The sequence below is a fragment of the uncultured Endozoicomonas sp. genome (assembly GCF_947495845.1).
GTDB lineage: Bacteria > Pseudomonadota > Gammaproteobacteria > Pseudomonadales > Endozoicomonadaceae > Endozoicomonas.
Window position 1 is genome coordinate 1 of the sequence record NZ_CANMAO010000032.1, and the last position, 44,812, is coordinate 44,812.

Sequence of the window (44,812 nt, forward strand, 5' to 3'; positions counted from 1 at the left end):
AACCGGCGACTTTCCCCTTACAAGAGGGCCGATCAGCGAGGCCGCTATCATACCGAAGCGGCTTTCGTTGTCAAGCGGTCGTTTTCAGATGCTTTTCAACTCGCTGACGTTGTCGTTCAGACCGTGTCAGCGGAGGCGCATATTACCGCGCCGAGTGATTTTGTCAACCGGTCATTCAACCTTGTTTTTCAAAATCCTCTTCTCGTTCAGCAGTGCTGTCCGGAAGAGCTGCGTATACTATATATCCATATCGCTATTAGCCAGATGGATTAATACCTATTTTTAGCTTATCCCGCTTAATACGATTCATAGACGATCGCCGTCTATTTAACTGCTTTATAGATACAACACCGTCAACCAACAGCGGTACCTTTCCTGTTCGTACAGCCGGTTTCTCCATTATGCTTCGTTGCCTTTAAAGAGCCGCTTATTTAAAATGCACGCGCAGCAAAGGCTCTATTTTCAGCCGAGCACTTAAAAACCCAACCATGACCCGTGTTCAAAGAAAATCTCATCATTTTCTCCGAGCAGTTTCATTAAGCCCTTTGGGCATTAACAATTACAAAAATTCAACGATACCCAATAAGTCATTCATCGTGTTGCACCCGCCGAGTCGGCGATATCAACCCAAGTTTTCTGGAGAATTCACTTGTTTGAACCCAACGTCAGAAACGTTGCCACTATTAAGAACGACCTGCTTTCGGGTTTGACCGTGGCATTGGCCCTGGTTCCAGAGGCCGTCGCATTTGCATTTGTCGCCGGCGTCGAACCACTGGTTGGCCTTTACGCCGCCTTTCTTGTCGGTCTGATTACTGCCGCCATTGGCGGACGTCCGGGAATGATTTCCGGCGCTACCGGTGCACTTGCCGTCGTGATGGTCAGCCTGGTCGCTATCCACGGCGTTCAGTATCTTTTTGCCACCGTAGTATTGATGGGTATTCTTCAAATGCTTGCCGGTGCCTTCAAGCTGGGCAAATTTATTCGAATGGTGCCGCACCCGGTCATGCTGGGCTTTGTTAATGGTTTGGCTATCGTGATCTTCCTGGCGCAACTCAGTCAGTTTGGTGTTCAGGGCGAAGCGGGCTGGCTGACGGGCACCTTCCTTGAAAACAGTGTGGTGGATGTGGCCTGGATGGGCGGTACTGAGTTGTACCTGATGCTGGGTCTGGTTGCGTTGACTATGGCGATTATTCACTTCCTGCCAAAACTGACTACCGCTATTCCTTCTTCACTGGCAGCGATCCTCGTTGTTACCGGTGTCGCACTGACGTTAAACCTTGATACAAAGAGTGTTGGTGATGTTGCAGGAATTGCCGGTGGCTTGCCTTCTTTCAGCATTCCTTCAGTGCCTTTTACCTTTGAGACACTGGCAATTATCTTCCCTTATTCTCTGATTCTTGCCGCCATTGGTATCATCGAATCGCTGCTGACATTGCGAATGGTGGATGAAATCACCGAGACTCACGGCAGCAGTAACCGCGAATGTGTTGGTCAGGGTGTTGCCAATGTTGTGACGGGTTTCTTCGGTGGCATGGGTGGCTGTGCCATGATTGGTCAGAGCATGATCAACGTAAACTCAGGCGGCCGTGGTCGTTTATCCGGTATTTCCGCTGCGTTGTTCCTGCTGTCCTTTATTCTGTTTGCCTCTTCATTAATAGAGATGATTCCGGTTGCGGCTCTGGTGGGCGTTATGTTCATCGTTGTCATCGGAACCTTTGAGTGGAGTAGCTTCCGAATCATGAACAAAGTTCCAAAGGGTGATGCCTTTGTTCTGGTTCTTGTTTCTGTGGTGACTGTGCTGACCGATCTGGCGGTTGCCGTTATCGTGGGTGTCATTGTTTCTGCCCTGATTTTTGCCTGGAAACACGCCAAGCACATCCGGGTGGAGAAGCAGGATGACCAAGATGGTTCAACCATTTACAACATCCACGGCCCATTGTTCTTTGGCTCGACCACCCACTTTCTGGAACAGTTCACGCCAAGAGACGACAATGAGAATGTCATTATCGATTTTCAGGATTCCAAAGTAAGCGATCATTCCGGTCTTGAAGCTATTGATACGCTGGCAGAACGTTACCTGAACAGCGGCAGGAAATTACACATCCGACATCTGAGTCCAGACTGCAGAAAGCTTCTCAGCAAGGCGGGCAATATGGTTGAAGTGAATGTGATTGAAGATCCGAAATATTTTGTGGCGACTAACGCCTGATCATCTACATAGCCCGGCGATACAGTCGGGCTTTTTTTATCCGCAACTATCTATTCACAACTATCTAAAAAAGACTCGCTCAGACTTACTCCCCATAATTGCGCACCATAGTTCTGATTTGATAAAGTGATCCTGTCTGTCCATAACAAGAAAACCAAAGAGGCAACTGCATCATGAAAACCATCGAACAATGGTTCAGTGAGTACGGCGAAAGTCACCAGAACAAAACCAATAAGCTCATCCACTGGATTTGTGTTCCAGCCATTCTTTTCAGCATTGTTGGCATTATCTGGGCATTCAGCCCGATTGCCGCCTGGGTGCTGATGGCGGTGACCATGCTGTTTTATTTCAAACTCTCGTTTAAATTGTCACTGGCGATGATTCTGATTTTTGCCGCATCCGCTGCACTGTCTCAAGCTTTAGGTGCTTATGTGCTGGAAGCCAGTATTGGAATCTTTGTAGTCGCGTGGATCTTTCAGTTTGTTGGTCATAAAGTTGAAGGGAAAAAGCCATCGTTCTTTGATGACTTGAAGTTTCTACTCATCGGCCCGCTGTGGTGCCTTGGCTTTTTGTTCCGAAAACTGAATATCAGTTATTAACTTTATTTGCTCTTGCAACTGCATCCTCAGTATCCTTCCAGCCTCCTCTTGGCTGGATGAGATCTGAACGAAAATAAACCATCCCGTCTTTATCCGTCACTTTCAGCGGCGTATACAAACCATCATTAAAGAAGCCGGGCATTTGAGCCTTTATAATTGCATGACATAAACCACGCGTTAATTGTTGTACTTTTTCTAACTGACTCTTTGCTTCTTGCAACGCACCTAAGCGACTATCCATATCACAACCACCCGGTTCACCTTTCAGTTTCTCCCGAAGAAGATCCAGCGTACCATACAGTCCACCAAGTAATAAGTGAGTTTGATAACACCTAGCCAGAGCGGTTAATTTAAAAGCTTCCAAGTGTTCATCAGATAATCGCCCCTCCAACTCACAGCCATTGGTTTCCGCTAACTCTATATCCTTTTTCAAAAGGATATTACGAAGGGTTTCCAAAGCAGTGATAGCACCTCCTGTTTTGCTTTTATCTGGCTGAATAGATAGAAATATTAGTGTAAAGGCATTTTCATCATAGAGTGCTTCTTTCTGACCCAAACGCCTGATTGATTGGGATAACGTCTCGATCTCATTCAAATAATCAGAGCTCGCTAAAAACAACTTAACTCTACCATTACCGTTCAACTTTTTGTCTAGAGAGCCTCCACGTACAAAATATTGGAATTCTCTGTCTACCACGCTGGCAGTATATTGTGCTTTGCTTAATACCTTACTTTTTACCCACCAGTAGCATTCGGAGAGCTTATTCTTTATTCGAGTGACTAAGGAGACTTTGCGATCAAAAATGCTTTTATCAATGCCAATGGAAGGATCTGATGACTTCTTTGCACAGAAAAAAGGTGAAACGGTTCGGCCATTTGCCAAACCTGAAACAGTATTTTCGTTCAAAATATTATAGACAGGAACGATTACATTACTCTTAGCATGCTCTTGTCTGAACCCTGATGTCGTAGGCATAGCCAATACTTCCCTGTGAGCCAACAAATAGAATATGATCACCTGATTTATCTGTGCAATTCGGTTGTGAAAACCACGAATCACCAGTACATTCTGTTTGATATCCGACCAGCCAGCAATTAGACATTAGCATAATCTTCACCTCGACCCAGCCAGCGGTTAATCAATGGCTCTGCGTATTCTGGCGACCGTTCAATGAGTTCTCGAGCTGCATTGCGTACAGACTCCATCAAATCACCATCACGTTCAAGATCAGCCACTCGAAACTGGGCTAGGCCGGTTTGCCTTGTACCCAGCACTTCTCCCGGGCCTCTTAATTCCAGGTCTTTTTCAGCGATCACAAAACCATCGCTGGAATCCCTCATTACCTGCAAACGCTCTTTACTCTGTCGGGATAACGGGGCGTGATACATCAACAAACAGTGACTGGCCACACTACCACGGCCAACCCGACCACGAAGCTGGTGTAGCTGAGCAAGGCCCAGACGTTCGGGGTTTTCAATAATCATCAAACTGGAGTTGGGAACATCAACGCCCACTTCAATCACGGTGGTAGCCACCAGCAAATGGAGATGACCTTCTTTAAACGCTTTCATCACCTCGACTTTTTCCGCCGATTTCATTCGCCCATGAACAAGCCCTATGGATAATTCTGGCAGGCTTTCTTTCAGCAATTCAGCAGTCACTTCAGCCGCCTGACATTGCAGGGCTTCGGACTCCTCAATCAGAGTACACACCCAATACGCCTGACGACCTTCCAGACAGGCTGTTTTTAGCCTCTGCATTACTTCGTTGCGACGATCATCACCAATAACCACGGTATTTATTGGGGTTCTGCCCGGCGGCAGCTCATCAATCACGGAGACATCCAAATCAGCATAGGCACTCATGGCAAGCGTTCGCGGTATTGGTGTTGCCGTCATGATTAGCTGATCAGGCAGGCCGCCATTTTTCTCACCTTTTTTGCGCAACGCCATACGCTGATGAACGCCAAAACGATGCTGTTCATCAATAATGGCCAAACCCAGTTTGTGAAAATGCACTTCATCCTGAAACAATGCATGGGTTCCAACAACCACTAATGCCTCGCCGGTCGCAATCTGTTCAAGCACTTCCTGCCGCTTTTTCCCCTTGGTTTTTCCGGATAGAAAAACCATAGAGATGCCAAGTGGTTTCAACCAGTTAGCAAAGTTGATTTGATGCTGCTCTGCCAAAATCTCCGTCGGCGCCATAACGGCAGCCTGATAACCGTTTTCTACCGCCTGTAATGCAGCCAACGCGGCCACCACCGTTTTACCCGAGCCCACATCACCCTGCACAAGGCGCAGCATTGGTTGAATAGCCGACATATCCTGACTGATATCATTCATCACCCGCTGCTGAGCCCCTGTCAGAGAAAACGGCAGTTGCTCCAGCATACTATCCGTCAACTGACTTTTAGGCGGCATGGCAAAGCCACCTATAGACTGCACTCGTTTTCTAAGCTGTTGCAGGCTCAAGTTATGAGACAGTAATTCTTCAAATGCCAGGCGTTGTTGAGCGGGGTGCCGACCTTCTCCCAAAAGCTCTGTGGAAATATCCGGTGGTGGTTTATGCAGTAATTTCACGGCAGCTACCAAAGGACTCAACCGATACTTCTGCCGAATGGGATCAGGCAATAATTCCTGCAACGAATCTTCATTAGCAAGCAGCGATAAAGCTTGCTCGCAAAGGCTTCTGATGCGCTGCTGAGTTAGCCCTTCAGTGGCCGGATAAACCGGTGTTAAGGTTTCCTCTACATCTATCGGTGCATCCGGCTGAATCACTTTGTATTCCGGATGATAAATCTCAAAGCCGGTAGCGCCTCGGCGAGGCTCACCAAAACAACGAACTTCAGCCCCAGGTTTTAAATTGTTTTTCTGCCCAGCGGTAAAGTGGAAAAACCGCAGACTGATTGAACCAGTACCGTCGCTTACCCGGCAAAGAAGACTTCGTCGTCTACCCATGACCACTTCGGAAGCGAGAACCTTACCCTGAATAACCACATCGCTATGTGGCTGAAGTGAACCGATTGGGACGACCCGGGTTCGATCCTGATAACGCATGGGAAGGTGGAACAACAGATCCTGAATCGAATGAATGCCGATCTTGCTCAGTTTGTCGGCCAAAGCACTGCCCACACCTTTTAAGGTGGTGACAGAAATATCATTCAATGATCGGTTTATATTCACTGTCGTTTACCAACCAACATTTACTGGGCTATGGGCATTTACTGGGCTATGGGCATTTACTGGGCTATGGGCATTTACTGGGCTATGAGCATTTACTGAGCTATTGAGCATTGCCGTAGTGCATCAGATAAAACATCAATGGCTTTGGGCCTCGGAAAACTGGCTCGCCATGCCAAGGCTACGGTTCTACCCGGTGAAGGTGCACGGAAAGGCCGAGTTGTCAGCAAGTTAGGCGCATAGTGATGATCAACTATGGCTGATTGTGGTAGAACACTGATGCCCATTCCGGAAGCTACCATGTGCCTGATGGTTTCCAGAGATGTCGCTTCTATACCACTTCCGTCGCCTTCTTTTTTATTGCCCAGAACCGGGCAGGCTTCAAGAATTTGATCACGAAAACAGTGGCCTTCCCCTAACATTAATAAATCGGCTTCAGCCAGATCGGCAGGATCAATACTTTCCTGCTCTTCCCATGGATGCCCACTGGGCAGCAACACTTTAAACGGTTCATCATAGAGTGGCTTAGTCAAAACATCCGGCTCATTAAACGGCAAGGCAATAATAATGACGTCCAGTTCGCCCAGCCGAAGCTTACGACGAAGTACCGCTGTAAAGTTTTCTTCGATATAAAGCGGCATATTTGGCGCACTTTGAGCCAACTGTGGAATCAGGTGCGGAAACAAATAGGGCCCGATGGTGTAGATGGCTCCCACTCTAAGTGGAGAGCTCAACTGATCTTGCCCGGTTTTTGCCAACTGTTTGATGGTTGCTGATTCTTCCAGAACTTTTTGCGCCTGACCAATAATCAGCTCGCCCATTGGGGTCACGCGAACTGCATTGCGCGTCCGTTCGAACAACGCCACACCCAGCTCATCTTCAAGTTTTTTCACTCCGACACTCAAGGTAGGCTGACTGACGTAGCACTTACTCGCGGCACGGCCGAAGTGCTGCTCCTGAGCAAGGGTGACAATGTAGCGAAGTTCTGTCAGTGTCATAGCGTAATCAACTTTCTGGGCGCCGGTTGTGCCGAATATAATAGCCAAGTACATAGTACTGTAAATAAACACAGTGCGTATTTACAGTACTATGTACTTGGCTATTATGATTTTTACAGAGATTATATCAACTGATAGAGCAGTGCTATGAAAAAGCTCAATGTGGTGATTGCCGGTTGCGGTGATGTAGGTTGTGAACTGGCGAGGCAGTTGCTTGCTCTGGATGCTTTTGATGTCTGGGGACTGCGCCGGGATATTTCCAAACTGCCTGCGGGTGTAAAGCCTATTAAGGGCAACTTATTCGAAATAGAAGCGCTAGGTTCATGGCCAAAGCGCATTGATTATCTGGTCTACTCTGCATCATCAGATGGCGGTACCGAAGAGCAGTATCGTTCAGCGTATGTTGATGGCCTGCAAAACGTGATTCAGCGATTGGAAGACAACAATTACGCTCCTCGTCGCATTTTCTTTACTTCCAGCACCAGCACCTTCCATCAAAGCAAAGGTGAATGGGTTAATGAGGCCTCCACAACCGAGCCGGTTAAGTTCACCGGCAAAATCATGCTGGACGCCGAAAACCTACTGAACCTGTCGCCTTTCAAAAGTACCGCCGTTCGACTTGGTGGAATATATGGTCCGGGCCGAAGCCGATTAATTGACCGCGCAAAAAAAGGGCAGGGCTGCCCGAAATCTCCGGAAGTATTCAGTAACCGCATTCACATGAAAGACGCGGCGGGCATTATTGCGCACCTGATTCAGCGTGATGATAACGGCTTTGATATCGATGAGCTTTATCTTGGTGTGGACGGCCACCCAGTCACAATGCATGAAATACTACAATGGCTGGGTGAACAACTGGAAGTGGAAATGGACAATGATAACTACCCTGCTCCGCAGCGGGGGAATCGTCGATGCTCAAATGATCGTATCGTTGGTACTGGGTATCAGTTTTTCTACCCTGACTTCAGGTCTGGCTATTCAAAGCTTTTGTAGGCGGATAAGCAAGCTTACTCGTGCGCATAAGCCTGAAAAAATCACTTCAATTCAAGTATCGCTTCAATTTCTACCGGCACACCTTTTGGCAGCTCTTTCACACCGACTGCTGCGCGAGCAGGGTAGGGTTGCTTAAAGAACTCAGCCATTACTTCATTCACTTCGGCAAAGTTCGCCATGTCGGTGAGAAAAATGGTGACTTTAGCGGCATCATCCAGATGGCCGCCTGCGGCTTCAGCAATCGCCCGCAAGTTTTCAAAACAAAGGCGTGTTTTATCTTTAAAGCTACCAGCCAGAAGCTCCATGGTATCAGCAACCAAGGGAATCTGACCCGAGATATAAACTGTAGTACCGGCTTTAACCGCCTGAGAATAGGTACCAATCGCCTTAGGGGCTTTATCTGTATTTATTGTCTGCCTGTTACTCATTATTTATCCTTACTGAAATTAAATAACCAAAAGTGCTAACAGGAAACCAACGATACTAGTGGACAGTCATGATTTTTCAAGCCTTTCGGTAAGTCTCACGACTCACGACGCCTTCTTACGATGGAGTTCACACCTTTAATAATCCGTATGCGCTTTATAATTCTGGCCAGATGTAAACGGTCACGGACGTTCAATACCAGTTGCACGACACTGCACTGAGAATCCTGCTCAACCATGCTGATTTTATCGATATTGCCTTCAACTGCTGTAATGGCGGTGGCCAGAGAAGCAATCATGCCACGGTGATGCTGAAGTTCGACACTCAGTTCCACCGTAAATTCACCGGAAACCTCTTTATCCCACTCAACCTCAAGCACCTTTTCAGGATGATGGCGAATTTCTGCAACATTCGGGCAAGAATCCGTGTGAATTACGATGCCTCGGCCAGAACTGACATGCCCAACCACAGGATCGCCTGGGATTGGATAGCAGCACTTACCGAAGCTGATCACCATACCTTCAGAGCCACGAATGGACAGTGGCGCTTCCCGCTTGGAAATATCCAGCTGGCTCTTGCTCTCAGGCAGACTGCCCGGCTCAACCAGAATTTTGGCAACGATATAGGCCATTCGATTACCAAGGCCAACATCTTCCAGAAGCTCATCCAAATCGTTTAACTTGGAGTTAACGAGCTGATTTTTAATAGATTCCTCACCGATTTTTTCCAAATTACTGTCAAAGCTCAGAAGTGCTTTATTCAGTAAACGGCGACCAAGGGCAATGGATTCATTTCTGCGCTGGTGTTTCAGGAAGTGTCGAATGTTGGAGCGAGCTTTGCCGGTAATAACAAAGTTCAGCCATGCTGCGTTTGGTCTGGCACCTGGAGCAGTGACCACTTCAACCGTCTGACCACTTTGCAAAGGCTGACTTAGCGACGCAAGCCGTTTATTTATACGGCACGCGACGCAAGTATTACCAACATCAGTATGCACCGCGTATGCATAATCGACAGCTGTCGCACCTTTCGGCAGCTCAAAAATATGCCCTTTCGGCGTGAAGACATAAACTTCATCCGGAAAGAGATCGATTTTGACGTTCTCGATAAATTCGAGTGAGTCACCAGCGTTCTTTTGCAGTTCAAGAACGCCTTTCAACCATTGTCGGGTTCTGGCATGGCTGCCGGAGAGCGCTTCTTCACCAGACTTATATAACCAGTGGGCAGCAATACCATTGTTGGCCATGTCTTCCATTTCCTGTGTGCGGATCTGGATTTCTATGGGGACACCGTGCATACCAAACAACGTGGTGTGCAGAGATTGATAACCGTTGGCTTTGGGAATAGCGATGTAATCTTTAAAACGACCCGGAATGGGCTTGTAGAAGTTATGGACAATACCCAGCGCTCGATAACAACTATCCACACTGTCGACGATGACACGGAACGCAAACATATCCATGATTTCATCGAAGGATTTACTCTGGCTGCGCATCTTGCGATAAATGCTGTAAAGGTGCTTTTCACGACCAACCACCCGGCCTTTTAGCCCTTCGTCTTCCAGACGTGCAGCGATGGCCTGCTGAACTTGTCCGACCAGATCCTTACGATTGCCCCGGGCATTTTTTACCGCCTGACGAATGAGCCGTGAGCGCATGGGATACATGGCAAAAAAACCAAGATCTTCTAATTCAGTTCGTAAGGTGTGCATGCCAAGGCGATTGGCAATAGGGACGTAAATATCGAGGGTTTCTTTGGCTATCCTTCGTCGTTTATCTGGACGAAGTACGCCAAGGGTTCGCATATTGTGCAGACGATCCGCCAGCTTCACCAGAATTACCCGGATATCCCGAGCCATGGCCAACGCCATTTTCTGGAAATTTTCTGCCTGAGCCAGGGTTTTGTTCTCGAACTGCATGTTGGTCAGCTTGCTGACGCCGTCCACCATATCAGCGACCACATCACCAAACTGGCTGGCAAGGTCTTGCTTTTCGATACCGGTATCTTCGATGACATCATGGAGCATCGCCGCCATCAGGCTGTGATGATCCATGTGCATATCCGCAAGAATGGACGCAACTTCGAGGGGATGAATAATGTAGGGGTCGCCACTGCGGCGAGTTTGTCCGTCGTGTGCCTGCTCAGCATAGTAGTAGGCACGACGAACCAGGTTGACCTGCTCGGGATTCAGATAGGACTTCAAGCGGCCGGCAAACTCATCGATGGTCAGCAAAGTCCGCTCCTTATGCGCAGCTCATCCATTGCACCTTCACAACACTTTCTAAACACTTTTGCTACATAACTGCAGCCATTTACATGCAATAGAAAGCAGAATCAATCCGCTTGTACACCTGCCAGGAACATGGCCGCTTCTTCGTCATCGATAGCGCGCTCATCAACATTCAGGGGGGTTACCAGGCCCTCAGCGATTTCACGCAGGGCGACAACGGTAGGCTTGTCATTTTCCCAGGCAACTTTTGGGTCTTTACCGCCGATAGTCAGCTGACGGGCACGCTTGGAAGCGACCATGACCAATTCAAAACGGTTGTCTACGTTATCCAGACAGTCTTCTACAGTTACTCGTGCCACGGTGGTTTACTCCATCTTTGCAATCTTTGGGGATAAAGGTGCTGGCATCAATACAAATTAAATACTGTAAATTGAATGCCGGTTTGCCGGACCGTTTAGTTTACTTTACGACCCATAGCCAGACAAGCTTTAGCACGGTTAGTGTTTGCTCCATAGTCGTTGCGGATTATAGTATCGCTGTGTACTAAAACGATAAAATCACACTTCAAGAACACAGCTTTGGAATCTTCATGGCCAATACAACCAGCCAACCTGAACAGCCCAAAAGGCTCAACGACCTCCGCAGCATGATGGCACAACAGGGCATCGATGCATGGATCATCCCTTCTTCAGATGCTCATAACAGTGAATACGTCGCCAGCCATTGGGAAGGGCGCGCATGGCTTTCAGGCTTTACGGGGTCAGCGGGTACCGTGGTCGTTACTCAAGACAAAGCGGCCCTTTGGACGGATGGTCGCTATTTCCTTCAGGCTGAAGAGCAACTAATGGGCACGGGTATTGAGCTGATGAAAGATGGCCAGCCTGATGTGCCAACCATGGCAGAATGGCTGACCAGCGAAGTGAAAGAGAAAGGCGTTGTTGGTTTTGATGGTGCCGTGCTGAATCTTAATACCGTGAGAACACTTGAAAATAAGCTCGCAGAAAAATCCATTAGCCTGAAAGGTGATCAAGATCTGCTGGATCAGATCTGGAGTGACCGCCCTTCATTGCCAGCAGAGCCGGTCATTAATCACGAACTTTTTTATGCGGGCAAGTCGATTTCCGAAAAGCTGACCAATGTCCGCGAGCTTATGGCTATCAAAAAGGTGTCTGATCTGCTGATCACGACGCTGGATGATATCGCCTGGCTGTTTAACCTTCGTGGTTCTGATATCGAGTGCAACCCGGTGTTTCTGGCCTATGCCATGGTTTCTCAGGATGCCGTAACACTGTTCACTGATAGCAGTCGTATCACTTCAGAAGCTATGCAGTCACTGAATGACAGCAAGGTTTCCCTGGAAGCATATGACGATATTTTCAAACACTTGTCTGCACTGTCGGAACCCACGACCCTGCTGATTAATCCGGCTTCCACAAGCTATAAGCTGGCTTCTGTGATCCCGGAAAACATTAATAAAATCGAAGACCGCCTGCCTACCACAAATCTGAAAGCCATTAAGAACAGCACTGAAATCGAGAGGATGAAAGATTGCCATCGTCGTGACGGCGTTGCCATGGTGCGCTTTATACGCTGGCTGGAAACCAATATCCCCACCGGCAAGCTGGATGAAGTCAATATTGATGAGCAGCTGGTGCAGTTCAGGGCTGAAGCGCCTGAATTCAAAGGTGTCAGCTTTCCAGCGATTGTTGGTTACGCTGGACACGGGGCAATCATCCATTACCGGGCAGATAAAGACAGCGCCTACAACGTTAAAGAGAAAGGCTTGTTGCTGATTGACTCCGGCGGCCAATATCCCGATGGCACCACCGATATTACCCGTACTTTTGCCTGTGGCGAGCTAACTGAAGAAGAGAAGCGCGATTACACCCTGGTGATGAAAAGCCATATCGCCATGGCATCCGCAAAATTCAAAGCCGGTACTATTGGCATGCAGCTGGATGCCATTACCCGCCAACCTATGTGGGCAGAGGGCATGGACTACAACCATGGCACTGGTCATGGTGTTGGTTTCTTTCTGAACGTGCATGAAGGCCCCATGAGTGTTAGCCCAAAATTGATAGAAGTTGCTCTCAAGCCGGGAATGGTGATTACCAATGAACCAGGTGTTTATCGCAGTAATAAACATGGCATTCGTCTGGAAAACATCATGCTTGTGGCTGAATACGTTAAGAATGATTTCGGCAACTTTCATCAGCTAGAGCTTCTGACAATGGCTCCTTTTGATACTAAACCACTGCTGGTAGAAATGCTTACCGAACCTGAAAAGTTATGGCTAAACAATTATCATCAAAATGTTTTTGAGGAATTATCTCCATTGCTGAGTTCTGAAGATAAAGATTGGTTACAGCAAAAAACAATGGCTCTCTAATTATTGCTATCCAACAATAGTGGTTGTTTGGTCTATTTGCCTGACAGCCACTTCAAATCAAAGCGAACTGCCAACCCTCCTAAATTGACATTTGCAAATTTTCCTTTTTTCTTCAGGGTATGTTGATCAATAATCTGTGAAAGCTCTTTTAATAATTTTCCCTCTAGTTTTTTGGGAGGTAAGGAAGCCCTCTTGAATTTTGTCAGATCATTATCAATAGCCTCTTTAATCGATTTTGAAAGCTTCTCCTGTAAAACGCATTGGATAGAAGGGTATTTCTTATAAACTGCAAAGTTCCGGCGCTCCATTTTATCAACCAGCCTTAATACATCGCGTCTAAAAGAGTCTAACAAAATACCCCTCTTACTGTAGGGAAGCTTTTCGGCAACGCTTTGCTCCCAGGACAAGATATCCTTCATACAAACCACACCAGATTCATTTAAACTTCCTGATGTCCTAACATTCATATCATATTGCTGATCAGCCAATACTTTCAGAACAGACTCCCTGTATTCTCGTACTATACTGTCACCCCCTCCTGAGCGAGACTTCAGCTTTTCATTCATTTCTCCGGCTGTTTTCCGAGCATGTTTTTCTATTCTTTGCGTTGCTTTACCAACCCAGGCCGTTGAGTTATTGGAAAATAATGCGCGCACCCCCTTGTCTTTTCCATTCTTGATGAGGTCTTCTATTTTTAACCGGGTCTTTTCTTCTGTCTTCCTGACCAAATCGTTATAAACGTTCCCATAATCCTTTATTCCTTCTTTTGAAAGTAAACGTGTTACAGACTTAGATTTCTTACGCAATTTTTCCCCGGCACTCTCAAACTGCCTGACCAATTCATCGTCTGGCTTATCGGTTTTATTCATTTCCTTTTTCAACTTTTTAAATTGAGCCTCAGTCTTATTCCGCTGTTCAACATGCTCATCTGCATAAAAGCAATCCAGATTAAGACCTACATCATAAATCAGCTGTTGATCCTCCTTAGAAAAACGTCCAACCTGAATCAAGTTGCTTGCAAAGGACCTACGCATGCGGTAATCATGCATTTTAATAAGTCGCTGTGACTGTACAATATCCATTGAATGCTGGACGACTTGGTCGATCGTTGATGTTTTTTCCCCTATTTTGAGGGTTTGTGTCAACAGAGATTCATGAGCCACCATTTCAACCAGCTGATTATATTTTTTACTACTCTCTTTTGATGATGGTTTGTGCTCAGAACTGTACCCTTTCGACTTGCACTCATCCCGAATAGTGCTTAAAAACTCGGTAATACCTCTCGATACTTCATTTGGATCACTACTGCTTAAAGCCTTGTGAAAGATTTTATTGAGTGTCGCTGAACCAGACGTTTCTTTTTTGATATAGTTCTGTTTCGGTTCAATGGTTGTCAGAGAGCGGGAGCTTAAACTCGTCTGCAAACTGGACCTTGAACTTGCCTTACTCTTTAGATCAATAAAGCCAGAGTCTACACTAGACGTTGATATGGCGCGCCCCCGAAACTTTCTTGAGGCCTGACCTGACTGCCTACCTTCTTGGCTCTGACCTACAAGCCTAACAACGTTTTGGGATGAAATACCCGAGTTATTAGTAATCCCCATTTTCGCTCCAAAATGAATCATATCACTCTAAATAGCGGCTAAAGGGGCATTCTCATTACTCGATGTTTTCATTACCTTGAATAGGTTGTATGCAAGAGGGAGGTGTAGCTGGTGACTGAGATTTGCGCTGCCAGATTTGTCAAAGCAGCGCTTTAGAGAGAAGACAGAAAATAAGACTTAGCTTAACAGCCCTTTGATTAGATCTTCCTTGTAATGCTGTACCCAGTTTGTTGATAAACGCTGGCTGCGAATAATGGTCTGTAAATCTCTGAGCGCCAAGTCAAACTCATCATTAATGACAAGGTAGTCAAACTCACCATAGTGCGACATTTCACTGACCGCCTGAGACATTCGTCGTTCAATGATGGAAAGATCGTCGGTAGCGCGCCCAATCAACCGTTCACGAAGGGCTTCCAGAGAAGGCGGTAAGATAAAGATGGAAACCGCATCTGGCATCAACTTACGAACCTGCTGTGCGCCCTGCCAGTCAATTTCCAGAATAACGTCTTCACCCTTTTTCAGCTGCTCGCGCACCCAGTGCTCTGACGTGCCGTAGAAGTTCCCAAACACTTCAGCGTGTTCCAGAAACATGCTCTTATCCATCATCTCCCTAAAACCATCCAAAGAGATAAAGTGATAATTCACACCATCCTGCTCACCAGGGCGAATCTCACGAGTCGTGTGAGAAACCGATACCCGCACATGGGGCGTGGATTCAACCATGGCCTTAACCAGGCTGGTTTTACCGGCACCGGAAGGGGCTGCAATGATGTAAAGCGTACCAATGTTCATATATGAAGCTCCAGAGCCAGGCTCTGTGAAATCTATAACTTATAGAATAAAGCAGGCTAGAGCGCTGTCCAAAAAATTGCGCCGCCTTTCTGCTAAATCGACCACTAAAACTCTGTTTTTAATGGTGATTATTCGATGTTCTGTACCTGTTCCCGCATCTGCTCAATATAAACCTTCAGGTTCACCGCACTCTGGGTCAGCCCGGAGTGAATCGATTTGGATGACAGGGTATTGGCCTCTCGGTTCAGCTCCTGCATGAGGAAATCCAGCCTACGACCAACAGCCCCTTGGCCTGAAGTATTCAGTGTACGTCGAACTTCTGAAAAGTGTGCTTCCAGGCGATCCAACTCCTCATCAACATCCATTTTCTGCGCCAGTATCACCATTTCCTGCTCCAGACGCTCAGGATTCAGCTCCTGTTTCGCTTCTGATAACCGGTCTAGAATCTTTTCCCGCTGGTTCTTGAGAATGCCCGGCAACAGCACTCGCAGCTGCTTCACTTCTTCCCCCATATTATCCAATCGGGTTTCAATGAAGGCTTTCAGCTCGTTCCCCTCACGCTGGCGCATTTGTATCAACTGTTTAATGGCTTCTTTAAAACTGTTGACCGCAGCCGCATTGATTTCCTTCAGCTCCATCTCTTCAACCGCCTGCACACCAGGCCATTGCAACACCTCCAAAGGATTCACTGCCGCAACCGAAGCAAACCGGGATTCAACCTCTTGAATCGCTTGAGAGAGCTTTTCCAGCATGGGACGGTTCAACTCCAATACCTGAGCCTGATCCATCAGCTGATATTTCAGCGTGCATTCCACCTTGCCACGCTTTAACTGTTTGCGCAGTACTTCCCTAAGCTGGGGCTCTGTTTCACGCCCCTGATCAGGAAGGCGGAAATGCGGTTCGAGATAGCGGTGGTTAACCGATCGAATTTCCCATGCCAGGCTGCCCCAGGCTTCCTGTACCTGGACCCGGGCGAATGCAGTCATGCTGGATATCATGAAATACTCTTTTCTCGGTCGATAAATTAACGGGTAATTATTAAGAAGTTTACGGATAAATTAAACAGTGTTTTCCCGAAAACCGTTAGAACCGTTATAATTCCGCAAAATTATCATTTCCTGAACATGCCTAAGGTAGACACCATGCGTCCAAGTGGAAGAACGGCCGATCAACTTCGCGATGTAAAAATCACTCGCAATTATACCAAACACGCCGAAGGTTCAGTCCTTGTTGAGTTTGGTGATACTAAAGTGATCTGCACCGCTTCTGTAGAGCGTGGTGTTCCCCGTTTCCTGAAAGGCTCTGGTAAAGGCTGGGTCACGGCAGAATACGGCATGCTGCCGCGCTCCACCACTGAGCGTATGGGCAGAGAAGCCTCCCGTGGCAAGCAGGGCGGTAGAACACAGGAAATTCAGCGTTTGATTGGCCGCGCACTTCGCGCAGCAGTGGATATGAAGAAGCTGGGAGAAAACACCATCAATATCGACTGCGATGTTATCCAGGCAGATGGCGGCACCAGAACAGCCTCTATTACCGGTGCCTGTGTTGCCCTGGTAGATGCTATTCGACACATGCAGAAAAAGAACATGGTCAAAGCAGACCCATTGCTCCATATGATTGCTGCCGTGTCTGTTGGTATTTATAAAGGCAGCCCGGTGCTGGATTTGGATTACCCAGAAGATTCCAGTGCTGAAACGGACATGAACGTGGTCATGACCGATGCCAGCGGTTTTATCGAAATTCAGGGAACCGCTGAAGCTGCACCTTTTAGCCAGAACGAGATGCTGGCCATGATGGCTCTGGCTCGCTCTGGTATCGAAGAGATCATCACTCTGCAGAAAAAAGCGCTGGAAGAGTGACACTTTTTCTGACACTTTTTCTGACACTTTTCCGGTCAATCGCTGTCTGATCACTTAGTTAATCTATCTTTAAAAAGCCCCTTCGCTCTTGGGGCTTTTTATCAAAGGCAGGCTATGTGATTATTTCGCTGATTGGTGCGTCGAGCACCGGAAAAACAACCTTATCGTCAGCACTGAAGCAAAATCTGGGCAGTGAATGGTCAGTCTTTGATGACTACTACCGTCAGACCGCACTGAAACTGGGCTATCAGTCACCCCGAGAAGCGATTCTTGAGAACTCTGACAGCCGTCAGTTTGCTTCTACCGCCATGACAGCATCCGCTCTGGGCGCCATGCTTCAATGGTGTGAAAACCTTGATGGCGGCCATGGCATTATTGATACGGGTCTGCCCTCTATTCTTTCCTTTCACCAGTACTGGCTTAATGTCTGCGACAGCCCGATCAGCCCTTATACATTGCGATTAGCCCAAGCCATTGCCAAAAAAATTGATGCTTACATTTATCTACCAATTGACGTACTGCCTATTGAAAACGACGGGCTACGCAGCACAGATAGCGGCTTTCAAAAGGAAATTGATCAGTGGATTGTTCACTGCCAGAGCGAACTGCAGATTCCAGAAAGCTCAGTGCTCAGGATAGAAGGCGGGGATTTAGAGGCAAGAGTTGAGAAGTGCATGAATTTGATCAGTACACTTCTCCGGAAAGAGCAAGCAGACTACATGCCCAATTCCCAGTCGTAATCGATGATGACTGGTCCGTGGGATGAAAACGCCTGGCCTTTATAAATGCCGCCATTCAGTACACGGTGGCGCATTCCCGGGGTGATAATCTGATAATCAACGCGCATGCCGTTGTTTTCATCACGGGCAGCGTTATCTTTCCACCAGCTGTATTTGCCCGCTTCACGATCCACTTCGCGATACGCATCAAAGAAGCCCATGTCACCAAGCAAGCCTTCCATCCAGCCACGTTCAGCCTGATTGAAGCCAGAAATTTCCTGTGCGTCACGCCAGTTAGTCACATCAATTTTACGGTGCGCAATGTTCCAGGTGCCACTCATAATAAACTCACGGCGCTTACGGCGCTGTTTACTTAAGTGATGGGAGTAACCATCAAGGAATCGATATTTGAAATTAAGGCTGTCGTCGTCTGTTGCTTCAGGCACAAACAAGCTGACAATACTAATCTTGTCAAAATCTGCCTGCAGATATCGGCCGGTCTCATCCATCTCCGGAAAGCCCAGACCACTGATGATCGCTTTGGGCGCCTGACGGGTATAAATAGCAACACCGCCTTTATCCTGGCGATTGTAACCACTGAATGCATAGACAAAATAGCCATCAAGGAAATACTGATCCTCGATCACCTGCTCATCTTCTCGAGTGTCCTGAAGGCAGATCAGATCTGCGTCCTGCTCCACGAGCCAGTCAAATAGACCGTTCTCCCGTGCACTCTTAATGCCTTCACAATTTAAACTGATAACTCTCATCGACTACACCTTGTCTGCACGCAATCTCGCGCTGACTTAATCTTGTTCTCGGCGAATCAGTAGCCGGGAAAACAGATCACTATAGACGACGACCGTCTATAGTACTAAATCTGACCTGAAAAACATAACCAAAGACTTATATAAGCTGAGGCGAACGACATTTAGCGTCTTATTTTTCAGGAATACGGCTACTTAACCGGAATTAACTCTGCTCAACTGTACGACAAAGTAAGTAAGAGCCTGCACCTATTATAAGGCAAGAACAGGAATCTTCTTGTACGGTTAAGCACAGAATTTTTTAGAATTCTATCGCGCGAATAATAACGACTTATCGCCACTATGTTTATCCGCATAAATGCGACTCACATCGTGCCAGATCAACGGACTCACGGCCTCAGACTTGGCAATTACCGCAATATTGCACTAAGCAAAGCCGATTTATTGGTATAAAATGAAGTTCTTTACTCGAAAATAAACATCAGGACAGGATAAACCGATGCAACAGTACCAAAAAGAATTTCTGGATTTCGCCATTCAACAGGAAGTTCTTCGCTTTGGTGAGTTCACCCTGAAGTCTGGCCGTCAGTCTCCGTATTTCTTCAATGCCGGCCTGTTTAACTCTGGAGAGGCCATCAGTAAGCTTGGCCGCTTCTATGCTGAGGCCATTGTTAATGCTGGCTTAGCGTTTGATCTTCTGTTTGGCCCTGCTTACAAAGGCATTCCACTGGCAACAGCGACCGCTGTAGCGCTTTATGAGCACCATGGCATCAACACCCCTTGGTGCTTTAACCGCAAAGAAGCCAAAGATCATGGTGAGGGCGGTAATATTGTTGGGGCTCCACTGGCGGGACGTGTTGCTATTGTGGACGATGTCATCACCGCAGGTACCGCTATCCGCGAAGTCATGGACATTATCAACAATACCGACGCGAAACCTGCCGCTGTTATTGTGGCCATGGATCGTCAAGAAAAGGGGCAGGGTGATTTGTCAGCGATTCAAGAAGTTGAACGTGATTTCCAAATTCCGGTTTTGAGTGTTGTATCTCTCACCGACTTGCTGGAGTATAGTGAGAATCATCCAGAAATCCGTCGCCATGCGCCGGACATTAAAGCATACCGAGACCGTTACGGTGTATGAGCACTAAACTTCCTTCGCTTATCTTCTTAGCTTCATTTTCTATGGTCACTGCTTTTCCAGCAGTGGCTCAAAACCTTTACAAATACAGAAATCATGAAGGCGTGACGGTAATCTCTTCCGTCATGCCCAGTGACTTGGTAAATCAAGGGTACACAGTTCTCGACAAAAACGGGCGGATTGCTGAAATAGTCCCCCCAAGCATGACCTCCGCACAGAAGGTCCAGCTGGATCACCTCGAAAAGCAGCGGGAAAAACAAGCTCGCCAAGACGAGATGGATAAAGAGCTACTGGTTTTGTACGGTTCTGCGGATGAGATTCTGGCCGTTATGAACAGGAAACTCGGTGAGCTTGACCTGAAACTGAAAGAGCTTGGCAACCTTCAAGTGATCACCGGAAATAATATTCAGGTTAAACAACGGCAGATAGAAAAAGCCGGAGACAAAGCACCTGACTATTTACAGGAAGAGCTCGATAATCTAAACGCCCAGAATCTGGATTATGAAAAAAGAGCAAAAGGCCTGAAGGAGGAACAAGCCCTTCTTAAAGAGCAGTACACCGCCTCTGCTGCCCGCTTCAAAAAGTTGAATCGCAACATCAGCCTCGAATCCATTCCTGCTGTAAGCCGTGATCAGGTTGAAGGGCAGTGGCGAATTCGCGAGGATGTGGCTATTGACTGGAATCTCGATCCAAGCGGTTCTTTTGATTCTTTCTACCAAGAGTTGGGTAGCTATGCCACCGAAAAAAACTTTGGTACCTGGCAGCTGACCAATAATCAAATCATCCTGATGATTGATAAGAAAGAGAATAAGGATTCACTGGGTGGGCAAACTAGCAGGCGGGTCGCTGAGGAACGACGCATTCAGATTATTAATGCCACTGAGTCCGAGTTACAGATACTGATGGACGGGAAAGAAGTCAGCTTGAACCGGTCTTAGAAGCTGTTCACAATCTTTCTGCGAGCTGCAAACGATCATGAACACCTTCTTAAAAACACGTCAGGGCTTTTGTGTAAAAAGCCCTGCGCTTTTCATCGAAATGATGCTTCAGAAATCATTACCCACTGATCAGCCCAGTTCTCGGTCGGCAGTCGTTTAAATTCACTACGTACATACTGAACGATTCGGCCTTCTGCAGCAGCCAGCATCAGGTTGGCTGTTACACTGACTGTCATACGTGTTCGGACGCCTTCTTTCATTTCTGCTTCACGCAACGTCTGCTTAAGCTGCGTTTCCAGGCGATCAAACAACTGAATCACTCGCTGACGCAAGCGATCGGTTTCTCCCGCCAGAGCATCGCCAGTGAGAATCCGGGTAAGGCCAGCATTTTTCTCACAAAAGCCCAGAAGCAGCCGCAGCATCTTCTCACACTTGACGGAAACACTCTGTTCTTCCGCAAGAATCAGGGTAATTCTGGAAAACAGGGCTTCTTCGATAAACTCGATCAACCCTTCAAACATTTTCGCCTTGCTGGGAAAATGCCGGTAAAGCGCAGCTTCAGAGACCCCCACCTCTTTAGCCAGTGCCGATGTGGTAATCCGGGTGCCCGGAGCCGTTTCCAGCATGTGCGCCAGGGCTTCGAGAATCTGCTGTTTGCGAGAAATTTTCTGAGACATATCCATTATGAAGTACTAAACACTATCTCCGGTTATCAAGGTGCCCACGCCACGGTCCGTCAATAGTTCCAGGAGAACGGCATGGGGCACCCGACCGTCTATGATATGAGCAGTTTTCACACCACCCTTAACGGCATTAAGTGCGCATTGTATCTTGGGAAGCATACCGCCATAAATAGTGCCGTCACTAATTAATGCTTCTACTTGCTGTGAACTTAACCCAGTTAACAGTTCGCCATCCTTATCCAGCAGGCCCGCTGTGTTGGTTAACAACAGTAGCTTTTCGGCCATCAGCTCTTCTGCCAGACGGCCTGCCACTAAATCAGCATTGATATTGTATGATGCGCCTTTGTCGTCGACGCCGATAGGGGCAACCACGGGAATAAAATCCGAATTCTGCAGCATATCGATAATATCGGTGTCGATGGATGCCACTTCGCCCACATGACCGATATCAATAATCTCCCGCGCGGTCATTTCTGGTGTTTTTTCTGTGACCACTAATCGCTTCGCGCGAATAAAACGACCATCTTTACCTGTAATACCTATTGCACGACCACCGTTGTTATTGATCAAAGTAACGATTTCTTTATTGACCAAGCCACCCAGCACCATTTGCACGACATCCATCGTATTGGTGTCGGTCACCCTCATGCCCTGAACAAACCGGCTTTCAATATTCAGTCGCTTCAGCATCTCACCAATCTGCGGGCCGCCACCGTGGACAACCACTGGGTTGATGCCAACCGCCTTCAATAGCACAACGCCCTGGGCAAAACTGTTTTTCAGTTCATCACTTTCCATGGCGTTGCCGCCGTATTTCACGACAACGGTTTTTCCAGCATAACGCTGCAGATATGGCAACGCTTCTGTCAAAACCGTAGCGATTTCCTGAGACGACAATGAAGGTGTATCCATGACTCCTCCTGAGGGAGTTTCTTACTATTTTTCTGTCTTGGCTGATCTAACAGGCTGAATGAACAGCCCGCTTCAACAATATGCTCAGTGCGTGCCAGAGTGCCCAAACCCACCAGCACCACGATCACTCTCTTCAAAGCTCTCAACAATTTCCAGCGTTGCCTGAACCACAGGCACCAGAATCAGCTGAGCAATACGTTCACCGGGCTGGATGGTGAATGTAGTATTGCCACGATTCCAACAGGAAACCATTAACTGCCCCTGATAATCAGAGTCAATCAAACCCACCAGATTACCGAGCACAATACCATGCTTATGACCAAGGCCGGAGCGAGGAAGAATCATGGCCGCTAGAGCAGGGTCTTCAATATGAATCGCCATGCCCGTTGGTAGCAGTTGGGTTTGACCCGGCTCAAGGGTTAATGGCTCATCCACGCAAGCGCGGAGATCAATCCCTGCAGAACCTTCCGTCGCGTGTGCTGGCAACGGAAATTCAGTGCCCAGGCGCGGATCAAGAATGCGGGTTTTTACTGTTCTCATGGAGTCAGCTCCCTATGGATTCATTGGTTTCATTCTGCGCTTTCCATTTCCGGAAGCGCCGGGCGACGATTTGCAGCAATTTTCGGGAAACCACTTTCTTGGACGCCCTTGGTAGCGGTTCTTCCAGCTCTTCACCGATCACGGTCACTTCATTGCTTTGGCTGCCAAAGCCGATTTCGCTGTCGCTTACATCGTTTGCCACGACCAGATTCAACTTCTTGCGCCGCATTTTGTCTGCAGCGTAACCCAGCACATTGTGCGTTTCAGCGGCAAAGCCCACCACAAAAGGCGGTTTCTCTGTACCGGTCACAGAAGCAATAATATCAGGGTTACGCACCAAGCGGAGTTCCAGCATTTCTCCACTGTTCTCTGCGTCTTTTTTGATTTTCTCTTTAGCAACCTCGGCCGGACGATAATCGCTCACCGCCGCGCAACCGATGAAAATATCCACTTCGTTCAGATGGTCGTGAACCACCTGATGCATATCCCGGGCACTGACGACATCAATGCGTTTAACCCGTTCAGGCGTATCAAGATGCACCGGACCACTGACCAGTGTCACCGTCGCACCGGCTTCAATGGCCGCTTCGGCAATGGCAAAGCCCATCTTTCCAGAGCTGTGATTGGAGATGTAGCGAACCGGGTCAATATCTTCCCGAGTGCCACCAGCCGTGACCATTACGCGCAGACCGGAAAGAATATCATGAGTGAAGAGCTCCGAGGTTTTCTCAACAATGACTTCAGGGTCGAGCATTCGACCAGGGCCAATATCACCGCACGCCTGAAAACCATCATCAGGGCCAAACAATTTTATACCGCGCTCCAGCAGTTCGTCGCGATTCTCCTGCGTCACGCTATCTCGCCACATGCCTTGATTCATGGCCGGCGCCAAACAAATCGGTGCGCTGGTTGCCAGGCATAGTGTGGTTAGCAAATCATCCGCATGGCCTCCAGCCAGACGAGCCATAAAATCAGCCGTGGCCGGCGCCACCAGAATAACATCCGCCCAACGAGCCAGTTCAATATGCCCCATGCCGGCTTCGGCTTTGGTGTCCAGCAGATCGAGATGCACCGGATTGTGAGAGAGCGCTTGCATGGTTAATGGAGTAATAAACTCACAGGCGGCCTTGGTCATCACCACCCGAACATCCGCACCCAGCTTACCCAGATGCCTGACCAGTTCAGCACTTTTGTAAGCGGCAATGCCCCCGGTAACACCCAGAACAATGCGTTTGTTGCTTAGCTGCTGCATAAGTTGCCAATTTCCTTGGGGAATTAAGTGAGCGTTTCTTTGTCTGAATGGTTATTGGCTCACGTTGAAATCGTTAAACCACCATCATAACAGTGAACGCCAAACGGATATAACTCCTAATGGTTGGAGAAATGCTTTGCTACCCCGAGAGAAAATGATGAGTCTTGGCGCTTCTGCACTCACAGAGACAGAGCTGCTGGCCATACTTCTGCGAACAGGCTGTCAGGGTTTGAACGTTTTAGACCTGTCTGCACAGTTGCTTAGCCAATTCAAAGGACTGAACGGGTTGCTGACCACGGAGCACCAAGAGCTGGTTGCTATTAAAGGGCTTGGGCCTGCCAAAGCCACCCAACTCAGCGCCATATTAGAGATGTGTCGTCGAGTGCTGAACCAGAAACTGGCAAAGTCTGACGTTATTACCAGCCCGAATTCAACTCGAGAGTATTTACAACTCCATTTTCAAGGGTTGGAGCGTGAAGTGATGGCGTGCCTGTTTCTGGATACCCGGCATCGAATCATTGCGCTGGAAACCCTGTTTCAAGGGACGTTGAACTCAGCAACCGTGCATCCACGGGAAGTGGTGAAGAAAGCACTGTCACTGAACGCCTCATCTCTGATTTTGTGCCACAACCATCCTTCCGGTGACCCTGAACCGAGTCAGGCTGATATCCAAATTACACAAACGTTAAAAGAGGCACTTCAACTTGTGGATATTGACGTTCTGGATCACATGATCGTGGGGCAGGGCGAAATTCTCTCGATGGCAGAGCATGGATTAATCTGACTTCTGTAGGGTCTGTTGACGTTTCGTTGCGAGACTCAGTGACTCAGAAAAACGCCAAGCGCGAGAAAGGTTTGCGCCGTGCGTAGTCATTCTACGCCAAGCAAGCCTGACAAAGCGGGTGGCGTTTTTCTGAGTCACCCAAAGGGCGGATCAGGGCGCCCCTATCCCGTCGTTCCAGCATCTTGAAAGGCAATAAGCATTCCTGCGATGCTGCGCCTAGTTATAGGAGCGCCCTGATCCGCTGAGCACGCAACGAAACGTCAACAGACCCTAATAAACAGAAGTCAGACTTTGAAGATCACTCTTCTGTATCAACAAAAGGCTCTTCGCCTTCCATATCACCAAACACATCTTCTTCTGGCGCTAAAAACCATTCATCCAGTTTCATGGATAACTGATCCACACCAGTTTTCTTCAAAGAAGAGAAGAGCTGAATGCTTACCTGTGGAAAACGTGACAGATCGTTGCGCAGCTTGTTTAGCTCCTGCTTCGCAGCACCGGATTTCAGTTTGTCGGACTTAGTGAGCAAAATGTGCAGCGGCAGGTTGGCGCTGACACTCCAGTTGAGCATCATCTGGTCAAACTCTTTCATTGGGTGACGAATGTCCATCAACAAAACCAAGCCCACCAGCGCTTCACGGCGCTCCAGGTAATCGGTCATGTGATGCTGCCACTCTTTCTTCATGGCCTCTGGCACTTTGGCGAAGCCGTAGCCGGGTAAGTCCACCAGAAAGACGCCTTCCTGAACCTCAAAGAAATTGAGAAGTTGCGTTCGCCCCGGCGTTTTACTGGTTCGAGCCAGTTTGTTGGAGCCTGTCAGTGCGTTCAGTGCGCTGGATTTACCGGCATTGGAGCGGCCCGCAAAGGCCACTTCCCGACCTTCATTTTCCGGGCATTGACTAAGCTTGGCCGCACTCTTAAAAAAGGTGGCCTTGCGATAGTTTATTGATTCTATAGGAGGATTCGTGTCGCTCATGGGCTTCATAGGTTCCGGAAAGTAGCCAAAAATAAGGCTGCAATTGGTTCTGGCTGTACCGGTTGCCGGTTGAGTAGTTTATACTATCGTCGTTCAAGGCACATGCTGTCATGTCACCTGACGCAGAAACAGCCAATTGCAGTCGAGGGTTCTGCGAAGATTCGTTTCATTGTTAAGCTTGCTTTAATAAAAAGCCGCGTCAGGTCTGATGAATAATAACAGCCATTTCAGGCAAATGCCGTAACTGGGTCGGGTAATGAAAAAAATTATTCTCTCTCTGGTCGTTTCTTTGGGGGTAACAGGCATCGCCTTTGCCAAAGGAGATGCAGCTGCAGGTAAAGCAAAATCAGTCACTTGTTCCGCTTGCCATGGTGCTGCGGGCGTCAGTCCTGCACCGAACTGGCCAAATCTGGCGGGTCAGGGAGAACGCTACCTGGTCAAACAAATTACTGAAATTAAAGAAGGTGCTCGCTCGGTTCCTGAAATGGTACCGTTTGTTGGCGGGCTGACAGAACAAGATATCGAAGATCTCGCCGCATTTTATGCCAGCCAACCAGCGCCTAAGGGTGTTTCTGATCCAAAGTACACTTCTTTGGGTGAAGCGCTGTACCGTGGTGGTGATGCGAAAAAAGGCATTCCAGCCTGTTCCGCTTGTCACTCGCCAACAGGGCAAGGCAACTATCTGGCCGGTTACCCAATGCTGGCTGGGCAGAAACCCGATTACACCGCCAAGCAGTTGCGTGATCTTCGCGAAGGCGATCGCACCAACGATGGCGAGACTAAAATCATGAGAACCATCGCTGAGAAGATGAGTAACAAAGAAATCGAAGCGGTTTCCAACTACATTAGCGGCCTACGTTAAGGTTTGCGTCTTTACAGAAGTGGTTGAGTCACCACTTCTGTAAACCTCCCTTTTCTGTAAATAACGCCTCAATCTATTCCCTTTCAAAGTCCGCTTTTGTATTGTTTCTGCAAAATTACAAATAAAGCAGGACTACAGGATGACCAAGAAAACGAAGGGAATTGCGGCAATCGTCGCCTTTCTGGTAGTTTCAATCGCTGCCGCCACATTCTTACTAAACGACAATAGCAGCAAACCCACCGTTGCTGTGACTCAATCTGTTGAAGCACCAAATCAACATGCGTCACATGACCATTCTGAAGAAAAGCAGCCAAGTACGTCACAAGCAACAACTCAACCCTATTCACCTCTCTTATTCTCTGCCGGAAAAGATTATCGAGAACTGCCCGTGCCTGTGCAAACGGATGCAACGACAGAGCAAGTCGAAGTAGTTTCCGTATTCTGGTATGGCTGCCCACACTGCTATGCCCTTGAGCCTCAGCTGGATCGATGGAAACCAACCCTGCCCGGTGACGCGAAGTTCATCCGCACTCCGGGGTTCTTTTCCCCCAACCTTTGGCAAACCCATGCACGTCTTTACTATACTGTTCGCAGTATGGGGATTGAAGACAAAGTGCACGCTGGTATTTTCAATGAGATCCAGAACAGCCGTAACCTGTTAGGTGATGATGATGCCATGGCCGAGTTCCTGAACCGGGAATACGGTATCGAGGAGAGTGCATTTACCGAAGCGTACAAGTCCTTCGGCGTTAACAATCAGCTGCAACAGGCATTTTCTAAGCTGAAAGGCTACAACCTCAGTGGTGTCCCAGCGATTATCATTGATGGGCGTTACGTGGTTGAACCCGGTTTAGCCGGTTCTCTAAGCAACATGCCGGTGATTGCCGATTTTCTGATTCGGAAAGTTAAGCAGGATCGCAAGAGCTCCTGATACGGCAAGCCCTGCACCCCAACAACTACTTAAGAAAAAGCCGGAACGCCCATAAACGTTCCGGTTTCTTTAAGATGGGAGTGAATGATGCCGATTCGGACGCTGACAGGCGCGATGCGAAGGCGCTTAAATCGCAAGCGTTATCAGTTTCGCACTGAAAGCGCCCACTATAACCACAGTCAAACCGTTCAACCGCTCACCAAGAACACCTTAAACCTTCTCAGTTTTAATATTCAGGTCGGTATTAACACGGAACACTTCCGCCATTATCTGACCCGCAGCTGGCAACACATTCTTCCCCATCCAAACAGGATTGCTACGCTGGATCGTATTGCCGGGATATTGCCCAAATATGATTTGGTTTCCCTGCAGGAAGTCGATGGAGGAAGCCTTCGAAGTGGTTTTGTGAATCAAACAGAGTACCTTGCCCTTAAAGGACTGTTTCCTTTCTGGTATCACCAATTGAACCGCAACCTTGGCAAGTTTGCTCAACACAGCAATGGACTGTTAAGCCGTTATCAACCTTTGTCACTGGAAGATCACAAACTACCCGGATTGATTCCCGGTAGAGGAGCCATTGTCACCCGCTTTGGTAATCCCGATAGCCCACTGACGGTTGTCATGATGCACTTGGCTCTAAGCCGCCGGGCAAGAAACATTCAGCTGTCGTATATTCAGGAAGTGGTGCAAAACAATGAACATATTGTGCTGATGGGGGATATGAATACTCACGCAGATCAATTACTCCATGACTCACCACTGCAAAACTCGAGGCTTCAAGCCGCTCACTGGGGACAAAACACATTCCCCAGCTGGCAACCAAAACGATCGCTGGATCACATTTTGATAAGCCCATCGCTGCGTGTGAATCGTTTCGGCGTGGTTAATCTACCGATTTCAGACCATTTGCCGGTGTCGGTAGAAATTCAGTTGCCTGAGAGCGTTCTATGCTCGTCTTAGATGACTCTTATACCAATGTCGTTTTTAAATTGTGGAGTGAGTAAGTTATTTTGGGCGACTGGGCAAGGCGAAGCGACGAGTCATAGCCGTAGCTATGGCGAGGAACTTCAACGCAGATCCAGTCGCTCAAAATGGCTGCGCAGCCCATAATTTAAAAACAGAATTGGTATTATTCCCTCATAAGCTAGCGAGCTAACTGGCTCTAGACTTAATGTCTTTTTTCTTGGACATATATAAACGCCTAAAATAAATATCACTTTTCAGCTCTGGAAAAAGAATGTGATCATATTTTTTTAAATAAGAGGCCACTTGTTGAAATACTGGAACACCGTATTTCTCAATCTTGATGTGATGTGGATCTCCATTTTTAATAAGCCATGGAATGCCATCACTAAGAGCACTCCAACCGGGAAATGGAACCCATTCACCATATTATTCAGAACCAGTACTGGTTCCTGTTGATTTGTACATTAAAAAACAGTCATTGGTGTTTAAAACAGCTTCTGCAATGTAGTAATTTAAATAATGAACTCCTCTCCCGGTCAATTCATAACCTACGGCATTTATCCCTTTAGCAACCATTTTTTCTACGTATGGCAACCCTTCATCACGATGATTTAATTGAAAATAATATTCACTAAAATGCTGTTTTAAACCATCTAATACTTTAACTTTGGCCAATGACAGTATATTTGATAATGCACTAGGGGAAATTTCACTCCCTCCTTTTCTGCATCTGTTTGTCTCAAAAACATCTTTATCTTTGGAATCATTATTTTTTTGTAATACTTGGCACTCGATCTTACTATTTTTTCTATTTATTTTATTCTCTGACTTTAAAAAATGTATTTTTCGATCGTACAATTTTTTTATCTTTTGGTAAGAATAGGTGTCACGTTTACCTAAATCTTCTAAATATTTCTTTGCATCAATTATTTTGACAAAATACTGATTCCTCCAGCCTTTAACAAATGCCTTTCCTGAAAGATAAAGCCTTTTTAAGAGACAATCTTTATTATGCGTATTCCAAGCATGAGAAAAGCTTTCTATGGCATTTAACAACTCAGGCAGCATAAGGCCTCCTCATATCAACTTTTATTCAAACCAGTACACTATTCAACTTATTCGGCTCACCTAAGCTACCTGAGAATTACCCCGAACAAGCAAAAGCACAAGCTACAAACGATGGTTTTTTACTCACAGAATGATCAAAAAGAAATAAAAAAGACTCGGTACCAAAGGGGGAAGTAAAGAGGTAGTACCGAGCCTCAGAAAGGGTTCAACGACCATGCTTGGTCAAATTGGGTGGTGCATATTACTTGAATTTTCTGTAATGAGTAGTAGGTAAATGACACACAGCTTATAGCGCCCACTCATAACCACAAAAGCAAACATACACCCCCAACAGAAACCATCACTTCATCAGGAAGCCATTAATGATTAAAAACACGATATAATGCGCACAAATACGTTTAATCAGGCTATTAGTTCAGCTACGGATAGCCATAGAGCAAGGTAGTGAATGATCATTTTTTGTTTGGAGGAATTTCCATGCGTCGCCTGAAGCTGGGGGTGTTTGGTTCTGCTTTTGACCCGCCCACACTTGGGCACGGGGATGTTATCGCGCAGGCGGCCCAATTTCATGACCATATTCTTCTGGTGCCAAGCGCCAGTCATGCCTTCGACAAAAAACCCTTACCTTTTGACACTCGGCTCGCCATGCTGAATGCATTTATTGCCGATATTTCTGTTGACTGCTCGCTCACCGTCAGTGCCATTGAAGCAGACATGCTGGCAGCTCATCCTGACAAGCCAGTGTACACCTATGACCTCTTATCAACGTTAGAAACGCATTATCAGGGGACGGCCAATATCTCATTTATCAGGGGGCCTGATAATGCTGATACGCAAACCTGGAGCCGCTTCTTCAAGCACCGTGAAATAGAAGAACAATGGCGTATTTTTACAGCCTCTGAGCGCTTGAATGTTCGCAGCAGCCAGGTACGAAAGCTATTAAAGAGCAACACCGGGAGTCAGACAGACCAACACGCAATGAGTATGCTGACGCCTTCGGTCAAGTCTTTCATTATTGACCATCATTTATATCAATCAGGTAACCCATGAAGCTATCAGGGCTTGGGATTGATGACGTGCAGATTTCAAGAAAAGAAGGCATCTACGCCGGCTTTTTGCAACTGTTTAAGTACACTCTTACCCACAGGCTATTCAACGGGGGGCACAGTAAACCACTTCTGCGAGAAGCCGTTGTACGCCCTCCCTCCGTTGGCGTTTTACTGTTTGATCCCGCCAACGATACAGTTGTTCTGGTCGAGCAGTTCCGCATGGGACCTCTCTTGAGTGATGAAGATCCCTGGCTACTGGAAGTGGTTGCTGGCATCAGTGAACCGGGTGAATCTCTCGAAGAAGTGGCGATCAGAGAAGTCAAAGAAGAAACGGGCTATGACATTGCCTCTCTAACCCCGGTTTCTGACTTTTACCTCAGCCCGGGCGCCAGTAATGAAAAGCTGAAATTATTCTGCGGCTTTATTGATTCCAGCAATGCCGGAGGTGTTTTTGGTGTGCCGGAAGAAGGGGAAGACATCAAAGTCCATGTTCTTCCTTTTGCAAAAGCTTATGATATGTTGGAAAACGGTCTTATCGCCAATGCGCCCGCAATGATTGCGTTGCAATGGCTTAAAATTAACCATAAGCAGCTTGTGCTCCCATGACTAGAAGATTTATTTCAACGCAGTTTCTACAACCGCTGACATCCCTATGTTTGATTGCCTTTTTGTCGGTCTTTATTACGGGCTGTCAAACCAGCTCAAATGCACTTTCCGGGCTATATAAAGATGGGCTCCCGGGCACAACACAGTGGTCAGTGCTGCCCTTTGTTTCTCATACAAACGTACCTGAAGACGCTAATATCCAACTGGAGCGCATGCTGGTTGTGCAGCTTCCTTCTCATGGCATCAAGAACCCGGAAATCTATACACCACCAGGGTCAGATACTTTGGCGCCTCTGGATTACACGACTGCTTCCCAATGGAACCGTGAAAACAGCATCAGCTTCTCTATCAATGGTGAAATTCTGGAGTGGGAAACAGATCCGGAAGGTCATTTCTCCATCATGATGAATTTGAGAGTGGTGGATGTGGTCACCGGTATCACAGTCTGGGATATGAATGGGTTTGGAAAAGGTCGTAAGGGTGAAGATTACTATGATGTCAGCCGAAAGCTATTGGTAGACCTGGTCAAGGGCATTCCTGTTGAGAAGCAGAAATAGAACCCGGGGCCTCCAACTCTCAAGGAAAGAGCAACGGTATGATCTACGTACTTAGGAATGAGAACAATGAAATCTCTGCCATCTCGGAAAAACCCCTCTCAGAACAATGGCAGCCCATCGACACGGAAGACGAAGGGCTTAAGCAGTTTTTAAAGCGTAACCCGGGCGCTGGCAACCAATTGATGGAAACCTCTGATATTGAATTCATACGGGTGCTGGAAGACGTGATTGACCTGTTGATTGATAAAGAGGTTATTCAGTTCACCGAATTCCCGGATGCCGTACAGAGAAAGCTACTGAATCGTCGCCGCTACCGGGAAAGTCTTCGCAGTCAGTCCGATGCAACCCAGCTTCTGGAAAACGGCGATACGATTTTCTGAGCATGATTTCCTGAGCATCGTATATTGTGGTGTCTTATCGTTCTGTTGAAAGCCCACCTGGCGACGCCTTTCGGGCATTTTCAGTGGGCCAGCCTTCTGGCCAGATATCCTGATGCCGAAAGGCGTCATTGGACAACAGCAGCTTTGGACTGTCGACCTGGTCAGTAAATAGCAGGCCATTCAAATGGTCCAACTCATGAAGCATTACCCGGGCTGGAAAACCCGAAAGATCAGCTTCAATCACTCCTCCCTGCTCATTAAAGCCTCTTATTTTTACCGCTGAAGGTCGCTCAACCCAACCGCGCATTCCGGGTACAGAAAGGCAACCCTCCCATGTCCAGCAAGTATCTTTACTGGTCTCAAGGATGGTTGGGTTAATCCAGAAAGACAGCGGGATATCCACCGCTGAGGGATAGCGAGACCGAGTCTCTTCTGAAATACCAAGGCACAGCACTCTGGCTCCCCAGCCAATCTGCGGCGCAGCAATACCAATACCATTGGCTTCCAGCTGACGCTTTCTAAGAATCTTCAGGTTATGTTGAAAATCATCCGTTGGAATATCATCAACACAGACTTGCTTATGTTGTTGAAACAAAAAGGGGTCACCCATGATGACAATGTCCGGGCTTTCAGACAGCCGCATTGCAGAACACTCCTGATGTTTTCGAGTATTTGTCAGGTTCACAAAAATCCATTAACGAACAAATACTTATAATGTACATGAACAGATCGCAGCAACTACTTATAATGACGCATTAACTTACGTAAGTTAGTACCATGACCAGAACCTATCGTTTATTGATTTCATGCCCTGATGCCAAGGGTATTGTAGCAACTGTCAGCGACTTTATTGCCAGGCATGACGGCTGGATTGTCGAAGCCAATCACCATTCTGACCCAGTGACGGGTCGCTTTTATATGCGCAATGAGATTCGTGCTGAAAGCCTGCCGTTCTCTTTGGAAGAATTTCAAACTCAGTTTGCACCAGTAGCGGATAAATTACAGCTGGACTGGCGCATTACCGATTCCGGCATCCCGCAGCGGGTTGCCCTACTGGCCAGTAAAGAAGCGCACTGCCTTTCCGACTTGTTGTATCGCTGGCGCAGTGGCGATCTGAACATGGAAATCCCTTGTGTTATTTCCAACCATGAAGACTTACGCAGCTATGTTGAATGGCATGGCATTCCCTATCACCATGTGCCTGTGGATAAAAATAATAAGGCAGCTGCCTTTCAAAAAACCACCGAACTGTTGGAAGAATACAAAGTCGACACCGTTGTTCTTGCGCGGTATATGCAAATTCTTCCCCCTGAGGTATGCCAGCAGTTTGCTAACCGGGTCATCAATATTCATCACAGCTTTCTGCCATCCTTTGTGGGCGCAAAACCTTACCACCAAGCTTATGAGCGTGGTGTAAAACTGGTTGGGGCAACCTGCCACTATGTTACCGAGGTACTTGATGCCGGGCCAATTATTGAGCAGGATGTAATCAGGGTCGCGCATCATCATCTGCCAGAAGACATGGTTCGCCTCGGAAAAGATGTGGAAAAGAACGTGTTGGCCCGGGGTTTGCGCTATCACACCGAAGATCGAGTCATCGTTGATGGCAGTAAAACCATCATTCTCGAATAAACAATAATCTGTGGATAACCTGTGAAAGCCTGTTAATAAACTATGAAAAAAGTGTCTCAGGGAAGAGTCATCAAACTGGAAAACTGCCCATGTTGCCGAGGCAAGCCCATGTTTGCAGACTTAATGGTTAGCGAGGAGCGTATGTGGCAGGTCAGTTGTACGGAGTGTGGATTATCCAGCGAATTGGATCCGGATAAACACTATACGGCCATGCGCTGGAATCAACGCCTGGAAAAAGCCAATCTGCGAATGTGGATTACGCTGCTGGGCGCATTGCTTCCAGCAGCTGTGGTGATCTTCTTTTTGCTGGGCAGCTTAATGGGTATTAATTTAGCCAGCTGAATTTTCCAGAACAGATTTTGGAAGCGGTTCTTTCAGGCAGTCTGTAATCGTATCCACCATTAAGTTAATGAACCGAGCGTAACTGTCAGAGCCTGGCTCAATATCTTCTGCCAGTGGATCCAGCACGCCCACTTCAATATCCAAACCTTCACTCAATCTGTCGATATAAGCGGGCTGAAACTGCGGCTCTCTAAATATGCAGGCGGAGCCGGCTTTCTGAAGCTTTTCCTGTAACTGCACCAAGTGGTTCGCCCCAGGCTGGTAATCAGGATTTGTGGTGAAAAAACCCGCCACCTGCAAACCATACTGCTCTTCTAAATAACCATAAGCATTATGGAAGACAAAGAATGGCCTTGTTCCCGCTGTTTTCACTTTCACCAGATTGGCTTCATCAGCCTGATTCAACCGCTGACTAAATACTTCCAGATTTTTTTCATATTGCTTTTTATTAGCGGGGTCTACGGAAACCAATGTCTTCACCATGGCCTTGGCCATCACTCGGGCATTTTCCGTGCTCAGCCAAATGTGTGGATCGTACTCATCGTGATCGTGAGCATGGTCATGATCGTCATGAATATGATTGTCATTCTCCTCCATGCTGCGCAGATTAATCCCGTGCGCTTCCATCATCGCCACAGACTTTGTATCTTTTAGCCCGCCCAGAATCTTGGGCAGAAACGCCTCCATGGAAGGACCAACCCAAAAGATAATATCGGCACTCTTTAGCTTGCGGGCATCGGATGGTTTCAGGCTGTGACTGTGTGGCGAGCTGCCCGGCTTTAATAACACATCAACCTCAGTCACCCCTTCTGTCAGCTCTTGAGCAATCAGCTGTAAGGGTTTGATACTAGTGAGAATTTCAGGGGGTTCAGCTCCCGCAGCAGCGCTGACAACCAGCAGCAACACAGCCTGTAATGTTCGTTTTATGGGAGAGAACTGCATAGATGACATCACCAACAATAAAATTAAGCGTTATAATATAACACTTTATTCTAACCAGTGACTTATTTATTTGTTGAGTATCTTTCAAATCCTCTCATCAAATGCAATAAGGGCCGCCCATCTTTGATCTCTTCCAGAGTCCACTGAGCATAGGCAATATCGTGAACCCACTGTTTCCTACTTGGCATTTCAGGAGTTTCTATACGAGAGATATCTTGATCCGCTATCGGGTGAACCATTGAGCCGCTGTCTGCAGCGAAAACCGGAATACCTGCCAGCACTGCGTCTACACCACTGGTAGAGTTAAACGTGACCGCTGCCCAGCAATCTTTAAAATCATCCTGAATGTCTTTATTGTCTGAAAGCTTACAACCTGCCGGTAAGGGAAAAGGCAGCTGGCCATCAGCCATGGCGGGTATGGAGTAAGGGTGGTAGCGAAAAACAATGGGCCGATCGGAGTGCTGCCGGATCTTGGCAACGGTTTCATGGCACCAGCGGGCATGGTCTTTAACGGGCGAGTGTTGAACAGACGTGTCATTCGGTATCTGTGCACAGACCAGAATATGATCTCCCCGCTTACGCCATGGTTTCATACTCACGCCTTTTTCCTGCAATTGAGACCAGCGGTCACTTAGCATATTGCGATTCTGATAATCGCCCCAGCCAATGTGTTTATTAAAACCGACTGAGTAGTAATCACCTCTTTTGATGAACCCAACTTCCATGACAATCAGAGGTTTTCCCAGCTCTTCTTTATGGATTTCGGATATGTGCTGCCGTAGTCGGGTATCTGGATGGGTCTGCGCCATGGCTCCGAAAATAATTGCGACATCACAGGTGTGATATCTGCCATCCGTCGCATACAGCCAGGAGCGGGAGACCTTTTGTACTCCCTGAAGCATAGCACCAAAACACTGCCGGATTCTCGGGTCAGGGTGCCGGCAGTCAAATATGCCAAAGGTTTGAGTGTTGAGATTCATCGATAAGCCATTTCAGATTTCATCATCTGTGTATCGACGAATTTTTGCCCAGACATTAAAAAGCCAGATAAAAAATCTGGCTTTTTAGAATCACGTGAGTGAATGGGATATCCTGACGGTATGAATCATTCCTCCCAGTAATCATGGCCGAAAATGGCACTGAGACGTTTGTCTTCCTCGCGCTCCTCCAGCGCTCTTCGAATCTGCAGGGTACGTTTGGAACCTTTGTTCTCCAGCTCCGGTCGAACAAGATGGTCATCGAGAATGAACTCTTTTTCTGGCTTCTTCCCTTTACCCATAACTGCATCCTCTTTTTTTATTTCTTATTGCATGATGTCAGGTTACGGTTACAAACATATTAAATTCATGGCGTTACGACAATCCCTCATCTCCTACAGCCGTGTGAGAGATATCCTACAAAACCGAATCTTTAAAGACCTTCCTCCCCAGTTTCGTTAAACTCTTATGACAACTCTTCCCCCGTATAAAAGGGGCACAAACTTCTTATTGAAAAGTACCTTATGGACGTAACCTCAATACTCGATTCACTGAACGATGCACAACGTAATACCGTAGCCGCACCGGTCAGTTCAATGCTGGTTCTGGCCGGTGCTGGCAGTGGTAAAACCCGTGTTCTGGTTCACCGGATTGCCTGGCTGGTTCAGGCAGAAGGTATGTCGCCTTATTCCATCATGGCGGTGACCTTTACCAACAAGGCGGCTGCCGAAATGCGATCCCGTATTGAAGAGTTATTGGGCATTGCGCCACGAGGTATGTGGGTGGGCACATTCCATGGGCTTTCTCATCGTCTGTTACGTGCTCATTGGAAAGAAACCGGATTACCAGAAAACTTCCAGATTCTCGACAGCGATGACCAGCTGCGCGTCGTCAAACGCATCATGAAAGCGATGCAGTTGGATGATCAGAAATGGCCGCCTCGTCAGGCGCAGTGGTATATCAACGGTAAAAAAGACGAAGGCCTGCGCCCGGATTACATTGACCCGGGCTACGATCCATTTGAACGCACGATGGTGGATGTCTATCGCCGTTATCACGAATATTGTGAAACTGCCGGCGTCGTGGATTTTGGCGAGTTATTACTCCGTGCTCACGAATTACTGCTGAAACGACCTGATATTCTTCAGCATTATCAGGAACGTTTCCGCTACATGCTGGTGGATGAGTTTCAGGATACCAACGCCGTACAATACGCTTGGCTCCGACTGTTAGCTGGTAGTCAGGATAAACTGATGGTGGTGGGCGACGACGATCAGTCTATTTACGGCTGGCGTGGTGCCAGAATTGAAAATATACGTCAGTTTTCTCAAGATTTCCCCAATGCTCAAACCATTAAACTTGAGCAGAATTACCGATCAACCGGGAATATTCTGCAGGCTGCCAATGCTGTCATCGCCAACAACCCGGATCGTCTCGGCAAAGAGTTAAGAACTGACGGTCACGAAGGTGAGCCGCTCCACCTTTACGCCGGCTTCAACGAAATGGATGAAGCCCGTTTTATTACCGACCGCATTAAAGATGCAGTTTCCCAAGGTGCAGCCCGCAGTGATATGGCCGTGCTTTACCGCTCCAATGCTCAATCCCGCGTATTGGAAGAAGCAATGTTGCGAGCCGCAATTCCTTATCGCATCTATGGCGGACAGCGATTCTTCGAGCGCGCAGAAATCAAAAACGCGCTGGCTTATCTCCGCCTGAGCAGTTCTCCCCATGACGATACTTCTCTCGAACGGGTGATCAATATTCCAACCCGGGGTATTGGTGAAAAGACTGTCGAAAAATTAAGGGAAGTGGCGCGCAGCCAAAGCATTACGTTATGGCAGGCGCTGAAAAATCTGGTGGCATCGTCAGCTGTTGGTGGCAAAGCCGGTAAATCCATGGCGGCTTTTGTGGATTTAATTGAATCCATGAGCCACGCCGGAGAATCTCTTGACCTTAGTGAGCTGGCTGATCACGTTCTTTCCATGAGTGGTCTGATCGATTTTCACGGCAAAGAGAAAGGCGAAAAAGGTCAGGCTCGAGTAGAAAACCTTGAAGAACTGGTAAACGCCTGTCGTCAGTTTGATATTGATGACCTGGATCTGGATGAAGATACCGAAGCCATGACACCGCTGGATGCATTCTTGGCTCATGCTGCGCTGGAAGCCGGTGCAAACCAAGCGGATCAATTCCAGGACAGTGTGCAAATGATGACCTTGCATTCCGCCAAAGGTCTTGAGTTTAAGATGGTCTTTTTAGCGGGCATGGAAGAAGGTTTATTCCCTCATAAGATGTCGTTGGATGAAGGCAACTTAGAAGAAGAGCGTCGTCTTTGTTATGTAGGCATTACCCGAGCCATGGAAACGTTGTATCTGACCTATGCGGAAAGTCGTCGCCTATACGGCAGCGAAACCATGAATCGGCCTTCCCGGTTTATTCGGGAAATTCCTGGTGAGCTGTTACAGGAAGTGCGCCTTGGAGGGACGATTTCACGCCCGGTGAGCACAAGAATGGCGCCCGCTTCACCGGATCATGGTTTATCACTCGGCCAGCGTGTTCACCACGATGTGTTTGGCGAAGGCATTGTGATGAACTACGAAGGGCAGGGCGGTCAGGCTCGCGTACAAGTGAATTTTGATTCCGAAGGCTCCAAATGGCTGATGATGGCTTACGCTAACCTCTCGCCAATTTAAGCAGAGAATCTGCAAGCCTTCACATTCTGAAGGCTTGTATGCCAATGTCTATCCACTTACCATGCTTGTGTCGTGTTCCAATTCACTCTTCTTAAAAAAACAATAACAAAAGAACAAGGTACCCGTATGAAACGTCGTAATTTAATCACCTCTCTGGGGATTGCTGCAGCTACTGCAGCCCTCGTCGGTTGTGGGCAAGGGGAGCCTAATCAGCAAGCCGCTGCAACAGAAGCTGCTCCAGCACCAGAAGTTCAGGAAACCTTCGAATGGAAGCTGGTCACCTCCTGGCCAAAAAACTTCCCGGGGCTGGGTACAGCACCTGAGCGCTTTGCTGAATCCGTAAACGCCATGAGCAATGGTCGCCTCACCGTAAAAGTATACGGCGGTGGTGAACTGGTTCCACCTCTGGAAGTGTTTGATGCGGTTTCCAGCGGAACTGCACAAATGGGCCACAGTGGTGCCTATTACTGGAAAGGCAAAGATCCTGCCACTCAATTCTTTACTGCCGTTCCTTTCGGCCTGAATGCTCAGGAAATCAGTAGCTGGATTCACTACGGCGGCGGTCAGGAACTTTGGGAAGAAGTCTACAAACCCTTCAACATCAAACCAATGGCCGGTGGTAACAGCGGTGTTCAAATGGCAGGGTGGTTCAACAAAGAGATTAACTCTCTGGAAGACCTGCAAGGCCTGAAAATGCGTATCCCGGGCATGGGTGGTGAAGTGCTGAAGCGTCTTGGTGGCGTGCCAGTAAACATCCCCGGTGGTGAACTGTTCACCGCGCTGCAAACTGGTGCCATTGATGCCACTGAGTGGGTTGGCCCATACAATGATCTGGCCTTCGGCTTCTACAAGGCGGCAGAATATTACTACTACCCGGGCTGGCACGAGCCAGGCAGCATGATGGAATTCACCATCAATCTGGATGCCTGGAACAAGTTACCTGCGGATCTTCAAGCAATTGTTACCAGTGCAGGCCGTGCGGCTAATCAGGACATGATTGACGAATACACCGCCCGCAACAACGCTGCGCTTCAACAGCTGGTTAACGAGCACGGCGTGAAAGTTAAGCGCTTGCCTAATGAAGTACTGGCTGGTCTGAAAGTAGTGGCTGATGAAATCACTGAAGAAGTCGCCAGTAGCAGTGAGGTTGCCAGTCGGGTTTACGAGTCCTTCAACAACTTTCGTGAGCAATCCAAGGCTTATCACGAAATTTCTGAAGTGGCGTTCTACGAGGCGCGTGCTCTTGATTAGAGCTCTTGATTAGAGCTCTTAATTAATAGTCCTTTCAATTGGCCACGGTTACGTGGCCAATTGCTTTGCGAACGTCTGAAGCGAAGCAATTTCCTCAAAACCCATCTGATGTAAACTGGGCAACAATGCCTTCACGTAATGGCTCTCACCGGTATAAACAAACTGGTCAGCTACCGTTGCCGAACTATCCGGAACACTCAGCAGACTGGAGACGCGCCGCGCAATAGCTGCACCGGAATCAACCCATTCCACGTCGGGTGCACTCTTTCTGAGCTGCTCACTAAGAATAGGGAAATGCGTACAGCCTAAAACAATCGCATCCGGTGCCTTTTCATTGGTTAAAAAAGGCGACAAGATCTCTTTAAGTGTCTGCTCATCCACCGTTTCACCGCGGAGATACTGTTCTGCCATGATGACCAATTCACTGGAACCCACCCGAATCACCTGACAATCGCCAGCAAACTCATTGATTAACTGATCCGTATAACTTCGAACAATCGTGCCCGGCGTTGCCAGTAACCCAATGCACCGATTTTTTGACCGCTCACTGGCCGTTTTAATCGCTGGAACCACACCAACCACAGGGAAATCCAGCTCTTCACGAACTCTGGGCAGTGAAATCGTACTCGCTGTATTACAAGCGATAACCGCCAAAGCAGGATCATACTCTTCAGCTAAACGGTTCAAACAAACACTGGTTCTTTCAATGACGTCAATTTCTGGCTTTGGGCCATAAGGAAAGCCCTGAAAATCAGCGCAATACACCACGGGAAGGCCGGGCAAGCACTTTTTTATCTCCTGATGGATGCTGAGGCCGCCAACACCTGAATCAAAAATGACGATGGGTTTTGCTGTTGCCATAAGAGCTGCCATAAGAACGGTTCACTGGCTCCAAAATGAACAAAGTGAAAGGGTGAGATTCTACAATGGAGTGCATCAACCTGAGCACTGCTTTTTTGCTTTGACCACCAAAACGGAAAGAGGTTTCCCTGAGATGACCATACATCAGCCAGATCGAAGGTTCATTGAAAAATGATTGTTGGCTTTTCTAACACGCCCGTAGTAAATAATCCTTCCATGTACGAGATTGGAGTTATGCCATGAACCATCAGATGTTTCTGGATCAACTGGCAACCTTTCCAGCCAATACGACGGAACTACTGCGTCAGATAATGTCACAATCCGGACGCCTTGACCCGGAACAGGTTGATCAGCTCAAAGCGCTTATGAGCCTTGAGATCGACGATCTGATGAAAGCACTACTTCCTCTGGCCGCCGCCATGAGCACCTGCCCAATTTCACACTTCTCTGTGGGCGCGATTGTTGAAGGCTATCGCGAAAATGCCCAAGGGCCGCTATACCTTGGCGCCAATCTGGAAATTGCAGGACACCCATTAAAAAACACCATCCACGCTGAACAATCTGCCATTTGCAATGCCTGGCATCAGGGAGAAACCCGCTTGCGCCGCCTGATGGTGAACGAAGCACCTTGCGGCCACTGTCGCCAGTTTATGAATGAGCTGAATGATATCGACAATATGGATATTGTGATCAGCCAGTTAGGCAGTGAGCAAAAGCATCATTATAAAATGGCCAACCTGCTACCAAACGCCTTTGGCCCGGCAGACCTGAAGCAGGAAACCCGTTTACTGGATCTTTCTACCAACCAACTGCAAAGCCCTGATGCTTCTGATGAACTGGTCAATGCAGCAACCCTGGCAGCACAAAACAGTTATGCTCCCTATTCAGGTTGTGCATCCGGTGTGGCGCTTCGTCTGGATTCCGGAGCCATCATCACTGGCAGATATGCTGAAAATGCGGCTTTTAACCCGGGAATGATTGCGATCGAAAGTGCTTTGGTAAATCTGCGCTTGGAACAACTTACTAACCCAAAAAGCAAAGTGGTGGATGCGGTTTTGGTGGAAATGGGTGATTCGATCTCTCATCAATCGATGACGGAAGCGATGGCTAGAAATCTGAGAACGGAGTTACGTGTTTTCACCATCTAGATAGTTAGGAATTGAGTGTCTCAACGCTCATATACAAGCAGAAGTACACATGGAGCCTTTCTCTTCTGGTTGGATAGAAAACCACTACCTGTCCAACCAGAAAAACTCAATTGTGCTGCTCGATTCTACTGACTGTTAAACAACAGTTAGAAAAGTTAAAGACTGTGCGAATAAGCCCACCATCATCTTCGGGAAACCTTGGCATTACTGGTACCCTTTTTGAAAAAACGGACTCAAGTAGCGTAAGGTTTGCTTTTGAAGAAGGCTCCTCGTTAGTTCAGGCCTACGGAGATGAAAATATCCGTTTTCAATCTATAACCTACTTATTTCCAGTTTCCCAAATACTTTGATTACGATGCAAGAGTTAATGGATATCCTGCGTATTTGTATATACTTTTACATTAACCTTCATTTCCTGTGGCTCTGAAAACTCCTTTTCGTTCTGTAGGTACTTTTCAAAAGGAAGGTCTATATAGGCATAAAAAATGGTTTCATTGGCTGTAGTTTTATTACCTAACTTCTCTTTTTCGTAAACCGACTGTCTTTCGATCTTAACTCCTTGCTCCTGAACAGAGAACTTCGTTAACCCACTTAATTCAGTATCTGTTTGAATATTTGTACTTTTGAAATACTCCATAAAAGCATCATTTATCACATGCTGGGTACCCATTATCATAGCGCGCTGAACATATTTTTTGATTTTTCCGGACTCTAAACTTGGTGAGTATTCTTTTACCTTGTCAACCAGCGCACGTTCGACTTTATTTGCTCTATCCGAATCATCTTTGAATATTTTGTTATCAACAATCGAAACCCCACCACGAGGGTAGTCTCTCTTTATTTGCCCCTCGACTACATCTTGATAATTCATACCGTTTTTTTCATCCATTCGCATATCAATGGCGAATTCCTTGCTAGGTAAACTAGACAAAGAAAAATCAGCTTCAAGCAAATATTCATCTATTCTTGAATCGATCAAACTGGCTGACTTCTTATCTATGCCCTGATTATTTTTAACATCTCTATCAAAAACCGATTTTAATATCAAAGCGTCCTTGACCTTAAGCTCATTCCCATGATTACTTTTAAGGAACTTTTCCAAATTATTAATTGCGCCCGCTTTTCTTCCTTTAAAAACCGACTTTAATGTCTTCTTATCCTTGTTGATAAAGCTATCTCTTAGCTTTTTAATAGAGTCAGGAGAAGAACTGATTTTTACCATGATATGCCGTCCTTGCTTATTTACTGTTGTGCCAATGCTTCATATTTTCCATAAAAATATCGTACATTAATTAAAAATCTTGATACAGGAGGGAAGATAAGGGACACCCAAAAAATTTGACCAAACGGTCAGCTCGCCTACTCTTTGATCAGGTACAGAAGTCATGAGACTGCCCGGAGAAACCTTATAGACCCAGCGAGCACGCCGTACTACCACTGCATGGCTCGCTGTGTACGTCGTGCATTTCTTTGCGGTCGTGATAAATTCTCTGGCAAAAACTATGAACACCGTCGTCGGTGGGTGGAAGATAGGCTTAAGAAACTATCCGGTATTTTTGCCCTCGAAATCTGCGCTTATACAGTCATGTCCAACCATTATCATGTCATCCTTCATATCCATCGCGAACAGGCTGAATCATGGAGCATGAAGGAGGTGTTGTCCCGTTGGACGCAGTTGTTCTCTGGCCCTATGCTGGTTCAGCGTTACCTGGCTGGGATAACATTGGACGAAGGGAATCTGTTGAAAGTCGAAGAGTTTTCAGAAGAATACCGACGTCGCTTAAAAGACATTAGCTGGTCTATGCGTTGCCTGAACGAGCACCTTGCCCGTGAAGCGAATATAGAAGACGGTTGCAAAGGACGCTTTTATAAAAACCATCCTTGGTTTTTACCCTTCGGGCCAGCTGAAGCTGTTCAAATTTATTCCGGATAAATTTGTGGGAAGGACGCTACAAAAGCCAGGCAGTACTTAATGAGGCAGCGCTACTCACCTGCATGGCTTATGTTGATTTGAACCCTGTACGGGCCAAAACGCCCGAAACTTCCGAGTATACGTCTATCAAAGAAAGAGCCGGCAGCTATTGCTCCACAGGCACAACAAGGCGACAACCATCTTTCCTCAAGCCTTTCAAAGCACCGGGGCAAAACCCCGACCTGGCTATCCCTTATGCACTGAGTTGTTATCTTAAGTTGGTGGACTGGTCCGGTCGTATCTTTCGAAAAGACAAACGTGGTCGTATTCTGGAGACGGTTCCACCCATCCTGCTTCGGTTGAATATTGATCCTGAAGAGTGGTTGAACACCATTCGCTGGAATAACCGCTTCCGACGTGTGATGGGAACGCTTCCAGCGCTTAAAAACCCTGCCGTGCAAACGGGTAAACGCTGGGTACATGGAATGTCAGTGAGCAGACGTTTGTTTTTGTCGGAGGCATCGAATCGGGTGGTAGCCATCGTTTAAAGTGTCATGGTTGCCGGTGACTTGACAGCCACTCCCGATGAATATGCGACACAATCCATTATCAGAAAATTGTCGTAAGCACTATTTGATAGAACAATGAAA

Annotated in this window: 46 protein-coding genes; 24 read left to right on the plus strand and 22 right to left on the minus strand. The window is 47.3% G+C overall.

Translation table 11 applies throughout. The annotated features are described in order from the left end of the window. The 3 genes from Q1B11_RS16780 to Q1B11_RS16790 form a co-directional block, all read left to right on the plus strand. Positions 1 to 273 (plus strand): hypothetical protein (locus Q1B11_RS16780; protein WP_299734524.1); only part of this gene is annotated, 273 nt, incomplete at its 5' end. Positions 274 to 649: 376 nt separating this feature from the next. Next, positions 650 to 2,209 (plus strand): SulP family inorganic anion transporter, encoded by a 1,560-nt coding sequence (locus tag Q1B11_RS16785; RefSeq protein WP_299734526.1) that lies wholly within the window; start codon positions 650 to 652, stop codon positions 2,207 to 2,209. A 173-nt stretch (positions 2,210 to 2,382) separates the two neighbouring features. Further along, positions 2,383 to 2,808, plus strand: coding sequence for an Mpo1-like protein (locus Q1B11_RS16790; protein ID WP_299734528.1), 426 nt, complete (start codon positions 2,383 to 2,385; stop codon positions 2,806 to 2,808). Here Q1B11_RS16790 and Q1B11_RS16795 read toward each other — a convergent pair. The 3 genes from Q1B11_RS16795 to Q1B11_RS16805 all read right to left on the minus strand — a co-directional run bounded on the left by Q1B11_RS16795 (position 2,798) and on the right by Q1B11_RS16805 (position 6,989). After that, the gene (locus Q1B11_RS16795) at positions 2,798 to 3,784 is read right to left on the minus strand and encodes a hypothetical protein (RefSeq protein ID WP_299734530.1); all 987 of its coding nucleotides are present in this window, start codon (positions 3,782 to 3,784) and stop codon (positions 2,798 to 2,800) included. The two genes, Q1B11_RS16790 and Q1B11_RS16795, sit on opposite strands and share 11 nt — an antisense overlap. A gap of 119 nt (positions 3,785 to 3,903) precedes the next feature. After that, positions 3,904 to 5,976 carry an ATP-dependent DNA helicase RecG gene (recG, locus tag Q1B11_RS16800; RefSeq protein ID WP_299734601.1) on the minus strand — a complete coding sequence of 691 codons (2,073 nt, stop codon included), beginning with the start codon at positions 5,974 to 5,976 and terminating at the stop codon, positions 3,904 to 3,906. A gap of 110 nt (positions 5,977 to 6,086) precedes the next feature. After that, on the minus strand, positions 6,087 to 6,989 hold the full coding sequence (locus Q1B11_RS16805) for a hydrogen peroxide-inducible genes activator (RefSeq protein ID WP_067581899.1): 903 nt from the start codon (positions 6,987 to 6,989) through the stop codon (positions 6,087 to 6,089). A 147-nt stretch (positions 6,990 to 7,136) separates the two neighbouring features. Between Q1B11_RS16805 and Q1B11_RS16810 the strand changes: the two genes are divergently transcribed. Beyond that, positions 7,137 to 7,982, plus strand: coding sequence for an SDR family oxidoreductase (locus Q1B11_RS16810; protein WP_299734532.1), 846 nt, complete (start codon positions 7,137 to 7,139; stop codon positions 7,980 to 7,982). Positions 7,983 to 8,023: 41 nt separating this feature from the next. Here Q1B11_RS16810 and Q1B11_RS16815 read toward each other — a convergent pair whose 3' ends face one another. The 3 genes from Q1B11_RS16815 to rpoZ form a co-directional block, all read right to left on the minus strand. After that, the gene (locus Q1B11_RS16815; protein ID WP_067581906.1) at positions 8,024 to 8,410 is read right to left on the minus strand and encodes a RidA family protein; all 387 of its coding nucleotides are present in this window, start codon (positions 8,408 to 8,410) and stop codon (positions 8,024 to 8,026) included. A 95-nt stretch (positions 8,411 to 8,505) separates the two neighbouring features. Beyond that, entirely contained in the window at positions 8,506 to 10,638 is a 2,133-nt protein-coding gene (spoT, locus tag Q1B11_RS16820) for a bifunctional GTP diphosphokinase/guanosine-3',5'-bis pyrophosphate 3'-pyrophosphohydrolase (RefSeq protein ID WP_299734536.1), read from the minus strand. A 101-nt stretch (positions 10,639 to 10,739) separates the two neighbouring features. After that, the gene (gene rpoZ / locus Q1B11_RS16825; RefSeq protein WP_299734538.1) at positions 10,740 to 10,994 is read right to left on the minus strand and encodes a DNA-directed RNA polymerase subunit omega; all 255 of its coding nucleotides are present in this window, start codon (positions 10,992 to 10,994) and stop codon (positions 10,740 to 10,742) included. Positions 10,995 to 11,224: 230 nt separating this feature from the next. Between rpoZ and Q1B11_RS16830 the strand changes: the two genes are divergently transcribed. After that, on the plus strand, positions 11,225 to 13,024 hold the full coding sequence (locus tag Q1B11_RS16830; RefSeq protein WP_299734540.1) for an aminopeptidase P family protein: 1,800 nt from the start codon (positions 11,225 to 11,227) through the stop codon (positions 13,022 to 13,024). Between the two features lie 32 nt (positions 13,025 to 13,056). Here Q1B11_RS16830 and Q1B11_RS16835 read toward each other — a convergent pair whose 3' ends face one another. From Q1B11_RS16835 to Q1B11_RS16845, 3 genes are all read right to left on the minus strand, one after another. Beyond that, entirely contained in the window at positions 13,057 to 14,649 is a 1,593-nt protein-coding gene (locus Q1B11_RS16835; RefSeq protein WP_299734542.1) for a hypothetical protein, read from the minus strand. A gap of 156 nt (positions 14,650 to 14,805) precedes the next feature. Then, on the minus strand, positions 14,806 to 15,420 hold the full coding sequence (gene gmk / locus Q1B11_RS16840) for a guanylate kinase (protein ID WP_299734544.1): 615 nt from the start codon (positions 15,418 to 15,420) through the stop codon (positions 14,806 to 14,808). A 128-nt stretch (positions 15,421 to 15,548) separates the two neighbouring features. Beyond that, entirely contained in the window at positions 15,549 to 16,418 is an 870-nt protein-coding gene (locus Q1B11_RS16845; protein WP_299734546.1) for a YicC/YloC family endoribonuclease, read from the minus strand. 144 nt (positions 16,419 to 16,562) lie between these two features. Between Q1B11_RS16845 and rph the strand changes: the two genes are divergently transcribed. Together rph and Q1B11_RS16855 are read left to right on the plus strand one after the other, a co-directional pair. Then, positions 16,563 to 17,279, plus strand: coding sequence for a ribonuclease PH (gene rph, locus Q1B11_RS16850; RefSeq protein WP_299734548.1), 717 nt, complete (start codon positions 16,563 to 16,565; stop codon positions 17,277 to 17,279). Between the two features lie 116 nt (positions 17,280 to 17,395). After that, positions 17,396 to 18,019: an ATP-binding protein gene (locus Q1B11_RS16855; RefSeq protein WP_299734550.1), complete on the plus strand. Its 624-nt coding sequence runs from the start codon at positions 17,396 to 17,398 to the stop codon at positions 18,017 to 18,019. On the opposite strand, the gene Q1B11_RS16860 is transcribed toward Q1B11_RS16855, so the two are convergent. Further along, the gene (locus tag Q1B11_RS16860; RefSeq protein WP_067515917.1) at positions 17,995 to 18,768 is read right to left on the minus strand and encodes an exodeoxyribonuclease III; all 774 of its coding nucleotides are present in this window, start codon (positions 18,766 to 18,768) and stop codon (positions 17,995 to 17,997) included. The genes Q1B11_RS16855 and Q1B11_RS16860 overlap by 25 nt on opposite strands. 496 nt (positions 18,769 to 19,264) lie before the next feature. On the opposite strand from Q1B11_RS16860, the gene pyrE reads away from it, so the two are divergent. Together pyrE and Q1B11_RS16870 are read left to right on the plus strand one after the other, a co-directional pair. Beyond that, entirely contained in the window at positions 19,265 to 19,906 is a 642-nt protein-coding gene (gene pyrE, locus Q1B11_RS16865; protein WP_299734553.1) for an orotate phosphoribosyltransferase, read from the plus strand. Then, complete coding sequence (locus Q1B11_RS16870) at positions 19,903 to 20,841, plus strand: hypothetical protein (RefSeq protein WP_299734555.1); 939 nt, start codon at positions 19,903 to 19,905, stop codon at positions 20,839 to 20,841. Before pyrE ends, Q1B11_RS16870 begins: the two co-directional genes overlap by 4 nt. Positions 20,842 to 20,933: 92 nt before the next feature. Here the strand turns inward: Q1B11_RS16870 and slmA are convergent, their stop codons facing one another. The 4 genes from slmA to coaBC form a co-directional block, all read right to left on the minus strand. Continuing rightward, positions 20,934 to 21,524 carry a nucleoid occlusion factor SlmA gene (gene slmA / locus Q1B11_RS16875; protein ID WP_095210242.1) on the minus strand — a complete coding sequence of 197 codons (591 nt, stop codon included), beginning with the start codon at positions 21,522 to 21,524 and terminating at the stop codon, positions 20,934 to 20,936. Between the two features lie 9 nt (positions 21,525 to 21,533). Further along, positions 21,534 to 22,436: an acetylglutamate kinase gene (gene argB, locus Q1B11_RS16880; protein WP_067515914.1), complete on the minus strand. Its 903-nt coding sequence runs from the start codon at positions 22,434 to 22,436 to the stop codon at positions 21,534 to 21,536. Positions 22,437 to 22,520: 84 nt separating this feature from the next. After that, a complete protein-coding gene (dut, locus tag Q1B11_RS16885) occupies positions 22,521 to 22,976 on the minus strand; it encodes a dUTP diphosphatase (RefSeq protein ID WP_067515913.1) in 456 nt (151 codons plus the stop codon). A gap of 4 nt (positions 22,977 to 22,980) precedes the next feature. Then, positions 22,981 to 24,228 carry a bifunctional phosphopantothenoylcysteine decarboxylase/phosphopantothenate--cysteine ligase CoaBC gene (gene coaBC, locus Q1B11_RS16890; RefSeq protein WP_299734563.1) on the minus strand — a complete coding sequence of 416 codons (1,248 nt, stop codon included), beginning with the start codon at positions 24,226 to 24,228 and terminating at the stop codon, positions 22,981 to 22,983. Positions 24,229 to 24,364: 136 nt separating this feature from the next. Here coaBC and radC point away from each other — a divergent pair, with 136 nt between their 5' ends. Then, positions 24,365 to 25,012: a DNA repair protein RadC gene (gene radC / locus Q1B11_RS16895; RefSeq protein WP_366139484.1), complete on the plus strand. Its 648-nt coding sequence runs from the start codon at positions 24,365 to 24,367 to the stop codon at positions 25,010 to 25,012. Between the two features lie 298 nt (positions 25,013 to 25,310). On the opposite strand, the gene yihA is transcribed toward radC, so the two are convergent. Next, on the minus strand, positions 25,311 to 25,988 hold the full coding sequence (yihA, locus tag Q1B11_RS16900; protein ID WP_299734564.1) for a ribosome biogenesis GTP-binding protein YihA/YsxC: 678 nt from the start codon (positions 25,986 to 25,988) through the stop codon (positions 25,311 to 25,313). Positions 25,989 to 26,244: 256 nt separating this feature from the next. Between yihA and Q1B11_RS16905 the strand changes: the two genes are divergently transcribed. The 3 genes from Q1B11_RS16905 to Q1B11_RS16915 all read left to right on the plus strand — a co-directional run bounded on the left by Q1B11_RS16905 (position 26,245) and on the right by Q1B11_RS16915 (position 28,741). Beyond that, the gene (locus tag Q1B11_RS16905) at positions 26,245 to 26,850 is read left to right on the plus strand and encodes a c-type cytochrome (protein WP_299734566.1); all 606 of its coding nucleotides are present in this window, start codon (positions 26,245 to 26,247) and stop codon (positions 26,848 to 26,850) included. A 139-nt stretch (positions 26,851 to 26,989) separates the two neighbouring features. Beyond that, positions 26,990 to 27,781 (plus strand): thiol:disulfide interchange protein DsbA/DsbL, encoded by a 792-nt coding sequence (locus Q1B11_RS16910; protein ID WP_299734568.1) that lies wholly within the window; start codon positions 26,990 to 26,992, stop codon positions 27,779 to 27,781. Between the two features lie 84 nt (positions 27,782 to 27,865). Continuing rightward, positions 27,866 to 28,741 (plus strand): endonuclease/exonuclease/phosphatase family protein, encoded by an 876-nt coding sequence (locus Q1B11_RS16915; RefSeq protein WP_366139485.1) that lies wholly within the window; start codon positions 27,866 to 27,868, stop codon positions 28,739 to 28,741. 432 nt (positions 28,742 to 29,173) lie between these two features. Here Q1B11_RS16915 and Q1B11_RS16920 read toward each other — a convergent pair whose 3' ends face one another. Next, positions 29,174 to 29,815, minus strand: coding sequence for a hypothetical protein (locus Q1B11_RS16920; RefSeq protein WP_299734570.1), 642 nt, complete (start codon positions 29,813 to 29,815; stop codon positions 29,174 to 29,176). A 477-nt stretch (positions 29,816 to 30,292) separates the two neighbouring features. On the opposite strand from Q1B11_RS16920, the gene Q1B11_RS16925 reads away from it, so the two are divergent. From Q1B11_RS16925 to Q1B11_RS16940, 4 genes are read left to right on the plus strand one after another with little or no spacing between them, the layout of a single operon-like run. Then, positions 30,293 to 30,865, plus strand: a complete 573-nt coding sequence (locus Q1B11_RS16925; RefSeq protein WP_299734572.1) for an adenylyltransferase/cytidyltransferase family protein — start codon at positions 30,293 to 30,295, stop codon at positions 30,863 to 30,865. Then, the gene (locus Q1B11_RS16930; protein ID WP_299734574.1) at positions 30,862 to 31,470 is read left to right on the plus strand and encodes an NUDIX domain-containing protein; all 609 of its coding nucleotides are present in this window, start codon (positions 30,862 to 30,864) and stop codon (positions 31,468 to 31,470) included. The genes Q1B11_RS16925 and Q1B11_RS16930 overlap by 4 nt, the downstream gene beginning before the upstream one ends. Continuing rightward, the gene (locus Q1B11_RS16935; protein ID WP_299734576.1) at positions 31,467 to 32,027 is read left to right on the plus strand and encodes a hypothetical protein; all 561 of its coding nucleotides are present in this window, start codon (positions 31,467 to 31,469) and stop codon (positions 32,025 to 32,027) included. The genes Q1B11_RS16930 and Q1B11_RS16935 overlap by 4 nt, the downstream gene beginning before the upstream one ends. 38 nt (positions 32,028 to 32,065) lie before the next feature. After that, on the plus strand, positions 32,066 to 32,407 hold the full coding sequence (locus Q1B11_RS16940; RefSeq protein ID WP_299734578.1) for a hypothetical protein: 342 nt from the start codon (positions 32,066 to 32,068) through the stop codon (positions 32,405 to 32,407). A gap of 34 nt (positions 32,408 to 32,441) precedes the next feature. Here the strand turns inward: Q1B11_RS16940 and def are convergent, their stop codons facing one another. Continuing rightward, positions 32,442 to 33,050 carry a peptide deformylase gene (gene def, locus Q1B11_RS16945; protein WP_299734580.1) on the minus strand — a complete coding sequence of 203 codons (609 nt, stop codon included), beginning with the start codon at positions 33,048 to 33,050 and terminating at the stop codon, positions 32,442 to 32,444. 134 nt (positions 33,051 to 33,184) lie between these two features. Here def and purU point away from each other — a divergent pair, with 134 nt between their 5' ends. Next, positions 33,185 to 34,039 (plus strand): formyltetrahydrofolate deformylase, encoded by an 855-nt coding sequence (purU, locus tag Q1B11_RS16950; protein ID WP_299734582.1) that lies wholly within the window; start codon positions 33,185 to 33,187, stop codon positions 34,037 to 34,039. Between the two features lie 42 nt (positions 34,040 to 34,081). Then, on the plus strand, positions 34,082 to 34,381 hold the full coding sequence (locus Q1B11_RS16955; protein WP_299734584.1) for a hypothetical protein: 300 nt from the start codon (positions 34,082 to 34,084) through the stop codon (positions 34,379 to 34,381). Here Q1B11_RS16955 and znuA read toward each other — a convergent pair. From znuA to Q1B11_RS16970, 3 genes are all read right to left on the minus strand, one after another. Continuing rightward, positions 34,370 to 35,323, minus strand: a complete 954-nt coding sequence (znuA, locus tag Q1B11_RS16960) for a zinc ABC transporter substrate-binding protein ZnuA (RefSeq protein ID WP_299734585.1) — start codon at positions 35,321 to 35,323, stop codon at positions 34,370 to 34,372. The genes Q1B11_RS16955 and znuA overlap by 12 nt on opposite strands. A 62-nt stretch (positions 35,324 to 35,385) precedes the next feature. After that, complete coding sequence (locus tag Q1B11_RS16965) at positions 35,386 to 36,303, minus strand: hypothetical protein (protein ID WP_299734587.1); 918 nt, start codon at positions 36,301 to 36,303, stop codon at positions 35,386 to 35,388. A 125-nt stretch (positions 36,304 to 36,428) separates the two neighbouring features. Continuing rightward, complete coding sequence (locus Q1B11_RS16970; RefSeq protein WP_157673439.1) at positions 36,429 to 36,602, minus strand: hypothetical protein; 174 nt, start codon at positions 36,600 to 36,602, stop codon at positions 36,429 to 36,431. Positions 36,603 to 36,824: 222 nt separating this feature from the next. Here Q1B11_RS16970 and uvrD point away from each other — a divergent pair, with 222 nt between their 5' ends. Together uvrD and Q1B11_RS16980 are read left to right on the plus strand one after the other, a co-directional pair. Beyond that, complete coding sequence (gene uvrD / locus Q1B11_RS16975) at positions 36,825 to 38,990, plus strand: DNA helicase II (protein ID WP_299734589.1); 2,166 nt, start codon at positions 36,825 to 36,827, stop codon at positions 38,988 to 38,990. Between the two features lie 126 nt (positions 38,991 to 39,116). Then, complete coding sequence (locus tag Q1B11_RS16980; RefSeq protein ID WP_299734590.1) at positions 39,117 to 40,241, plus strand: TRAP transporter substrate-binding protein; 1,125 nt, start codon at positions 39,117 to 39,119, stop codon at positions 40,239 to 40,241. Positions 40,242 to 40,289: 48 nt separating this feature from the next. Here the strand turns inward: Q1B11_RS16980 and murI are convergent, their stop codons facing one another. Beyond that, complete coding sequence (gene murI / locus Q1B11_RS16985; protein WP_299734592.1) at positions 40,290 to 41,102, minus strand: glutamate racemase; 813 nt, start codon at positions 41,100 to 41,102, stop codon at positions 40,290 to 40,292. A 239-nt stretch (positions 41,103 to 41,341) separates the two neighbouring features. On the opposite strand from murI, the gene cdd reads away from it, so the two are divergent. Further along, positions 41,342 to 42,250, plus strand: a complete 909-nt coding sequence (cdd, locus tag Q1B11_RS16990) for a cytidine deaminase (RefSeq protein ID WP_299734594.1) — start codon at positions 41,342 to 41,344, stop codon at positions 42,248 to 42,250. Between the two features lie 364 nt (positions 42,251 to 42,614). Here the strand turns inward: cdd and Q1B11_RS16995 are convergent, their stop codons facing one another. Next, complete coding sequence (locus tag Q1B11_RS16995; RefSeq protein ID WP_299734595.1) at positions 42,615 to 43,472, minus strand: hypothetical protein; 858 nt, start codon at positions 43,470 to 43,472, stop codon at positions 42,615 to 42,617. Positions 43,473 to 43,691: 219 nt separating this feature from the next. On the opposite strand from Q1B11_RS16995, the gene Q1B11_RS17000 reads away from it, so the two are divergent. Further along, positions 43,692 to 44,183 carry a transposase gene (locus Q1B11_RS17000; protein ID WP_299734597.1) on the plus strand — a complete coding sequence of 164 codons (492 nt, stop codon included), beginning with the start codon at positions 43,692 to 43,694 and terminating at the stop codon, positions 44,181 to 44,183. Between the two features lie 2 nt (positions 44,184 to 44,185). Next, positions 44,186 to 44,710, plus strand: a complete 525-nt coding sequence (locus Q1B11_RS17005; RefSeq protein ID WP_299734599.1) for a hypothetical protein — start codon at positions 44,186 to 44,188, stop codon at positions 44,708 to 44,710. Positions 44,711 to 44,812: the final 102 nt, after the last annotated feature.

Coding starts and splice junctions, on each gene's coding strand:
- Q1B11_RS16790 (WP_299734528.1), top strand. CDS start 2,383: ATGAAAACCATCGAACAATGGTTCAGTGAGTACGGCGAAAGTCACCAG.
- Q1B11_RS16795 (WP_299734530.1), bottom strand. CDS start 3,784: ATGCCTACGACATCAGGGTTCAGACAAGAGCATGCTAAGAGTAATGTA.
- Q1B11_RS16805 (WP_067581899.1), bottom strand. CDS start 6,989: ATGACACTGACAGAACTTCGCTACATTGTCACCCTTGCTCAGGAGCAG.
- Q1B11_RS16810 (WP_299734532.1), top strand. CDS start 7,137: ATGAAAAAGCTCAATGTGGTGATTGCCGGTTGCGGTGATGTAGGTTGT.
- Q1B11_RS16815 (WP_067581906.1), bottom strand. CDS start 8,410: ATGAGTAACAGGCAGACAATAAATACAGATAAAGCCCCTAAGGCGATT.
- Q1B11_RS16830 (WP_299734540.1), top strand. CDS start 11,225: ATGGCCAATACAACCAGCCAACCTGAACAGCCCAAAAGGCTCAACGAC.
- Q1B11_RS16835 (WP_299734542.1), bottom strand. CDS start 14,649: ATGATTCATTTTGGAGCGAAAATGGGGATTACTAATAACTCGGGTATT.
- gmk (WP_299734544.1), bottom strand. CDS start 15,420: ATGAACATTGGTACGCTTTACATCATTGCAGCCCCTTCCGGTGCCGGT.
- Q1B11_RS16845 (WP_299734546.1), bottom strand. CDS start 16,418: ATGATATCCAGCATGACTGCATTCGCCCGGGTCCAGGTACAGGAAGCC.
- rph (WP_299734548.1), top strand. CDS start 16,563: ATGCGTCCAAGTGGAAGAACGGCCGATCAACTTCGCGATGTAAAAATC.
- Q1B11_RS16860 (WP_067515917.1), bottom strand. CDS start 18,768: ATGAGAGTTATCAGTTTAAATTGTGAAGGCATTAAGAGTGCACGGGAG.
- pyrE (WP_299734553.1), top strand. CDS start 19,265: ATGCAACAGTACCAAAAAGAATTTCTGGATTTCGCCATTCAACAGGAA.
- Q1B11_RS16870 (WP_299734555.1), top strand. CDS start 19,903: ATGAGCACTAAACTTCCTTCGCTTATCTTCTTAGCTTCATTTTCTATG.
- slmA (WP_095210242.1), bottom strand. CDS start 21,524: ATGGATATGTCTCAGAAAATTTCTCGCAAACAGCAGATTCTCGAAGCC.
- argB (WP_067515914.1), bottom strand. CDS start 22,436: ATGGATACACCTTCATTGTCGTCTCAGGAAATCGCTACGGTTTTGACA.
- dut (WP_067515913.1), bottom strand. CDS start 22,976: ATGAGAACAGTAAAAACCCGCATTCTTGATCCGCGCCTGGGCACTGAA.
- coaBC (WP_299734563.1), bottom strand. CDS start 24,228: ATGCAGCAGCTAAGCAACAAACGCATTGTTCTGGGTGTTACCGGGGGC.
- yihA (WP_299734564.1), bottom strand. CDS start 25,988: ATGAGCGACACGAATCCTCCTATAGAATCAATAAACTATCGCAAGGCC.
- Q1B11_RS16905 (WP_299734566.1), top strand. CDS start 26,245: ATGAAAAAAATTATTCTCTCTCTGGTCGTTTCTTTGGGGGTAACAGGC.
- Q1B11_RS16910 (WP_299734568.1), top strand. CDS start 26,990: ATGACCAAGAAAACGAAGGGAATTGCGGCAATCGTCGCCTTTCTGGTA.
- Q1B11_RS16915 (WP_366139485.1), top strand. CDS start 27,866: ATGATGCCGATTCGGACGCTGACAGGCGCGATGCGAAGGCGCTTAAAT.
- Q1B11_RS16920 (WP_299734570.1), bottom strand. CDS start 29,815: ATGCTGCCTGAGTTGTTAAATGCCATAGAAAGCTTTTCTCATGCTTGG.
- Q1B11_RS16925 (WP_299734572.1), top strand. CDS start 30,293: ATGCGTCGCCTGAAGCTGGGGGTGTTTGGTTCTGCTTTTGACCCGCCC.
- Q1B11_RS16930 (WP_299734574.1), top strand. CDS start 30,862: ATGAAGCTATCAGGGCTTGGGATTGATGACGTGCAGATTTCAAGAAAA.
- Q1B11_RS16935 (WP_299734576.1), top strand. CDS start 31,467: ATGACTAGAAGATTTATTTCAACGCAGTTTCTACAACCGCTGACATCC.
- Q1B11_RS16940 (WP_299734578.1), top strand. CDS start 32,066: ATGATCTACGTACTTAGGAATGAGAACAATGAAATCTCTGCCATCTCG.
- def (WP_299734580.1), bottom strand. CDS start 33,050: ATGCGGCTGTCTGAAAGCCCGGACATTGTCATCATGGGTGACCCCTTT.
- purU (WP_299734582.1), top strand. CDS start 33,185: ATGACCAGAACCTATCGTTTATTGATTTCATGCCCTGATGCCAAGGGT.
- Q1B11_RS16955 (WP_299734584.1), top strand. CDS start 34,082: ATGAAAAAAGTGTCTCAGGGAAGAGTCATCAAACTGGAAAACTGCCCA.
- znuA (WP_299734585.1), bottom strand. CDS start 35,323: ATGCAGTTCTCTCCCATAAAACGAACATTACAGGCTGTGTTGCTGCTG.
- Q1B11_RS16965 (WP_299734587.1), bottom strand. CDS start 36,303: ATGAATCTCAACACTCAAACCTTTGGCATATTTGACTGCCGGCACCCT.
- Q1B11_RS16970 (WP_157673439.1), bottom strand. CDS start 36,602: ATGGGTAAAGGGAAGAAGCCAGAAAAAGAGTTCATTCTCGATGACCAT.
- uvrD (WP_299734589.1), top strand. CDS start 36,825: ATGGACGTAACCTCAATACTCGATTCACTGAACGATGCACAACGTAAT.
- Q1B11_RS16980 (WP_299734590.1), top strand. CDS start 39,117: ATGAAACGTCGTAATTTAATCACCTCTCTGGGGATTGCTGCAGCTACT.
- murI (WP_299734592.1), bottom strand. CDS start 41,102: ATGGCAACAGCAAAACCCATCGTCATTTTTGATTCAGGTGTTGGCGGC.
- cdd (WP_299734594.1), top strand. CDS start 41,342: ATGAACCATCAGATGTTTCTGGATCAACTGGCAACCTTTCCAGCCAAT.
- Q1B11_RS16995 (WP_299734595.1), bottom strand. CDS start 43,472: ATGGTAAAAATCAGTTCTTCTCCTGACTCTATTAAAAAGCTAAGAGAT.
- Q1B11_RS17000 (WP_299734597.1), top strand. CDS start 43,692: ATGGCTCGCTGTGTACGTCGTGCATTTCTTTGCGGTCGTGATAAATTC.